The organism is Pseudomonas sp. PSPC3-2 (genome assembly GCF_049897085.1).
GTDB classification, from domain to species: domain Bacteria; phylum Pseudomonadota; class Gammaproteobacteria; order Pseudomonadales; family Pseudomonadaceae; genus Aquipseudomonas; species Aquipseudomonas paraveronii.
On record NZ_JAFCVO010000027.1, the window covers coordinates 1 to 51,779 of the forward strand.

Genomic DNA, 51,779 nt, shown 5'->3' on the forward strand with positions numbered 1-51,779 from the left:
TCACCGTTGTGCGTGAAATTCAGCGGCGCCGGCGATTCAACCCGGGGCGAATCCGCAACCGGCTCAACACCTGGTGCAGCCGGCGCAGGGATCGGTCTCAAACCCAGTGACGCGGCTTCACCGTTGTGCGTGAAATTCAGCGACGCCGGCGATTCAACCCGGGGCGAATCCGCAACCGGCTCAACACCTGGTGCAGCCGGCGCAGGGATCGGTCTCAAACCCAGTGACGCGGCTTCGCCGTTGTGCGTGAAATTTAACGGCGCTGGAGCGGCATGGGCCTGTTCTGCGGCTGGCACCGCAGTCCATTGCCGGCGCTCGATCTCTTGCACGATTGGCACAGCAAACGCTGTCGCCTCGTCCAGGGAAACGATGATTTCGGGAGAGCCCTGATGCTGGTCATAAAGATCCTCAAGGGTGCTCTTGAACCGCTCGCGGTACTCGTCGTTCTCCATGTATGCAGTAACCATCGCGACGGCCTCTTGCGTATGGTCATTGGTAGCAACCAACCACATCGCGTGATCTTCCCCGCGAAGCCCCATCATGGTGTCAGAGGAAAGCACCTCTGCCTCAGTCAGCACTACGTCCTCGCTCATCTGCATCTTTTTGCGCCAAGTCGCTTCCAGTCGTACCAGCTCGCTTGGGCTCACCGCTTCGGCGGTTGTTGGCGCTGCTGCAGTTGGTGACGCTTGTGCCGGCGCTGCTGCAGCCGGTGACGCTTGTGCCGGCGCTACTGCAGCCGGTGACGCTTGTGCCGGCGCTACTGCAGCCGGTGACGCTTGTGCCGGCGCTACTGCAGCCGGTGACGCTTGAGTCGTTGTCTCTGGATCGGCCGACCAGGCGCGGCGGAAACCCTGGATAGATTTGACGCTTCCGTCTGCTTGTTCCTTCGGAATGGTCACGGCCTCACGACCTAGGTCTTTCAGCTTGATACGGTCACCCTGGGCGAACTCGTGTTCGGCCATCGCGTCTTTAAGCGCAACACCCCAGACAGTCTTCTCCCCGGCCTCAGTGTTAAGCGTGACGTAGTAGCTTGGGCCGTTATTAGGGTCTCCTTTGTAGTCTGCGGGACCATGAGCGACCAACTCACCAGCGACGATCGAGCGATCGACCACAACAGGCACTGCTTCTTCGCCCGGGGCAATCGTTTCCTGACCTGGTGCATCTGCATCCGCGGTGCCCGGGGACTGAATCTGCTGGCCTTCCTTCTCGATATCCAGTTCTGCGCGGCGCAACGTCAGCGCTTCATTCATTTTCTTATCGGTGAAGTGGATATCCATGCCGCCTTTTGCTGCGGCTTCCACCACCAGGCGTTTGAATTCGGCAGTACCGTTGATGGTCAAGGTGCTGCCGAAGCGCTGCATTGCGAGCTGCAATGCAACACCAACTCCGGCTTCGGTGATGCCGGTCCGGCGCATAGCGATCGCGGTACCCGTATCGACAAACAGCGTTTTGTCACTGGTTTTGCTGAGGTAATGGACGTTTTGACTAAAGCGGGACTTTTTGGTGTAGATGTCCTTTGCGCTCAACTCGCGTTCGCGCTCCTTGCTAACCTGGTCATTGGTCTGGAGCGTGAGGCGGGCAATCAAGGCTTTTACTCGATCTCGCGCCGGTGCGTTAGGACCAGGCCCACTGATGGAAAACTCAGGTAAATCTTCTTGCGGCTCATCATTAACAAGTCCGCGAATTTCAGCACTGCCCATATAAGTAGCCTCTTTATGAAGATTCGGGTTTTGTATTGCCTCGCGTGCTTTCATTCGCTCAAACGTCAGAACCGAAACAAGTTGTGCTTTATCTTGTTTGGTTAAACGATCGTCTGAGAAAATTGAGCGCCGTATTTCAAAGAACTTTCTATTAACCCGCTGAACAGCCTTGCGCTGGCTTGGTAATAGTTGGTTCTGTTCTATCTGCCGATTAAAATAAGCGGCGACAGTTGAAGCGTTGCGGTTAACAGCAACTGGTTTAATAGTTGCTAACTTCATCACCAACGCTGAATCGACCGGCACATTTAAGGGCGCGAACAGACGCCGAGTACGGGCTTCGATATCAGTGATGGTTGCAACACGATGAGGATTCAGTGCGTAAGGCGGGATATTGCGTTTGTTGCCGGAAGTGCTTCTGGGCCTACGTTGCTTCCTGGGCTGGGTAAGTGCTGGTTCAACTCCAGGCGGTGGATCCCGCGATGTCCCCCCTCCAGGATCTACTGCGGCAGCCAGGCTAATGATTAGGGCCGACTCAACCGGTTGCTTCAAGGGATCGAAAAGCCGCCGGCCACGCTGCTCGATGTCAGCAATAGTCGCCATACGGCGCGGGTTGCGTGCATAGGGCGGAATGCTTTGGGCTTTGCCGGACCTGCGTTTTGATTTAGCTGGCGGCGGATCCCGCGACGTTGCGCGTCCCGGATCGATCGCTACTGCCAGGTCAATCACCAGGGGCGAGTCAACCGGTTGCTTCAATGGATCGAAAAGCCGCCGGCCACGTGCCTCAATGTCGGCAACCGTCGCTCGACGGCGGGGGTCGCGTGCATAGGGCGGGATTACGTCTCCAGTTCTACGTTCCCGAACTCGCTGTTGTCGTGCTGCTGTTCCGACAGTTTCACCACCGGCGCCCCGTTCTGCTGCTGACGCAGGAACGGTGGAATGTCGTCCGGGTCGTTCACCCGTGGTTCGTCCTTGTCCTCGTCCTCCTTCTCGTAGAGGCGATCGCAATCCAATATCTCCTCCTGTGTCTTGCTGTCCCAAGTGAACGTGTGCATCGCCGAGCAGTAATTCCGGAGTGTCAGGCTCTTGGGATTGTCCGGCTTGCCCGTCAATTGCCACATCGCTGACGGACATGTCTTGCAGGCCAGTGGCAGTTTCAGCAGTGAGCTTGGTTCCAGCTTCAACAGCACCTCGCTGACTACTATTCGGGCGCTTGGTATTTCTTGGTTCGATGTCATGAGAGTCTCCATAGTTTTCGTAAAAGGCTTGCTCACGCTGAGTTAATAGCGCGGATCTTTCGGCTGGGGATGCTTCTTTATATAGTTTCCGAAATGAAGGTGTTGCCTTACTAACGTATTTAAGCTCTTTAGCCCGTTGCGGCCATTCGGTAAGTCGCTCCTGAATTACGTATTTATCAAGAGGAGGCTTCTTCAATTCGCGCCTGACAACAAAGTCATCCTGGAAGATCGTGTCTTTAAGGTTGGTGAACTTCGCATCATCAGGCAGCTTTACAGCAACGTATTCGTTTTCTTTGCCCTGGTTGCGGACCTTAATCTCACCGTGTGTCGACACCAGGTCGTAAAAAGCCTGCCGAGTCGAAACTCCTGTTTCAATTATCTGTTTAACAAGCTCTTGCTTGAACTCACGATTTTTCCCGTAAAAGTCGTCACCTTTATATCGAGACAAAACGCTAGCGGCATCCTTCGGATCAACGCGAACATGTTCCCTTGGCGACGCAAGATTGTACTTTTGATTTATGTACTCTTGGAACGCCTCAAAGTACCGTTCGTTGGAAGAATACATACCAACAGGGTTAGCTTCATTTCCATTAAGCAAGTTCTTGCGAGGGATAATGATATGGATATGAGGCTTGCGCTCAATCATCTCCCCCGTTTTTCTATCCTTGATTTGCTTTATTTTTGGTATGTGAGCTTCCGCGTAGAAATTGAACTCGTCATCTTTATACGCATACATCAAGAATTGCTTAAACTCAGCAGTGACCGCTGTTAGTGTGTCGTGGGATACATGGTCTTCACGAAAGGCCATAGTGAAAGACAGGTAACGGTTCTGTCCTTTATCTGGAATACTTTCATAGACCATTTTCGTTAAGTCTAGATCGCCGTCCAAAATGACGCGTTCATCAAGCTCATTACGTGAAAACTCGCGCCCCTCTTTTTTTCCCTCTTCGAGATATTCCTTGGCACCAGTGTTGTACCCCTTGCACCTAATCAGCATGCTTCACCCCCGCAAGCATTAGCTCTCGTATTTGTACAAGTTCGTTGATCGCCTTAATGTATAATGTCTCAGATATAATCTCTGATTTTCGGTAAGCACTGTTAAACCGATACGCCAACTGGTTCAGGTTATTACTTGACTTATTAAACAAGAAAAGCAGCCGATCATTATCTTTCGAGATTACCGGCGCTTCAAATACTGCGTTGGAGTTAAATAATATCTCCCTTAGAAAGTCAGATTGTTTAACTCCACTATCACGGAGCTTCTCTTCATATGGCGCAATATCCTCTTCGCGCAGCCGAAAGGAGACCACGCGGGTTTTGTTTTTTGACATGGCAAACACCCCAACGGATCAACCAACGAGATAGACAACAGGCCTTGCAGGCTTCCCGCTTTGCGGGGTTTCAAAGGGGTTTCCCCTTTGGCGCGGACGATTGTTTTCAAAATGCGAAGCTATTTTGTAAACAATCGGTAACGTGCCTCTCTTTTCAAAGCCCTTGCTTTAATTGGCATAAATTTGCGCAGATTTGCATTAAGTTGCATTGGAGCCTTGAGAGGTTCCCGGATTTGCATTAATTTGCACTGAATTGCGTTACGAGGAGATTTTTCAGGATGACCGCCGCACAGCCAAAACCCAGGACCGGCAAGAGCCAGTTTTTCCCATTGATGCAGGAGATCCGGGCTCGCTTAGCTATGGGGGAAACAAACCGGCAGATTCACAACGACTTGGCCTGTAGAGAGTTGGTCAAGATTAGCTATGACCAATTTTCCCGGTACATCCGACAGCATTTGAAAGCGGACGTGATAGCCGTATCAAAAAGCCACGCACCTGGTCCTAGCCCGCAATCGCCTAGCCAATACCCTCGACTTGATGCACAAGCGCACCCTTTCAGTTTCCCTGGCGGCGAAACCGGTAACGGTGACCGTCGAAGGAATAGCGATAAGGAGTTCCACAACTCCGTACCAGACCGAAAAAAAATCTACGGCACACCTGAAAGCACGCAAGACTAACGCCGCAGCCAAGCGGGGTTAGTTTTAACTTTTGGTTAATCCGTTTTTCCTTGGCTACCAAACAGTTTTTTATAAGTCGGTGGTAACGCTCCTATAACGCGTTGTTGGTCGCTGTATTGCGAACGCCAAAACTCGGCGGAGTTTCGATTGTCAATGCCGATGCCGTACAGAACATAAGATGCCGCCGAGAACACCCCCACCAGCCCAAGTATGGCCCCCGCTAAAATAATGTTAGCGGCGAACGTTTTTTTACCCTGCGGGTTAGTGCCCATAGAGCGTAGATTAGCCTCCAGCTTCACCACGTCTCCCTGCATCCGCTGTAATGATGCTGTAACAGCACTATCGGCACTTCGTTCAACAGCGTCAGTAATGCGCCGGTGTGCCGAATCTAACTCAACCTTGGCCAGCGCAGCTAACACGGCTTTTGTTTCAATAGTCAGCAGCCCCGCGCTCTTTTCTGCTTCTTCTACAGCATCGGCGATGATGTTCAAACTGCTTTCAAGTACCTGCGGAATACTCTCGATCGCTTCAACGATCGGTGCGGAGAATGTTCTCATTGCTGCTTGATTCGCCATGACCATGGCGAAGATAGGATCTTGATTGGAAAGTTTCATTCCCAACCCGGCGAAAACGTCCATTTTGATCTGTTCAAAAAGTTCGTTGTTACTTTCCATACATTAAGCCTCCAGCTTGTAGCCAAAAACCCGGTCCAGTTCAGCGTACAACGATTCAAATACGCGATTAACTCGCGATTTGGCGATAAAGCCAAACTTGTCAGATTCTTTAAACTCACGGCACGTCAAGTGATGTTCCGTAAGCAAACGGATGTCGGTACTGTAAGCATCACTGTTGCGGTCTTCGATTTTCACAACGCCTTGGATAACATCGCTGTTGTCCTTGATCCATGGCATTTGAGACAGGGATTTCCCTTCAAACTCGGGAATACCCCAAAACTCATTCTCCCAAACAACGATCTTAGTGTTGGTTTTTGATTTCTTCACAAGGTCAATGAGTGAAAGCAAACCAGTAACGGTGTCGTCCTTCGCTTGGCCGCCGGTTACAACCGAATGGATATAAACCTGCTTTCCGTACTCTTGCATAGTCTCAAGAATTAGATTTGAACTAATAAATTTTGCAATCGGCAGGAAGGTCGACGCCCCGTTATCGACTATAGACACTTGTTTGGTGCTGAGAATCGCTTCAAACAGTGGATCAAACAATCGCTGAACTACGGTTCCACCCTCCGTGATAGGAACCAACTGAACATTCAGAGCGGCAATACGGTGGAACGTGCTGTTTACAGGGTCAGTGTCACCACAAATAGGCACCAGCCCGCGTTCAACTGCATATTGACCCAATACAGCCGAAACAAACGACTTACCAACACCACCTTTGCCCTGGAGTGTCCAGTGCGTAGTATTCAAGAGAAAGTTTAATGTAGTTACTGCGAAGTCTGGAGTGCGTACTTTACTCATATTATCAACTCACAATTAATGGAAGAATTCGCGAATATATAAATGCTCGCGTCATAACTTTAAAAATTCGGTGTGCGAACTGTTGAAACACCAAGGGCGCGGCCCTTGTCATCTCGCCAACGGCCGCGTGGACCTCAGGAGCGTGGGGGTGAAGCAACCCCACACTCCTGCGGTGAGCCTTGTTTTGTGGGTGTGCCGTCAAGTGTCCGCTTCGCCCGTGCTTCCGTTCGCCGGAACGGTAAAGCTGTTCCGGCGAGCCGGGAGCGCGGCACCTGACTGTGCGGCGGACGGCGGTGCTGCTCAGAACGGAATGTCTGGATCCAGCCCATCATTATCGTCTGGCAGGGGGGCCTGCGGGGACGACTGAGGAGCCTGCTGTGGTCGCTGCTGCGGCCGGGGGCTACCGCCGCGCTGCCCCTGCTGATCGTCATGGGGACGCCCGCCGAGCAGTTGCATGGCGCCTTGCATGTCCACGACAATCTCTGTGGTGTAGCGCTTGATCCCATCCTTTTCCCATTCCCGGGTCTGCAACTTGCCCTCGATGTAGACCTGGGCGCCTTTGCGAAGGTATTCGCCGGCGATTTCAGCGACCTTCCCGAACAGGGATACCCGGTGCCATTCGGTTTTTTCAACTTTCTGACCGGTCTGCTTGTCCGTCCACTGCTCGCTCGTCGCCAAGCTCAGGTTCGTAACTGCATTGCCGTTCGGCAGGTACCGCGTCTCAGGGTCCTGTCCACAGGTCCCAACCAGGATGACTTTGTTTACTCCGCGTGCCATAGGTGAATCCTTATAGGTGATTGCTTATTGAAGTTATCGAGCGAAAACCATCTGTACCTTGCCCTGCGCATCGAGTCGCAAAGATGCGTCGAATGCTTTGCCCGCTTGGGATTTGAAGCCTTTCAACATGGCCGTTTTGCCTTTTGTCAGCAGCGCTTCCAACTGCCCCGAAGTAAGCGTCTTGCCACTGATCTCAGGCCAAATTTTGAAGGAGCAGGCCTTGCAACCAATCACCTTTGGAGTAACTGCCAGTTCGCCCCCACACATAGGGCAATTGGCGGTGATCTGAAAGGCCGGCGCCTGGGTTTGGATCTTGATATTTCCCACATCGACGTTGCGCACTTGGTCAGCGATGAACAACTCCAGCTCGTCCAGGAACGCATCCACACTCATTTCGCCGCTCTCGATCCGCTGCTGCTGCTCATGCCACAAAGCGGTCATGTCCGGTGTAGTAGCGATAGCGGGCAGCGCGGCGACAAACTCCAGGCCCAAGGGTGTGGGGATCAGTTTTTTCTTATCGACCGTGTAGAAGTTCCGGTCCCGCAGTTTTGCCAGCATTGAACCCCGGGTTGCCGGCGTTCCAATACCGCCGTTTTCCCCGGCCGCTTTGCCTTGGTCGCGCTCCAGCAATAACTGTTTGATACGCGGATCCTGGACGTACTTGGAAACGCGCTGTAGATCCTTAAGCAACATCGCTTCGGTGTAGATCGGTAGCGGCTTGGTTTTTTCCTTAGCGATTTTCACATCCGCGCATAGCCCGGTAGCACCGGGGGTTAGGACCGAAAGCACATCAAAACGGCTTTCAACCTGGTCGCCGTCATCATCACCGCCTTCTTCCTCCTCGATGTCGGCAGAGACGAGCGATGTCCAACCGGCCACTGTGGTCTTGTTTGCTTTGGCGATGAAGGCGTTACCCGTAACGTCAAAACAGACTTCCGCCGCCAAGTAGCGTTTCTCCGGGAGAAACTGCGCCAAATAGCGTTTTACGATCGCCATGTAGACCTTTTGTTCATCGGCGGTCAGTTGCGTGATTTCGAACTTCGCTGCGGTGGGGATGATCGCTGTATGGGCCGATACCTTGGAATCATTGAAGGCACGGCTCTTGCGCTCGGAATCGACATTAGCGAAGGCACTCTTCAACTCCGGCAACGCTTGCGCCAAAGCGTCAAGGGTCTCAGGGGCTTCAGCAAACTGCTCATCAGTGAGATAGCTACAATCAGACCGGTTATAAGTGATTGCCTTGTACTTCTCACGTAGCGCCTGGGTTATCGCTAGCGTTTTTTCTGCATCAAGCCCGTGTTCCTTGCTGATGTGAACCTGCAAGTCCAGCAGTGCGAATGGAAGCGGCGCCTGAGTAGTTTTCTCTGGCACGCTCACTGAAACTACCGTTGCCGGCGACTGGCGGCACGCGCGGGCCACCTCGTTGGCATAGGCCTCGTCAACGATTCGATTTTTCTCATCGACCGGCGCTGCCGGCGGAACTACAAACCGGGCGCCGAGCGTGTTTTCACCGAATGCCAGGTTGGCACTCAAGCTGTAGAAGTAGGCCGCTGAGTGGCTTCTGTTGGCTAAATAGCGGTTCACGATCAAGCCCAGGACGACGGTTTGCACGCGCCCAACGGACAAAACAGCTTTGATCCCTTTCGCCTGAGCAGCCAATGTGTACGCCCTGGTCATGTTGAAACCGTAGAGCTGGTCCCCGATGCTCCGAGCCAGGGCTTTTTGCGACAACCCGTAAAACTCGCTGTTGTCCCTGATATTTCCCAGCGCCTTGCGTGCCGCATTGGCGTTCATATCGCTGATAAGTAGACGTTTCACAGGGCTTTTGTTGGAGAAGTACAACAACACCTCATCGACCAGCAGCTGCCCCTCGTCGTCAGGATCGCCGGCGTGGACGATTTCAGATGCCTTGCCGATCCACTCGCCTACTGTCTTGAGTTGATCTGCTGTTGCAGGGATCGGCACATACTTTTCCGGCCGGAGCTTCAATGGCAGGTCTTCGGCGTTCCACTTGGCGTAAGCCGGGTTGTGCGCATCTGGCGGGGCCAGGGCCAGCAAATGGCCGACACACCAGGTCACGATGTCTTGACCGCATTCGATGTAACCGCCTTTACTGCGAGGATTACCCAGCGCTTCGGCAATTACTTTGGCCAGGGCTGGTTTTTCAGCAATAAATACACGCATACGAAATAGCCTTCAAAAAATGAGTTAGAAATAATCAACGCGTAGCATCAACCGGATGACTTGCCGAACTTGTCATTAATCAGTTTGTTGGTCACTGGATCAGCACCTGGGCAACTGTTGGTAAAACCAAGTCGCTCTTTAGCTGTTTTATTCCAGTCGATTTTCTTTTTCTTCTTAAAGACAATGATATTGAAGTGATCCGCTATCGCATCATTGCACTCACTATCGTTAGTTCCTGTGAATAAACCGAACATGCACAGCGCGGTTTTACAGGGATCTTTTGCGAATGCTGGTCCAGTGACTAGCATTGCAATTGTCAGTACCCCAATAGTCGCGAGTTTTCGTAATTTAGAAGGCGAACCTGGTTTGGCAGGCAGGCACAACTGGGCCGCCTCCGTAATGATGCAGTTCATGACAAATACCTTTGATGTACGCGCTGTGTGGTGCGCGTGTGCGAAGTTTATGCCGGCGGGTTGTTTCGCTTTTCTTGCTCGTTGCGCAGTTGCTGATCGTGTGGGGCAGCGACGGCGACTTTGGTTTCGACAGTGCGAACAGGCACTGTTAGGCCATCAATTTTTGCGATGTCTCCCAACGGTATAGCCGGCGGCGTCATGTCGGCCCGATTGATAAACACCTCCTCCTCGTACCAGAAGATTTTGCGCGCCCGAATTTTCATTGGAGGGGTTTTCTTTGTACCCTGGATGAAAACCAACTCTTCATGGTAGGGCAGTTCGTTCACCTCTTGCGGGAGCAACAGCGGCCGGGCCACTTCGCTGTAGTTATCCGTTGAGGATCCGTTTTTCCCGTTGTTCACAGACTGGTTTTTGATGCGCGCTGTATAGGTTCCCAAAGCCTTGCTGTACTCCTCAGCGAGCTTGATATCGCCGGCGCTGTAAACGACCTCGATGTGGAAAGCCTTCATGATCCCGTTGCCAGCCTGCTCACCGTAGGTACGCTCGGCGCGCATCTGGTCTTTACCCTGGAAGATAATCAGATATCGCAAACCAGCGCCCCGCGTCAGTGCCGGTGCTGTTTCCATAATCTCCATACGGCCCATGATTGCGATTTCATCAATCAAGAAAAGTACCTGGTACTTGAGCCGCAACGAGCCGTCAGCACAGTGACCGCCCTGCTCCGGCAGTACCTTGGAGTTTTCCCGGATGGCCTGGGTGAAAAACAGGTTCATCAACGGGCCGTACTTCTTGAGTGAGCCTTCGGTCACGCAGAAGTAAACACTCATCTTTTCTTCGCGCAGCTTAGAAAAGTCGATGTCATCGCCAGACACGGCCCAGGCAACCGTTTTTTCTCCATACATCGCCAGGGTATCGCGCACGATATCGGCCGTAGTGGACCAACCGCTGCTCTTGTTCTTCGATGCCTCGTATACGCCATTCAGTTCACGCAGACATTCGACCGAAAGCCGGCTTGGACCGTCGCTCCTCGTCTCGATGATCTGTTGTGCCCATACCCCCATGGCACTGCCCAAAGCCGCGATTTCGTACACCTGGGGCAGAGTGCAAGGCATCTCTGGCGTTTCCATCAGGTACAGGATGATCGCGCCAAAGACGTTTGCTGCTTTGTTGTACCACTCTTGGTTTTTCGGGTTGTCCGACACGAACAACACGCTGGCCAGCGATCGGATCTCCCCCAACCGGTAAAGCGGATCGCGGCTAACCCGGGCTAGCGGGTTCCAGCGATGGGTTTCCATTCGCTCCGGCGAGAAGCGAAAAACCTTATGGCCCATGGCCGCCCGAAAGCCTGCGGTGGTATCCCAGTTTTCAAACTTCGGGTCGTTCACCACCACCGAGTCGGGGTAGCTCAAAAGGTTAGGAATCACGATACCCACGCCTTTACCCGTACCAGGCGGGGCCGCCAACATCAGGAACGTTTGACCATAAGAAGCAAGAAACGAATTCTTTTTCGGATGCTTGCCGAACAACAGGGGCGGGTGCCTATCGATTCGTTTCTGAGGTCGTTTAGGGCTGTACGCTATTGCTGCCATGTGCCCTCCGTTTCGCGGTGTGCGCGGTTTGTTTAGCAAGGTGGTACGCGTGAAACGCTTCCGGCGTCATGCCAAGTGCCAGGCGCTTTTGGTCCTCCTCGACCACACCGTGTTCAAACTGCTCCAGGGCTTCACCGTCGTCCTTGAACACTCGGTTAAAGTCTGCCCGTACCTGGTGCGAATTCTTCTCCCTGACAAACGCATGACCGAACTGGCGCGCCAAGTACAAATCAGCATCGCGTGATTGCTGGGCTTCTGATTTCATACTTCCGCTCCTACAGAGTTACCAAGGCGTTGAGGTTCTTTGCAACAACTCCAATCATCGCTATTGCTTCGGGCATATCAGGAACACTGACATCAGCATCACCGTAATCGTGTGGAAATCCCGCGCAGAAAGTCAGCGATAAACAGCCGGTGGCTCCGCTAAAATCAGCCGCCAAATATTCAACACGGCTATAGCGGTAAGCATAAATCGAGATGGTAATTTGCCCTGTAATTACGCGTCTGGCTTCATTTGCTATTTTGTCTGCCCATTGCTCGACTTCAGGCAAGTAGTACTGCGATGAAGGGCCCAGGTCGCATTTATCTTTTTTCACGCTGCTTTCTTTGCTCATGCCATAACCTTTATTTATTGAGCCGTTATACGACTGGGTGACTTGTCGCGCAGAAGTATAGGGGCCACCCAGCCATTAATGGCGCGGTAGCATTTGTTGGTGAGTGTGGAATTTTAAGGCGTGCTAACGCACTATTCAGCGCGAGTCGCCTACATCATTGATACTCGCCTTTGTACTCAAACAACTTCAATTCGGTGTTGTTTGCAAAACGAGCATCACCGTGTATCGATGAAACGCGTTTGAACTTCATCAATAGGGCCAACACGGTGATACCGATCGGCAGGAGGGTAATCGCCGCCGTGGCGCACCAGGCCCAAGGCAGAAACACCAGCCGGTAATCATCCAGGGTCAATTTCGAAGCATCGAGGAGCGTATGCCACGACACACCCATGTATTCCTCCTGGTTCAACACCAGGAACAGCCAGCCTCCTGCGTAAATGCCCAGGACAAAACAAAGCGCCGTCAGTACCAGAACCGCGAAAACGATCGCCAACCACCACATAAATCCTCCTAGACCGCACGGGTATTGAGCAGTTTTAGTTTCTGTTCAGGTTCGTAATGCACTTCAAGAATTTCCGTCTTCTCCATGTAAATCATTACGTCAAAAGCCGTTCTCACCAGGCGTTCGACATAGCTGTAATCAAGTCCTCTACCCACCTCGGACTGCTTCACCAGTCCGCACACACGAGCAATTCCCGAAACACAGTCATTGGCGTGGGCAGTGGTCACAGTGCCCGGTACGCCGGTGTTGAGGATTTCGATGTAATGCCAGGCTTCATCGCCCGTCAGTTCCGCCAAAAACAGGTGATCCGGCTTCATCCTCATGGTGCTGGCCACAAGCTGCTTGGGCGTGACCGTGGGGCCGTATAGCAGGTGAACGTGATTTGGATGCAGCGGAAGCAATAACTCGTTAATCGCCTCAATGGTGACCATCCGCCGGTGCCGAGGAAACTTGTCAACCAATGCTTTAGCCAGTGTCGTTTTCCCGGAGCCAGGCCCCCCGAAAATGATGATGTTCAGTTTGTGCAACACCGCCAGTTCAAAGAACTGCTCCCAGTCGCCGGCATCATGCGCGGCCTGGATTTCCAACTGCCAGTCGGCCAAAACAACGCTGGACTCCCTGATTGCCTTTGCGCGAGCAAAACGGCCACTTTTGATGTAGTCCGAAAGGGGGATCCGCTCCAGCGACGGGTTCCGTATTGAAAACGAGATAGTGCCGGTCTCGCAGGCCGGCGGGATCACCACTTGGGCACGAACCCCATCCGGGAAAGTGCTAGGAAATTTCAATGTGTGAATCGGCGTCTCCGGCGAAAGCACAACACCGTTATAAACCGCCAAGCTATTGGCAACCCGCCAGCAAAGCGCATAGTCCAACCAGGGAGCGGCCTCAAAGGCCCCGCTGGGATCGATACTTGTTGCTGGCCATATTTCACCTGGGCGGTTGATCAGCACTTCGGTTACATCCGGCCGTTTCATCCGCTCGGTAATACCGGCCTGGGCCAAAAAGTCCTGGAGGAGTGTTGAGTCCACCAGAGTATCGGCCGGCGCGATCTCGGCTGCCGGCACAACTGAAAGGCTTTGCATACGCACCCCTTAACGGTTTTCGTAAACGTTAGAAAAGTCGATGTCGCGGGCAACAATCACGGTCAGAACGGTACCTGGGAGGATGTAGCCGGTAGGTGCGATGTTGACGGTACTGTTCAGCGCCTTGTCCGCCATGCTTTCGACGTTCTGCTCACTGTTGTTCACCGTGTACCCATTCGATCCACTGCTCTGCGTTGCAGTTGTCGCGGCCTTTAATGCGTCCTGGATGAACGACAACATGATCGCGCCGCCATAACGCTCCCCGTAGTGATTGTCTATCCAGGCTTTAGTACCGCTGGCCCCCATGGGACCGGCACCCAAGCTATCCAGTCGTGCGCGCACACCCCATTGGGTTTCAAGCTCGGTCCAGCTCGTGAAAACGTTCTGCTGGCCAGCGATTAAGGCGACCTTCTGCACACCGGTTAAACGAGCGCTCGCCTCAGCGATAACCGTAGAGCCATCAGCGGAATACAGAGGCTCTGTGAGCCGGCAGTCGACTATCCCAGGCTGTTCCGTGATTACCTCCGGGTAAACCGCACAGCGCGCATACGTGCCATGGGCCAGCAAGTACTTGCCATCCGGTGCCAAAGACGCCTGCGTCGGTGCAAAGCTGACCCCGGAAAGGTCGCTCAAACTCCCACGGGAAGATGAGCCACCACCAACGCCCAGCGCCGAGGCGTCTACGGGGCCGCCTGGGAAGCCAGGAGGGCTGCCAGGGCTGCCAGGTTGCGGTGGTGTGCCTGACGCGCTTGAACCGTCCTGTCTTCCACCAACACCCATGGCATAACCTGCGGGATTGTTGATTACGGCGCCCATCACCACACCACCGCTGAGCTTGCGCTGTGCCGGCGTCTCTGGTTGTGGTTGCTGCGGGTTGCCGGTTGTCCCTTGATTAGGTTTGCTAGGATGCGTTCCCGTCTGCGGCGGTGGCGGCGAACTCTCTTTCTTCCGTCTGGCTTCCTCCTCCTCCGCCGCGTTTTTCCGGTTTGTCTCCTCAAACTCCCTGAGCTTTTCGGCGCGCCGCTCCTTCATTCCTCGGTCGTCCGGGGCCGGTGCATTGAGCGTTGCATCGGCTTTCGCTTTGCTCTCGTCTACCTGACTTGTGCCTTGGCGCATTTCACCGATCACGTAAGTCCAAATGCCAATGAAGGCAAGGATGAACAACACCAGCAGCAGCCCGATTGCCGCATAGATCTTTACGGGCTTCGGTCTGTTGCGCTTGCCACGTAAATCGAAATCGCCTCTGGCCTTCTCGGCCCGCAAGTTTTCTGAGGGTTCAACCGTGGGCCCGCTGATTACCCCGGGTTCATTGTTCTGCACGCTTCACCTCCCGAACTTCGCCCGTGGTCGTTCCGTTAAAGTTGTACGGGGTATCCAGTGCTTGAGTTGGGCGCATTTCCAAGACCAGGCTGTTCAACCGAAGTCGGAACAAATGGCTGACGCCGTGTACCACCAGGATGTCGCGAACCGGTCGAACGTTGGCCAGGGTTTCAGTCCCATCAGGTAGTACCTGATACACATTTGGGCGTGGCAGGTTTGTTGGGAAGCGGAAACACGTAAACGTCCCGTTGTCCCATGCCTCAGCAGGTGCCAACGAGCGCTCTCCGCGTTTTTGATAAGGCCCACTGCGCAACCCGCTGCATGGATCTGCAACCATATTTGCGGGCACCGGCTTAGGTTGTTCTGGATGCCTGAACCGAAGCATGTACGTCATGTCACTGAGTTTTTTGACCAGCGTTAACTCAATAATGTATGTATGTCGGTTAGTGTTAATTGTGATGTTTGTATCAGCGTCCTTCGGGTTGATTGGCTTAAACGTAATTAGATTACCTGCCTGGTTTAATCCCAACTCCCAAGCCTTAGGATCACCAGACATGATCGCGCCATCACGTCCCATCACATTTTCATTCGGCGGCAACTGTATTGAGGAAGTACGTCCTACAAAGGCCTGAACACGATAAACGTTGTCAGGGTTATAAATAGCCGTCTGGATCCGGGCATCCAGTGCGGAACGTTCGCCCATGGTTTCGGCCTGGACGTGACACACAGCCGCGCTTAGGGCCAAGCCCAAAGCTGTGGCGAGTAATCTACCCATTTTTCACCCCAACTTCCTGCACGGTGGAATAGCTTTTGACGCCAAAGCCACGAGGGTTAACCAGCTCTTGCTCGCGTTTTTTCGCCGGGTTCTTGTAGTCATAACTAATAGTCATTACCCAAGTCGCCGGTTTAATACCGGGATCAGGAACACCGTTCCGATCAACTACAGTCTTCGTTACACGGACTTGTGCAGACTTGGTGGTGTCTTCGGGGCGTTTGCGCTCAAGGGGTGTAACGCCATTGACTTCAACCCGCATCTGACGACTGTTTCCCAGCGTGTCCAAATAGCCCTTCTTGGAAAGCTGGAAGTTTTTATACTCCCCGAACGTGTCTGAATAAGACAGAGTTTCAACAATATTGTAATTCGCATCATTATCGGCGAAATTATAACTCTCGCGAAACCTAACATAGGTGCTTAACCAAAAATCATCATCACGTTGATCTTGAGTCTTTGCGTCACTCACTTGGGGCACAAGATCGCTATAGCCTGTGATGTTATCAACGCGCACCAAATACGGTATTACCGTCTTTAGTGGTGTCAATCCTAAAACCGCTCCAATTGACATAAATGCCAAAAGACCAAAAAAAGCTGAGAGCCGCTTCCACATCTTCACGCTTTTTTGAAGATCCTTAGCGATGTTAGCTTCAAACCATCGGGCGGCGTGTGCGTAGGCCTGTTCAGCCAAGCTGATTTTTCGTGCATCAGACGGATCGTTAAGCAGGCCAAGTTCAATCGCCTGCTCTTGCTCAACAATTTGATCTTTAGTTTTGCGCGATTTGCGAAACATATATTTATCTCGAAAATAAATTAATGGGGAACAAGTCTCCACACCAGCGCTCTTGGACCAGCGCGGTCATTAATATTGAGGGTGTGACGACGATCAGTTACTGCCGATAACCTGCATGTAACGCTTGGTGAAAATCTCTCTGTATCGCCGGGCCGGTTCGCCACCCGCCGGACGGTGGTAACAGCCGGCGGCCTTTACCCAATCACCTTCCTTGTCGAAGCATTTGCGCAGTTCGATAGCGGCAGTATTCAGGTTGTCGCTGGGGGAAAGTGCATCACAGGGGTGGGCGTAGTGTTGCGAACCAACCCAACCCCAATTCTGCTGCGTGAGCCCGATGTCTACACCGTACTTTCCATGCTTTTGGAGCCCTTCAAGGGCGGCGTTGCAAGCGGCCCCGCGAGTTGCGAAGTAGCGGCTTTCGCCTTTTATATTCAGTGTCCAAGGCCACGGATAGAAGCCGATTTTGATTTTGAAATTGCTTTCCACCTTCGCGATTGAATACAGAACGGCGGGAGGTACGCCATGTAAGAGCGCTGCGCGCTGATAGGCCGGAGGCGGTATCTCTGCATTCACATGAGCGCTTGCGACAATGGTGAGTAGAAACAACGTCTTCTTCATTGAATGAGTACCACCGAGCCGTTGGGGATTTGAGCAGGGAGCGTCACTCCCAGGTTCGCCATGTTCGGGGCCAGCAGAATGCCGTTCTGATTAGTCCCGACATTTATAGATTCAGTTCGACGTGCTAACTCGCCCGCGAGACCGGGCAAAGTCCCAGAGTAAAAAGAGTAACTTCTACCATTTGATACATAGTTACCCAAATTAGCTGATTTTACATACCAGCTTGGCAGCAATAACTGCGTATCCGCCACGGCCCCGGAAAAAGCAGAATTCGAACTGGCAAAATTCGCTACTGCGTTTCGATACACCAGCATATTTATAGACGTTGCGGTCACATCCGCAAATTCGGCATTACGCTCTTGGCTTTTTTGTTCGGAGTTAAACATAGAACTAATTAACAGAATAGCAACAAACAAAACCCATAATAGAGGCATGATCGCCGACCCATAAAGTTATATTTAATTTTTGCCACCGCACGTCTTATTCCAACAAACAAGGTGAGTGCAACCATTTTAGGGCTTTTTAGATAACCCCCTGCGATGCATGTACGTTAGAAACCAATACTGTAGGCCGGCTATAAACTCTATTGCAGATTCTTGTAGCGGTCGTATTTGTAATTAGCAGCAAATCCACTTCACTTTAGGCACTGCCAATAAAATATTCCTGCCCAACTGGCTCTGACCGCGTACAGGAACCAGTTTCCAGCACCGTCACGATAAATTTGACCGGACTCGTCTTGACCTACGGACGCAGCACCAGACAGAGTGCATATTGTCCAAGTTGAGTCGGCAATAGCGCATACATTTGGATTCCACCCACCGTAACCTTGGCAGGAGCCGGAGATATAGTTTTTGAATTTTGCACCGGCACTAGTCCACACACCGGATAGGCAAGAAAGTGTTAAGCCGGCAGCGTTGCGGCCGATCAGGCCGTTTGGCGTGCATGCACTGCCTTCAACGGCAATCCCATCTAACTGAAGATATTCCCCAACCTGCGTTCTCCCACTCGATGTGAGTTTTCCTGCTTGCATTTCGCCGCCGGTGTAAACGCCTTTGTCACCGTAAGAACGTATCCAAGTGGGGTCGGTCATATACCAGCCACCTTTCCACTTCTCATTGAGCAATCCGGTATCACCTGTGGTTCTAAACCAGCCCCCCGTGGTGGTTTCACCAGTGGTATTGGTAGTGCCTGCGTTAAGCGTGACCGTGTTGGTCGCCTTTACAGAGTTAAGGTCATTACCGTTCAAATTAATCGACGTATTCATCGTATTGACTTCTGGATGACCTGATACAGCGTTGCGATAGAGATAGTCGTTGGTCAGCGCTCCATCCATCAAGAACAAGGCACTCGCGGTGTGCCCCACTCCTGGGTTCATTCCGTAGTTGATTAGAGCGATCTGCCAGCCGCCACGCACCCCTTGGACAATGCCAGTATTGTCGGCCGGAATGAAGCCGCCAGTTCCGCCGAGGTTTTCAGCGATTTCACGAGTTCCGATCTCATCAATCGCTTCCCCTCCAATGGTTAGCACTATCGATTCAAGCTGGTTAGCGGCAGGACTCCGAGAAAGTACCAAATAAGACTGTCCAAACGCATTTGTGTCACTGAAACCGTTGGGCAGATATTTAGTGTTTCGCAACATCGTTGTCGTGACTTGGACAGGAACAGTAGGAGTTGCCGAAGCGACCACAACGCTGAAATTATCCTTTAGGTACTTTGCAGCTGCGTCCGCGACCGCTTGTTGTTGCTGAGCCGCAATCTGGTAATTTTGCGAATCCATTTGCCTTGCAAGCATATTGGAACCAATCGAACTCAAAATTACAAATGCGACAATGGCAAACAACATCTCAATCGAAATAAATCCGCCTTGCTTACTACGAGAGCGCGATTTCACATTAACTACCGCCATATATGTTTCTCCTCGCTTGGCTTTCCACGTCTTGGTCAACATGTTGTGTGTTGCCTGTGCGGATTTTTTCGCGAATGCCAGGACCGTCCTCCCCCGAGAACAAAAGGCTCTTGACCTTTAGCGTTGAAACGCCGTGCCCCTTTTCCAATGTCTGGAATACGACGGCCAGTAATCCCTTGGCTAGAATCTCGCGAGCGTTACTGATCTTCGATTGTGCAAGGGCTGCGATGTACTCAATTGCTTGTGAAGGTGATCCAGAGTGCGCGGTCGTGACGATGTAATGACCATTTATTGCTGCACGCACTATCAGGGCAGCGGTCTTTTCATCACGTACCTCCCCGACGAACAGCAAATCAGCACGAGTGCGCAGCGCCCTCAGAAAAGCCTCCTCGTAACCACCTGTACGCCTGGAAACCTGCATCTGAATGCAGCGTCCCTGGCCATGAGGGCCGTTAAGGTTGGTTTCTTGAGGATCCTCCATCGCGAAGGCAATGCCACCGCTGCCTTCCAGGCGTGCTATCACCAAGGACGCAGCGCTAGAGGTCTTGCCGGCCCCCATCTCACCGCAAAAAATCACTAACCCCCTCGCGGCGTCATTCAACAAGGTATGTACCAAATCATCCGGGAGGCCAAGTAAGTCAAATTGCATGATCTTGGGTTTTGCTTTTGCTATCGCAAAAACCTCTTTACCCATCGAGTCGACAATCTGTGTGACACGCAACACCACACCATCCTCGATCAGCGAGAACTCCGGGTCTTGAAAATCAGCAAAGTAAGCAGAGCATTGATTCTTCAAACGGACCAGGTCGTCTGCCCATTCGGCCGGTGCCGAGACCTTCTTGGTCTCAGCACCATCGAGCCCTTTCACATCGCTGAAGCCATCACCTAAGTAGAGGTCTACAAAATTTGCCTCAGTGATACGGCTCATGCCGGCTCCTTAGAAAACAGTCCAGGCGAGAGTGTTGTTGTTGGTGTCGGTGCAACTGGCGGAAGCAGCCGACGAACTCACCTCACCGGTGATGCTCGATCCACCATTGATCGAAGTTTGGACCTTCTGTCCACGGCTGATCTTGGTCGCCAGGGTCATGCAGGCATCACCTGGTAAACCGTTCTCAGTGACCACGAAAGTCATGCCGCCAGAAGTAACGGTGACTGTTCCGTTCCAAGCGTTGTAGAGGTTGCTCCCAGAAACGCTCATGTTTGGCAGGCCTTTGGAGATCGTGAGCTGCGTGACCAGGCTGGTACCCGAAGTCCCGTAACCGTTACTGCCTTTGAGCTTGCGGGCGTTGGCGATCAGTTGACCAATGTTCGATTGCTCGTTACCGACATCGGAGCTACCGAGCAGCGAACCGCCGTTGTAAATCGCGTAGCCAAGACCAATGGCGATACAGATCAAGACGAACAGCATGGAGATGTCGATAAAACCGCCTTGCCGGTGTGTTTTTTTGGTTTTGCGTTGCATGGGTATTACCTCTCGATGGATTAATGTTGAAGCGTGTTTGTGATGTCGCCCTGCATGCTGTATGTCCCGATCAACACCAAGATCATCAGTACGCCGATTGCCATAGATGAAAAAATCAGCAGGCTCTTGGAGTACCGCTCAACGTTCTTAAGCGAGTTAGCCAGCCAGCGATTACTGAAACGGTGAATGGCCTCTGAGAAGCCCTTACGAGTCGCGAGAACGCAGAGAAACTGCACAGCCTGTTTGTCGGGGAATTCATGGCCGGCGAGCTTCAAGGCCACACCGAAGTTTTTCCCCATCCGAACGCCGTATCGGGCAGCAATAAGTCGCTCACGCAGCCAGGGTTTGGCGTTCAGCTCCAGGGCTTCCAGGGCGTCGAGTTGATTTATGTTTGAACGCAGCATCACAGCGATGTTGAGCAGGAAGGTTGAACCGTGCAGTGCCTTGTAAATCGACCAGGGTGGTAGCGCCTCCAAACGAACCCGAAGCGGGCCACAGAAGTACGGCAAAGTCCCAATTGAAATCACAACAAACAGCACAAAGCCGATCAGCGTTACCAATCCCCAGTTGTTCACGAATGTGGCAATCGAATACAGCAGGGACGGAATACCGGTCCAACTTTCTGGATCGGAACGCCTAGCCATTGCCGGCACCATCTTGGTGGCAACGATGTGCAGCAGGTATGCCATCAAAGTCCACAACAGGGCTGGGTAGAGCGATGACGAAAGGATCAGCGATACAATTTTCTGACGTGCCTCGATCGTGCGAACACAATCGAAAAATGCCTGCTGCAAATTGCCTGATTTTTCGCCTGACGCGATGATCGCCACTTCTTGATAGGGCATCCAAGGCTGGCATGCACAACCCAACGTTTTGCCGTTACTGACCGTCGCACTCATTGCTGAGCCGGCTAGCGCGATGGGATGGAACAGTCGTTTTCCATCGTCGCTGTAGACATTGCTGACTTCCAGCAATGCTTCCTGTAGAGGAACGCCATTCTCTAGCAGCGCGGTCATACTCTCGTAAAACTGGATACGCTCCTTGCCACCAAACTGCTTGCTGTACCATCGAGTAGCCAGAGCTGCATACCATTCGATAAGCAAATCACGGATCTCATGGAACATTGATAAACGAGGCAGCCGGCGCCCTATCGGTTTTTTAATACCAAAATTTTCACTGAGTACGCGCCGGATCTTTTTCAACATGATCTTGCTCCAGAATGTAGTGATCGAAATCCAACGGGCCAACGATGGTTTCGGCCATCCGTGGATCAACGATCCCGGCTCTCACCTTCATCAGGGTGTGAGCTGTTTTGGTAATGCCACCCATGTGCTTGACCCAGTAATTGCGGGCTTCACTGGCGCTCTCTTTGAAGACCTTCATGAATCCATGAGTTGTCACCAAAACTTCAGCCACAGCCGTTCGCGTTGTAACGCCCAACATGTCGCAGCGTTCGCAGCCATCCCCCAAGAGATTCGCGTCCTCGATCTTTAGCATTGCCAAACGCTCAACCAGGTCGGCATCCAACTCGTTGAGATGATCCCTGGCTGGTTTCCGGCAATGTTCGCAAAGGACTGGCAGAAGCGACTGATTAACTATTCCGGTCAAAAGCGCCGGATCTGTGACAAGACTGATATCCATGCCCATATCTACGAGACGCTGTAACGAAGCGACCGCGTTGTTCGTGTGCAACGTTGAGAGGACCAGGTGGCCCGTGAGGCCGCCCGTGAAAGCGGCGATACAGGACTCCAGGTCTCGGACCTCGCCGTACATCAGGATGTCCGGATCCAGGCGCATTGAGACGGCGATGGCCTGTGCCCAGGTTTCGTTACTGCCTTTAGGTGACTGGTTAGCCAGCAATGGATACTCAGGCGGGTCTTCGACGGTCAGAATGTGCCGGGTGCCATTCGTATCCATGGCCACCAAATTGATAAGGATCTGCAAGGTTTTCGACTTACCGGAACCTGTCGGACCGGTAATGAAGGTCAAGCCGTAGGGCAAGCGACATAGCCGCCGAAGTTGCCCCACTTGCTCTGGCAAAAACCCCAAATTATCGGGTGTCTGCTTGGTCTTATCGTCGGATAACAACCGCAGCACCATCAAAGGCCCATCAACCAATGGGCGGGTAGCTACCCGGGCGCCGAACAAACCCAATTGATCGACATATTTCCGACTAACACGCGCGTCCTGGCTGATCTCTGGCTGGTAATGTTCTTTCGAAACGTCGCACATACTGTTGTAAAGCGACGAACACAACTCGATCCCTTTGGAACTAGGGATCTCGCCAGCCTGTTTGAGCAGCCCATGCACACGGAAAAAAATACGTGTGATGTCGTGACCAACCACGAAGTGAATGTCACTTGCACCGGCCTTGTGCGCACGCCCCATCAAAGCGATGACTTCTTTTTGCCGCAACGTGCCGGTGGTTGCGGAGGTCGGCGCATCATCGTTTCTGGACTGCTCCTGGTAGATCGCCAGAATCTCGCTCATGGACACCAGCTTGACTTCAAAGAACTCGTCAGCTCGCTCCAGGCGGTCCATAAACGCCATTACGTGCTGGTCCATCTGATGTTGTGAGGACACATAGAGATGCCCATCATCGGTGAACGCACAAAGCTGACGCAGCGCTGGGTTGGCTTCCCACTTTTCGCCGTCAACCGTTAGGACGCGTCCAACGTTTGCAACGAACTGGGGCTCTGACTCCTGGTCAGCCGCCGGCGCGATCGGCTCCAGCAGTACCAGATGTGCGGAATCGATCTTGCCTGGGTCCTCGATCGGAACGACTTGGTTTTGCGCGAGGGTGGTCATGGTGAACCCTCCTTAAGGTTGCCCTGGCGAGTAAGTAGGTGCAGACATCCCCATTGGCGCTCCAGGTAAGCCCTGGAACCCCGACACAGGCATGCGAGCCGAGACTCCAGGCGCGGTGGAAGAAAATCCCAGGGAGTAGCGCTTGCCGTTGCGACTGACAATTACGCTGTCCATGCTGATGCTCTCCAGCTTGTAGCCTCCCGGAAGTTCCGGGCCGCCAACCTGTGCGTCAATTTCAAAACCACCGCTGTAGAGCAGCGAGACACGCAAACTTCTACTGGAGCCAGAGACCAGCTTCACAACAGGCAATGGCTCCTCCGCTCCGGCCGGCTGCTGTGTAGCTTGAAAGGAATAGGGGACTGATTGGCCCGTCTGAAGGCCGGGGCCGTTAATTTCCCGCAGAGCCTTAGCCCGCTCCCCCTGGGCCTTGTACAGAACTGTTTCGCTCTGTACGGCGGAAAGCGCACCAACGGTAATACCCGGGGCACCATCCTCAGCAAGACCTACCCGGCTGATGCCGGCGAGGGCGAACAACACGGGTATGAGCAGATATTTATTTCGCATAAAGGTCTCCAGTCACTGACCAGATTAATTGGTCACTCTTCAAATCAACTTTGATTTCGCGTAGGCGAAAACCGGTGTCTGGCACGTTGCGTAGGACAATCGCCGGCGACAGCAAGCTGGTGTATGTCAAACCAAACTGCTTCCACTCAGGCAAAGGCATCGGTGGCGGCGCAGCACCACCAGGTAACGTTGCAGGGATAGGTACTGCGACGGGTATTTCGCTGAGTTGCGGTTCTAACCCTTGCCCATGTAACCAGGACGTCAGAAGCGGCAACGCTTCGTTCGCATAGAGCAGTGGTTCATCGCCGGCCAAACCCGTGCTCAGTCTGATCTTGAGTGCCGCACTGTTACCGCCATTGACGCCTTTGAAGAAAGCAGGTTCGTCTGCAAAGTGACCCCGGGTTGCTTCAATCAACCCGCTCGCTGTGCTGTTGCCTGTGCGGTTAATCGTTACGGAGACTATTTCACCGTCACATTGAGCAGATGCAAAAACCCACCCTGCAATACTCACCGGAATACGGTCGATAGCCCCGTTGCAGGCCTCAATGAAGTCCGCAACAGCGGGCTGCTTCGCCCATGGATGCCCCAGTGCCTGCATTGTTTGTTGCTCGTTGGCGCGTGCGTTCAGTGCATCCAGTTCCGCCTGGCGCTGTATTGCAGCCGCTAGTGCCTGGCGGTCCTTGTAGCCTTCCCACTGACGCCATCCGATAAACGCAACAACAACCAATAGCGCGACAACTGAGAGCCGCACCCATTCACTTTTGGACAGCCCAAATGTGAGTGGCCGTAACCGAAAATCTCGGCTTAGGTTCTGCGACTGGAGCAAGGCGGCGACATCGAGGCTTTCACCGCCGCGCCCAAATTCCTTGGGCAGATAGACGTCCTTAAAGGAAATCGAACTGCCGAGCATCTGAGCGACTTTCCGCGTGGTGTCTTCCGCGCTACCGACCTGATCGCAGCCGGGTAGGACAGCTCCCTGGTCAACCGCGACCAGGGCGTACCGGTCTTCATTTGGAGTGACCTGCCAGGCAGCAATCCATGAGTCGCCCAACTGTCCGGCCAGGGACGCAGCGAGCGAGTACATACCCTTAACTGCGCCGTCGTTGTGAGCGACGAATCCTGCCTGGATGATCGACTTCGTAGGCCGGATAGCCACGATGTCCATCTTTTGATTTCGACCGAACTGTCGTGCTTCGCGCATGTACCCCGTCAGACTGTCCAAGGGATGCCAGAGCAGCCCTGTAACGAACGAGTTGCCGTGATACGTCAGTATTTGAACCTTTGGCTGCTTTGTGGGGGGCGCGCTAATAGCCATGGCTACACGACCCGCCCGAATGTCTCATCACTCCCGACTTGGCTAAGCAAGATCGGTGTAATCAGTACAACCAACACACTGTGCGTCGAAGTCCGGACCTGAGAACCGCCGAGTCCGAAGAAGCCTGGGCTACCTACACCGCTTTTGGTGGCGTCTTCGCTCATCTCATCGAAGCCCGACAAGATCAGTGTTTGACCGCTGCGCAGCTTGACCTTTGGGCTCAAGCCTTTGGTGTCGTAGTCAGCCGTTTGCGCACTCGATCCGCCGCTGGTGAACGTAGTGAACGTAGGTTTTGAACTCATGTTGATTGAAATCATGACCAACAAATCATCGTTTTCGATGATCCGGGGTAATAGAGTCATGTTGAAACCGGAGGTGATGGTGCCAGCGTTCAACGCGGTGCTTGTGCCAACAGACGCTGTGCTGCTTGTCGAGCTGGAAGGGATATAGCCCTTCACGTTCCCGATCTGAATTGGCGCAGGTTGCAAGTTGAGAGTTGTCACCGATGGCGATCGCACGTTGGACACTCGCCCTTGCTCGGCCAGCGCTTTGATAATTGCTGATGAGCCTGCCCAGGGCGAGTTAGCTGAATCGACAATGCCAATCGAACCGGCGACCGCGTTGCTGCTGATACCTGAAACAGTGTTATTGAGCGAGAACCCCCATTTGCTCGACAAGGATTTGTAAACCGCTTGCCAGTTCAGGCCCAGCTGGTCCGTATCGGTCAATGTGACCTCAAACACCTTCACGTTGAAAAGAACCTGACGGGTGATTTCGGAGTTCGTCTTGTTTAAGTACGCCTCCACACGAGCCAACACGTCTGGCCGATCCGTAACTGTGAGCGTCCCTGTCGAAGGAGCCATGTAAAGCCGGCCTTGTGGCGACTGACTCAACATCGACTGAACGTTGTTCTGGATGTCCGTGAGGATCGAAGTGTTGAGCAACACCTTTGTGCTTTGATTGCTACCCGACTCACCGGTGGCACCCGAGGCCGAACTGGACCCACCATTGGTGCCGGATCCAGTGCCGGTGGTGGTGGTCATGCCCGACTTAACAACCGTTTCAATCTCTTGCTTGTCACCGAAGGCGTAGACGTCGAAAACCTTCGTATCAAAGTAGGTAATACGCACAGCGCGCTCTACTTGCGAGTAATGCCAAGAGAGGCCGAGCCGGGAAGTTACGAGGTCCAGCAGACCAGAAATACGCCCGTTGTACTTGAGACCGCTGACCACGCTAGGCGGTGAGTACGCCGTAGCACTTGCCCCTGGTCCCGGGCCTGGCCCTTGAACCGACCCAGGAAACAACCCAACAAGACTTTCGGGGTTCGCGGATGCCTGTTGTAGCAAGGCGGGCCCAGCTCCTGGTGCTACAGCACTTAGCCCTGGATTGACCGCTTCGGGCGAAACCAGTACCGAGATACCACACTCGTTGGTGATGAACTGCGCCACTTCGTTAATGGTGACGCCACCAGAGGGCCGGTACGCCTTTTCACAATCCAGTGCGGCTGGTAGGCCACGCTTGGCGGCGACTGGCTGCGTTGATACCCAGGGCTTATCGCTGAAAATGACCGTTGCTCTTTTTTGCTCCGACTTCTGAGCACGTGAACTTGCTGCGTACTGTGCTGCCTCGGCACCATCTTTCTCTGCCCGGGCAGCCGACTCACTTACCCGTTGAAGGGTGCAACTGGTGCAAAGCAGCAGAGCAACGGTTATGCAGCTCAACTTGAAGAACGACTTCATCATTTCTTCCTCTCAGATACATAAAGGATTCCCTGACTCGACGTGTTTCCATCCACCAAAAAGCTGCGTTTGGCGTTGTCGTAGAGCGGAAATATTTGGTCAATTGCTTCCGGGAATGTGCCCTTGAAGCTCAGAGCCGCTTCGATTGGGTAATCCAGGTCCTCGGGGTTCCAAATCAGGCGGACTCCGGCCCGCTTGCACCATTCAGCAACGGTTTGATGAAGCGTGCTGCCGACTGATGCGGTCCAGGTCGGTAACGGCGTCACGGGGCGAACTGGCGCCGGCGCAGGGCCAGGTATAGGCCGCGCAGCGGACACAGCAGCAACTGGCGGCGCCGGGGATGCCGGGAAAACTTTCGGTGGTGCCACGGTTGGGGCCTCTACCTTGCTTGGAGGCGTCACAGGGGCCGGTACCGTCGCCTTCGCTAACGCCGGCGCAGCGGCCGCGATAATTGGCTTTGGCGAGACCGTCATGGCCGCTGCGGGTGCCGGCGGCGGCAGCAACGGCGCCGGTGTGCTTGGTGCCCCCGGTTTAACCGGCGGAACACCGAACACCATGGGTGCGCGAGGCGTAGAAACCGCCACGGCCGGCGAAGGGGTCGGGTAAGGCGAGGCCGTACTTGGGCTGGCTGTACTGAAAGGTGGCAACGCGCTCGGTTGGCTAACTTCTTCCCAATCGCCGGTAGGCAAAGTTAACTTTGGTGCAGAGCTACAACCTAAAAGCAAGGCAGCACAAAGCAACTCACTCGCAAGGAGTTTGCAATTCATGACTGTTACCTTTTTTAAATGAGTTTTGAAGCGAAAGCAGTTAAAACTACTTGATTTGATTGCGTCCTTTAAAACGCCTTGCCACGAATCTTGCTGCTGCTCCGGCCATCCGGCCGGCAGTTTTCATACCAGTGGCTTTGCCCAGTAATCCGCCAGCTCCACTGACGCCACCGGAAGGTGTGCCACCCATTATAGAGGCGGCGTAGTTTGGTAGTTCTGTAGCGAGTAACGTGAAAGCACCGAATACTAAAAGAATACCGAATGCTGTAACCAGCGTAGTTTCTATTTGCCCACCCTTGATAATGTTGTTGTTTATATAATTAAGTTCTAAACCCACAACAACCGCAAACAGCACTTGTGTAAGCATAAAACCGCCTATTAACGACACCCACCCCCAAAACCATTGCCGTGTTTGATCGAAGAGAGCGAAGGCAATAAAAATAGGGCCGACAACAAGGATAATTGTTGTAGCGGCTTTAAGTGTGATCATCGTGCCAATACAGACTGAAATAAACGGTATCCCGCCCATCAGATAGAACACGACTACCAACACGGAGTAAAACATGACAGACCAGTCCTCGGTCAATCCAAATTTCATTGCAGACACTAGCGTGTCTAGCGAACTAATGTAAGTGTTAATCAGCGCATCTACTTGGTTAGTCGCAGGCCCTTCATTCCCAGCGAGAACCCCACCCATCCAATCCGGCAAGCCGGTGACAATTGGCACAACAGTAGATGTATACCAGGACACGTTAAACGCGAAATAAACAATAATCGCCATTTTCATGATGGACATAAGAACATCTTGAAAAACAGCATCCATTCCCTGGTGAATCCAATAGATGCTTTTCAACGTGAAATTTAGCATCCACATCGAACCGAAAGACGCACCCAGTCCGAGCATTACTTTGGAAGTACCACTTCCCAAGGTGCCCTTAAGGGCTGTGTCGATGGCTTGAAATAGTTCGGCGGCTATTGCGATCTGAAAATCCATCTAGCCCCCATCACGGTGATTTCACCAATTCGCGACCGTTATAAAACAGGTGGCCATTTTCCAATCTCATGGTTAAGGCCCCGCCCAATGCGCTGAGAGTCGTTGCCGAATCGGCACGACCTTCTAGCTTTCGCTCAAAGTCTTTACCCAAGACATTCTTTTTTTCATCAATATGAAAAATAGCGTCACTGTAGGAAATATCGAGAGTCATTGGCTTAGGGGTGCTGCCTGGTACTTCTACCCAATGACCAACAAAGCTATTCGGTTTTTCAGCACCACATCCTGCCAGAATGGCAAGCAGCACTGCACCGAACCCAACGTTGATAAATTTGTTCATAAAGACCTCAGCTAATCGAATGAAAAATCAGTGTAATTCATCCTATTGCAGTGCGAAACGACTTCACTGGCTGTCAAGATCCTTATCGTAGGCTTGATCCATTTCTTGCACTGAACGATATTTTCCCTTGCCGCGCATATGTTCCTGAAAGTCTTGAGCACGCTTCTTCGACTCAATTTTTTCTTTCTGTTCCGTTAAGGCGATCATATTTGCCATTCGGATTTGTTGATTCTGCTGTTCAACAAGTTCTTGCTGATAACGCAACTGCAAATCTTGTTTTTGTTGAGGTGTGTCAACCTGGTTGATTTGCTGCCTGAGCGCCTCGGCATTTTTTACCCGCTCGTTACTGGCTTCGTAGTTGGCCTCTAAGGCCCCTGTCGCCGTCAGTAACCTGTCGAACGCTTTTTGCACATACGGATCATCGGAAGTCATTCCGTAGCGCTGCCGAAGCTCAGGCAGTCGCTTAGCGTCCTTATAGATATCATCCCATTCTGCAACCGGAAGAACTTTGTTCAGCGCAGGGTTATTAAGAAAGTCACCGTAGTTAGCGTTACCAGAAATCAAGCTTGTGTAGTGGTCATACTCGGCTTTTGCTTGCTCAATTCCATCTTTTGCCTGTTTCAACGCATCGAGAGCTTGTTTGGCTTGAGCAGTTGCATTTACTACCAAAATTCCAGCAGTAGTAGTGTCAAGCGTCGGAATACCAATAGCGTTGGCGGTCTGGGTGCCAATAATCAGCGCAACCGATAACGCAGTCACAGCGAAAAAGCTTTTCATAGTCTTCACCCTTTCTTTTTCTCTAATTCTGTCAGTCGCGCCATTTCATCGAGGAAAGCGGAAACCCAAATTTTTGGGTCTTTTGTGTTCAACGACTTTCTGACCCGTTCGGCAACAGCGACGTTTTTGGTTGTTGAGGACAACAACGGCAGCCAGTACTTCAACTTGTCGTTCAAAACGAGTTTTAGTTTTACTGCCTGGTTGCCCTGGACGACTACCATTTCGCGACTCAGCGGGTGCATTTCAGCTATAGCGTCAAACACCTTGCCTTTGACGCCGAAGCGTTCGTATTTCTCGCGATCGGCTTTATCGTTAGCAAGCCAAATGGCGGTAATTACTTGCTGAACAACGGCTGGTGCGTATTTGGTATCCAAGGCGTCCTCTGGCGACTGCGTATCCATGACAAGAATCTCGCCACGAGTACGACCACTTTTAAGAATTTCCTTGATAGCTTCTGCGGTACTTTCAAACGACAGTGGTACCCAGTACTCCGCGATAAAGTTAATCAGCAAATTACCGGGCCTGGCCGCGTGCATCATTCGCTTCATGTAGAACAGCGTATTGAGCAGCACTTCCATGACGTCAGGGTGTTTTGTGGCGTACTCACGATTCAGAATCTTCGTGCAGTCAAACGCGATTCGCCAAAAATCCTGAGGATTAAACAAGTTTGTAGGCGAGTCCAATACCCATGCGTTTTGCCCCTCGTAACCACCCGCCAGACGGCACCACTTCGCGAGCCTGGTATGGAGGCAGTTACCGCCCTTGCGCGCTATGTTTTGCAGCAGCAGCGACATTCCGCGGTTGCTCACAACGCTATGCTGCATGACGGCGGAGATGGAGTCTTGAATCTCGCGCTCTTCTGCAGCGGTATTGAGCGCTTTACCACCAGCACAGGACGCTACCTGGTCAAACAGAAAATTCCGAAGTTCCGGGTTGTCGGTGAACTGAAACGGGTTGACTCCGGTGTAAGTGCCAGGGACTAGCGATACGTAGTGCGTGTCCAGCGACATCAGCAGATTTTGTAGCGAGTGGTTGTAATCGATTCCGAAAAAAGCTGGTTCGAATCGACTGGCAAACGTCAGCAAGATAGCCTCCAGCGTCGTTTTACCTACGCCGGTTTGACCAGTGACCGCGACGTGCCCAGGAAGCATCTCACCCAGGTTGTTTTGACCTAGCGGACTGTCGTGTGCGTTCAACAAGAACAACGCGTCTTTATCAGTACGCATTGGCATCAATGCCGTACCGTCCCCGATCGGGTTCCCTCGCGCTTTGCCTGTGGGCGTGGCATGGAGAGAAAACGTGCTAGCGAAGTTCTCAGTTGACTTGCTCATTGGATACAGCACTTCAGTAAACGCAGGGAACTGTGCGTACCAGGTGTTGATATTGCTCATTGTCGAGCGAACAAACGTTGCATCGCGAACCGTAAAAATTGACTCCATCTTTGCGCCATTATCAATAGCGTCGTCTGGGGAGTCACCGTAAACAATCAGCGCTGCATGGTAGCGACCAAACGCTTTATCACCTTGAGTGATCTGCTGAACTGCATCGTCCAGCTCCTCGGTCTGTTTGGAATCGCCTTCAACTGAACCAAGGTCAGATATATGCCTTTTGAAATCTTTCTTTACTTCATTACGATCTTGATAAAGGAAGGTCTGAACCAACGTGAAATCGAAATGCTGCTCGATGGCTTCGTCCCACATACCAGGTGAGGAACCAGCGGATGGATAATCGCGCAGATCGTAAGTCGTCGCGAACCGCGTGCCACCTCGGTTTGGCCGATTTTCGACAAAGTCGTATTCGCCAAAATTTGTCACGCTATCTATTACGGCCTCGCCCAGACGCGTATCGCTGCACAGAACGTCTTGTTCATGGCCGTTGAACAACTGGCTATAAAACCGTCCTATCTGCGAATAAATCGCCCCATGGGCGTTTTCTTCCATACCCATGATTGCCACATCGTACTTAGCCAACATAGTTGACGAAATAGTCAGCAGTTCCTGCATCGACTTAATACCGGCATCAAGGTCACGATATTTAAGGACAAGCGCCAAAGTGTACCCAACCTGGCGAAACGTACCGTTACGAAAGGGGGCGGTATATTCGTTTACAAAGTCTTGCAACACCGGCAAGGACAACTTGTAGCGATGATTCAGCTCCACACCACTTTTCGTGACATAGGCTTGCAGCAGCAGGTTCTTGCCTTCTTTCTTTCCCATTGCAATAAAGTATTTGTTGAGTTGGAAAAAAAGCTGTTTAAGTTCCTGATCGCTGCGTGTTTCATGAGAGATACCTTTAAGCCGAATCAGGCTAACTAGGCGATTCCCTGTAAGTGTAACCATGTTCTCATGAACGTGGTACTTCATCAGATTTGCCATCTCCTCCGGAGACATAACGTTTTTGTGCAAAGCGCTTGCCATAGTATTGACTCCACTTCGGATTGTAGGAGGTAAGCAATAAGTTCTTGCCGTGCTTTATGTTGAGTCGTAAGCGACGTAGCGCGAAACGAATTCTTCGCATGTAACGGTCATCAATCGACGTAAAAAACCGGAGAACCGGCAGCGCAAGCAAAAACGGAAACGCGAAGATCAGCCCCCATACCCAATCGAAGATCGCTGCACCGATGCCGAACCCAACAAGTGTCGCCATCACCAAGCCGAGCATGGGCATAATGGGAACGCCCCAATACATGGCGGGACGTGACATCGCGTTGTAGCTGTCAAACAACAGCGGTTTTTCATCTGACATTGCTGGCCCCCCAGTAGCTAGGATTAGGTCGGATTACCCGAACCGAAAATTTGCCAAGCACCTGCGCCCAGCGCGATGGCACCACCAACAACAATAATTACGCCTACCTGTTCCAGGTACGTCATAAAGGTGGTCGAGTGGTCGCCCTGGGTACGTGCGGCCAACCAGCGGATACCCGTATAAACGAGCGACCCCAGCGCCATCGAACCAGCGATCGCGTACAGACCAATTCGCACGTTGCGGCCTTGAGTAACCAACGTCTGCGCCCAGTCATCAGCCATCGCAACCATTGGCATCAGACAGACTAGAAACCCTACCAGACCTACTATTTTCTTGCGGTTTAACATCATGTTTCTCCTTCACATTTTACGAACAACAATTGAAATCTATTTATCTACTGGGATCTCATCAGGCCCAGTTGATTTAGGAACAGGGGTGTATCGCGGGTATTGCCGCAGTACATCCCAACTTTCGTAAATAGGTATCGGTGTCTGATTAACAACCTTCTGCGCAGGTTGTTCGTGCCCCGCTCCCCCACCTGGTCCTGGGAACAAGCCGGAATAGGATTCCTCTGGCACGGGCGTCGATTGCTTGGTTGGTTCAACAGCCGCACCTGGTCGGCCGGTAGGCTCTTCTGATGCTACTGCTTTAACAGTTACAAGCAGAAATATAAGAACAGTAAGCGACGTTTTTAAGTCCATGACCTACCCCTGTGTGGTTTCAAGTTCCTTCGCGTATTGCTTCAACAACAACTCTTTCGCTTGGTCGGAGAAGTTATCAATGATGAACTTCAAGAACGCCGACCCGGTGATTTGGCGCCGAGACTGCCCACTCAAATCAATTGCAATTTGCGTCAATGTATCGAAGCGCTCGTGCCCGATATGGGCCACGGCAGACTTCTTTTTTCCAATATGGGTTTGGACCATATTCAGTCTCCTCGGATGCACAAAGACACCGCCCGGTATTAACCGGGCAGTGATATAGGTTTTTTTGAACTGCTGTCGTGCGATCAGCAGGCGTTACTGGTTGCCGAGCTAATCCGTGAGTAAGGAAGGCTCGCCATATTGAGAAGGCCAGACTCTTTCTGAAGCAAAGCAAAGAAAGCCGTTTGCCGCTCCAACTGGTCTTTCATTCGGGTAATCGAACGCAGCGCGTCTGCCACATCAGGTGTAACGTTTCTGCATTCGATATTACTTAGCGCCTTATCAGCCTTAAGCAGTAGCGATTGTTTTAACGCCTCAATCAGAGTGTCCGGGGCAGTGCATATCGTTGGTCCAAAGCGGACAAAACCCTTCACACCAGGAACATCGGAGATGGTCGTGGTGTGAATGTCTTCTGGATCGAAGCGGAGGAAAAGGTAACCGGGAAACAGTTGCTTCTGCTTGACGCGAACGGCCTTGCAGTCCTGACGCTTTGAAATCTCAGTCATGGTAGGCGAGTAGATTTCCACGCCGAGAGCTTCAAGCCTCGTCGTAACTATCTGAAAACCATGGAGATTATGAGTTATTAAATACCAGCTTTGCATCCCTAAAACTCTCCCTTTTGGGTGCAACCCGCCACAAACGCGCCGTGAGCGAGCCTGAGCTATCGAAGCATTTTCCTGTGCCTTGCTGTACATAAATACAGTACTGGTCAAATGTACAGTACTTTTCGTTACGAGAACATCTTTAGCAGTTGAAATATTATGGTCTTTTTGCGCCGAAAACAACGATTTATGTAAATTTTGCATTTTTAGCCTTTTTTTTCCCGGTAAACGCCTGAAACTAGAGAATTTTCAGGCGCCGCAAATGACCTCGCCCACAAGGAAATTCATCGGAGGCCGGATACGCGCACTCCGGAAAGAAAAAGGGATTACACAGGCGGTTTTAGCGGAAGCCTTGGAATGTGAAATTGCGACGATCAGTCGCTATGAACGCGGCCAGCACTCACCAGATGGCGAGCAACTCATTAAACTAGCCGGGCTCTTTGACGTGTCTCCTATGGACATACTCCCCTCAGAGCAGGACCTGTCGAGGGCGCAGATAATAGCGCTTAGGACTAAGCTCTTAGAGCTGGTCTACAAGATCGATAACCCCCTTCTTTTGGAAAAGCTGATCAAGACAATCCAATTGCTCGAGAAAAACTAATCACTGTTCCTCTATCACTTTTGGCACCTTTTCCGAAAAACGTGGTCGAGGTAACTCACTGTGCATGACGCAAAAGCCACCAAGCCGTCAGCAGCTTGGGGTAATAAACGAAATAGAAGAAGCGAGGTGGTAGCGATGGACTCCGGAACCTTAGAAAGCTGGATCAAGAACCTGGGAGGTTCACATGATCATCTGGTCGCCCAGGGAATCATTTCAAACCAGCCCCTGTACGACCTTTACGGAGGGGGGGAATCATTGGAAATTGAGCCTGTGCCTGGCGTAGAGCTGAGTTTTTGGGCTGCTACAAAACGCTTTGAGGCGATTCAAATCACTTTGAGAGATGGGGTTTTGAGCGGGGGTATGCCCATTTACACCGGCGGGTTACCAGTGCCCTATGACATTGCAAAGACCCAATACCAGGTCAGAGCAATTTTCGGTGAACCGCTGAGAACTCAAGGCGCGGTAGAAATACCAGATTCCATAGAGACTATGGGCGGTTGGGATAGCTACCAGGTACCACCCACCCTACACAACGCGGCTTTCATCGACTTTCAGTATGCAGAGGATCTGCACGTCGACCGTGTTGTCTTCTCCCTAATGGATAGGAACTGACTCACGACGGTGATGCTGTGAAAATCACATTGGAACTGACGCAACACGAGCTGGAGACGCTTCAACACTTCCGCCAGATGCATGCCGTGTACCAGCGCACCACCTCCAGCACGCCCGAACTGGAGCTGGCCCGCCGCTACAGCGCACTCAGTACCTCGGCACAGATCCTGGCCGAGGCCCTGGACAAAGCCGCCCGCGCCCAGGGCGTGTAATCATAGCTCCACGGTGAAGCCGCGCAGCCCTACTGCGTCAGCAAAGCGGCCTACGGCTTCAGCTCTCAAGCGCTGCCACTGTTCATCACTTAGCAAGCTATGTTGATACAGTGCGGACAGGTAGCCCAGCACATACTCTTCGGCCATCGGGACGATCACCGTGCCGGAGTGCGTGCGTATGCGCACGGCCATATGCTCAATCTCGCGATTCACCTGCGCTATCAGCTCGGGGCTGTCTTGTTCGATCTGGATCAGGGGCATCGATTGGGTTCCTTTCTGTTCGTTATTCGTAACGCGGCGAAACCAGCTCGCCGGGCTCCCACTGGACGGGCTGGCCGTCCAGCCCTTCGCATTCATCAACCGGACCGCCCAGCGTGTAATCGGCCCCCGGGTGGTCATCCACCTGAAACGGCGGGCACGCCCAGTTCGCCGCCTCCAGGCGCTGCCTCGCCTGCTTCCAGGTTTCGCCCGGGCGCGCTCCGGCTTGCACCTGGGCATCAGTCAGCGGGGGCAACTTGCCGGGTTCCAGCGTCGACATGGCGGGGGTTCCTTCTGTTCGTTATGGGTAACGCAGCGCCCTACCCTTGCCTCGGTCGGAACGCCAGGACGTTACCCGGGGCGCCCAGCTCGCCCGACTCCAAATCGGCAGCACTCGGCACACGCTTAAGTAAACCGCGCAGTCGGAGCTGGGCCAGTCCGTTCTTGATTCGCGCCGGGGAGACTCCCGCCTCGTGCGCCCATTTGTCCACGTTGATGCAGGTGCGCAGCGTCTCCGGCCGGTCAATGTCAATGTTCAGTTTGACTGGGTTGATGTCCGGCGGCTTAGTGATCGACATAGATCGGGTTCCTTTCTATTCAGTTCGTTAGGGGTAACACGGTTGCGGCGCTGATCGATGCTCACTCGGGGTCAAACCCCTTGTACCGGCGATACCAGCCCCACCAGTGGAGCAACTGCGCCAGGGCATCAGCTTTGGGCGGACTCACCATAGGCATGCAGTCCAGCTCGGTAAAATCCTGATCGTCCTCATCGGCCAGTCGCCAATGGGTCACACCACTGATACCCACCTGCATACCCTCATGCCACCAGCGCGTCGGGCTGAACAGATCGAAGCGGCACACCAGCAGCGTTCCCATGTAAGACGGGCTGTAAACCACGTAGCGCAACGCTGAACCGCAATCTTGCCACGGCTGCACCTGGGCGCAGTCTTTCCAGCCCGGGCCGAGGTCGGCCACCAGCGGCGCGACCTGTTCCGCCGTCACTGGCCCACGCGGTGGCACTCGGTACGGTTGGCCGGCCGGTGGCCTTGGTTTATCGCTCATGCTCGATCCCTGATCAATTCGTTACGGTCACACACGGCTATTCTCCCGGCTGCTTTCGGTAGTCAGTCGGCAGGCCTGCGCGCCGTAAACGCTCGGTCAACGTCTGGTTGGCCGCAAACGCTTTGTTACGCTCCGACTCCAGCAACGTCTGCTCATTTTCAAGCGCGCCGACCTTGGCCGTGGCCTTATTCAGCTCGCGCACCACCCAATCAACCTCACGATTCTGGCGCTCCAAATCCGTCGGTTTGCCGTCAAGCGTGCGCGCAACCGGCGCTGCAGCTGGTGCCCCCACCTCGGCGGCAATCTCATTCAGCGCGGTTTTCAGTCGCTCGATTTCCGCGCGATCAGCAGCCCGCTCCTTGAATAGCTGAATGTTTTGCTTGCGTTCATCCTCGTAGCTTTTCCAGCCGCGCTTGGCCTCTTTGTCCCGGCGCTTGTTACCGTTGATTATTCCCTGATCCTGATCTAGCTGGGCCTTAAAATCCTCGGTCCAGGCGGGGCAACCCTGGAATATCTTCTCCAGATTTTCCACCACATACGGCGACTTTAGATTATCCAGATCAGCGCGCGCCGTGAAATACACGCTGAAAGCCCACAGCATCAATGAATCTTCATCCCGGGTTAGTTGAACGGTGCGGGTCCAGTTGTGCGGGTCATCAGCGGACACAATGACTTCACCCGCGACGGGCTCGCCGGCACGCAGCGCGCGGTTTTCATCCTGCAGGCGCTGAATGATCGTCTTTTGCCGCTCCAGCTCGTCACGCAGGAACGCCGCCGGCCGGCGGGTGCTGCGTTCTGGCTCAGCCAGGTAGCGGCCGTTATCGCCTTCGGGCCACAGCTTGGTCAACAGCGCATCAAATCCAGGCTTTTTGGTGGTTTCCCAGTGGTCCTTTGGCCGGTGAAACAGATCCTCGTGGGCCAGCACGCCCAGGCTAAACACCATGCGCTCTTCTTGGGTCAGTGGAATAACCTTAAGCCCTTCGGTGTCGGCCAGCTGTTTTAACCGCTGACGGTGCCGGCGCTGCCGCTCGGCGTTGGTCATTGGCACCTTCTCGACGGGCTCCGACAACATCGCTTCGCCAGACAGCGGCATGTTCATTTGACCGTTACGCGTAACGCCTTGCAGTGCCGGCGCAAGCCAGGCCGGCACGGTGATTTTGCTGCGCTCTTCCTCGCGGATCGCCCTGGGCTTACGCTCTCCTTGCAGCAGCGCCTCAACTTCGACGCGCACGGCGTGACCCAATTCCTGGCCTACATGCTGATCAGGGTGCAGAAAGTGACTCATATAGCCCGTTTCACTGATGAACTTGGATGAAGCATCCACGGCATGAAAGCTCAGGCTGTACACGCCATTAATGCCCCAGGGATCTACAGCTACCCGCATGCGCATGCCGCCAACCTCAAGCAGGTATTCCCCGGCCCGCCCCCAGCCTGGCACTACCCCAGCCGGCGCGGCCAAATGCTTGCGCAACTTCCCCCCTGGGCCATCTTTGGTACCGCTGCCCATGAACGTATCGCCGTTCAGCCGGTAGACCACTGCGCTATACCGGAGCGCTGACGTTTCGATGTCACGCGCACTGCCGGCGATCATGGCGTCATTGAATAGCTGCAGCATGTCGCCGGCCAGCTGCTCCAGCTCGGCGCGCTCCGCAGGCAGAAACTCAAGGGTCTTGAGGAACAGCGGCTGATGTTCCAGCGGCAGTTCCTGGGCGGGCGCTTTCTTCTTGGCCATCTTTGCGGCTCCTACCTTAGATACGGGCATCGAGGCCGGTAAGGCGAGAGAAGGCGCGTTGCAGGTCCTCGGCATAAATCATGCTTTCGCGTGCTTTCTCTTTGAAGTCCAGCCGCGCCCAGCGGCCTGCGATCACTTCGTAAGTATTAAGAGCGTTCAGCTCGACGCGAATCATATTTACGCCGTCTTTTGCGAAATTGGCCGGAAGCTTAAATTGCAGCCCCTGTGGTGTGGCTACCAAATCGCGAGCCCCAGTAATCACCAGAAATTTGCGAGCCGCGAGCTGTTCAAAAATGGCGCCGGCGACTTTTTGTGCTTCGGTCAGGCAACTCATGATGCCGACTCCTGGGTACCGCGTACTTCCGATGGATCGAGCACTACCTTCAGAGCTTCTGCGACACATTGAACTGCCACTTCCCCAGCAAACTCAAGCAATGAACTGCGATGAATTTCCTTAGTTAGATCTACCAAGCGAAGCTCCATAACCCACAGCGAGGACCAAGGAGCGCTGTGATTCGTGGTATATTCAGTCCCGAGCATAATTATCACCTAACCGGTTTATTGTGTTCCCGCTGGGGATGGTTGCAGCCATGCCCCGGCATTCTTTACCCCATGAAAGCTAGTACGGGTATCACATCCTGTGGAACCCTACCGGTCAGCACCAGAAAACGGCGCCAAATCCCATAAGGAACCGGTGTCCCCCCATCTTTGAAACTTCTAATACGGCGATCAGTTGACGCCCCTCGCAACCCTAGTAGCGCAGCGAGTTTTTTATCCGTGTTGAACTCAACAAAATTCAACTGAAAATGCCGGAAGTACGCCCCAACTATGTCCGGGTGTGGAGCCTCCCAGCCTTCGGATTCGCGCAGCAGGTGTTTACGCGAATACTTTCCCTCGTCGATCTCACGCTGTGGCGGCAATCTCGGCGCCTGTATATTGGCGTTCAGTTGATCAATCGCTGCCTTCGTACCTGACTGAAAAACCATTTCCAGTTGTGCTGCTATATCCGGTAATTCGATACGCATGCTGCAGCTCCTTGTAATGGAAAGAACCAGGGGCTTTCGCCCCCTGCCCTACCGTGGTGACAGCTCGATACGTCGAACGTCTGAAACACGGATGTTGACCAAACTAAGAGTTCCCGTGACTACCGCCTTCCAGTATCCGGCCTGATGAAAGTGAACCAGGACGTAGAAAAGGTAGTCCGGCAACAGAAGGTCAAATCGGTCGATCCGTATGCCTATATGTTCAGGGTTGAACTCCCGAACTGGCGCACCACATCGATCCTCTGACCCTCTCCGAACTAACCAAAAATGTGCCTCTGGGTAATTCGTCCGGATAGTCGCTACATCTGAAAGTCTCATCTCGTTCTCCGTCAGCGGCATGACTAGCCCCCTCAAGAGTCGAGTGGCTCTCTGCATGCCACCAACAGGATCTATTGTAGGCGAAATTCGCCTACACTGACAAGATATATTTAGGCTAAATTCGCCTATTTTAGATATTAAAAGGATATTTCAGGAATATACCTATGACACCCAAAGAATACCCAAAGGATATCCATTCATAAAATGGCTGCATAGGCGCATAAGAGGCATGAACGCGAGATTTGATGGGGAGATGGAGGGGGATGTAGGGGGGATTGCGACGGGAGGGAATGGTGATTACTTGTCCAGCCAAAAGACACCAAAAGACACCTTAAATAATATCTATAGGATATCCATTGGATACCCTATAGATATTTAAAGGCATCAAATTTTTGAGTCGAGTAGGCGCCTTAGCGCAATTTTCAATAATGCCGGCCGGGATATTCCCCCAAGACGCTCTCGCTCTGCGTCCAGCTCAGCAAGCAACTCAGGCTCAAAACCAACCTGGAACATTTCACGCTTGCCGCGCAGCTTCTTTATCCTGGGCACCGCGTCAGGTGCGGTAGCTGCTGCCTTTGATGCTGCAATGGTCGCCTCGGGGTTGGCGCTGGCAGTTCTTTTTGCTCGTTCAATGATAGCCATAGGATATTACCTAAATACTCAATAGATACTCTTTGGATATCCTAATGATACCCATAAACACGCACGTTAACCAAACAACGCTTTTAGCAGCGCGTTGATTTCGCTTACAGCTTTAGGGTCACGGGGCTTCATTTCCGCGACCGCCATACCAAGCGTGGATGCTGTAGCGATGGACTTTCGCTTCGTGACATTCAGGTCGAGGAGCTTGAATTGGGGGAAGTTCGCGATGGACCTGCGTGTGGCGAGGTTATCACTCGAGAATTTCTTGGGCTCTGCCATATTCAAATAGGCGTAGACAGGCAGCGGGTTATCCGCGCGCACAGCTTGAATCTCATCAATTAGAGGAACCAGCTCGTCCTCCAGCGCATCAAGTTCGAAATTTCCTGGGGCAATAGGGACAATCATTACGTCCGCGATCATCATTGCGTGCCTCAAGGCGGAACTGTCGCGCCCCCCTACGTCGATAATGATTTCGTCGTATTTATCAACCTGACGCAACACCTGGGTCCGAAGCTGCTCACCATCTGGATACGCTACCAGGGTCACGCTAGGGGTTAGGCCAGCAAGATCCCGGCGATTTATCGCGTTTGACGAGGATGACTGTCGGTCAGCGTTCACCAACAGCACATCTTTACCTTGCTTAGCCCCTCCTACTGACAGCTGCACGGCGGTTGTCGATTTGCCAACGCCACCTTTGGTATTCGCAACAACAGTAATTGACATACAGAGCATCCTTGAAACGTCGTTTAGGTATGAAAAGGATATCTTATTAATATCCTATGTCAATCACAGTGAATGCTTAATCATACCCCCCTCTAGAGCGTTCCATTTTTTGTGAGTGCTGCGTCTCTAAAGCCGGATAGGGGAGGGCGCTTCTCCGTGGAGGTGAAGACCGCAGGCCCGCTAAATGCTACGAGGTGCGGCAGGTCATAAACATCATATAAATACCTTTTAAATATCTAAAGGATATCCATAAGGTATCTTTAGAGATTCCTTATGATGGACTAATAAATCCTGACCACGCGATCTCCCCCCTTGGCGCTTTAGGCTGGGTGTGGACGGTAACCCCACGCTGGAAACCCTACTGGCTTTTACGCGCGCCTTCGGCATCGACATGACAGCACTTCCTCTAGCGGCGACCGCATGACCGTCGCGGCACCTCGATCCCTCCAACTCCCGATAATTGCCTCGGTCACTCCGGCCGAGATCACCCCTCGCAAAAAGCCTTCACCTGGTAGACCCGCCCTGATCGATCTGGCTGACACCGGCCTCAAAAACGACTCCAATACTGATTAACCCGCCTTTGCTCTTATCGCGAACAAAGTGCGCTTACTGGTCACTTACCGACAAATCCCACCGTTCCGCTCGCGATCCTCTAAAGTGGTGATAAAATACGTTATCACCACTTATTAGACGGGTAGGGCGCATGGCACTTTTTGCCTCGATTCGACGCACTTTCCATAGACGGGAGGCAAAAACCATGATTGAAGGTGCAGCACGCGTTCACCTGGTGAATCGCCGGCAAGAATCGCCCCGGGGCAATTTTGTGTTTCCCGGGATCGATTACCTGGACGAAATCGAGGTCGATGGCCATCGAGTCGGCCATGTCGATTACGGCCTCAATCCGCTGCTCGATCGCGTGTACATCAACATGCTCGACATTGATCCGGCGCATCAGCGCCAAGGCGTCGGCCTCGGCGTGCTGTGGCATCTGTGGCGCACGCACCAGGTGCCGATCGTGCCGCTGTCCCAGTACACCTCATCCGATGGGTTCTGGGACCGTGCGCGCCGCCGCTTTGCAGCGGCCGGCGCTGTGATCGAGGACGAACTGCGCGGCGACGAGCAAATGGGACTGGAACAGCAACGCTGGCAGCACCTGGTGCCTGAACCCGATCACCAGCGGCAGATTCGCGAACTGAAAGCATCACCGGAATGGCCCGCCATCAAAGCCCGAATGGAAGCGGAGTACGGCATATGTCCAAAGGATTGATCCGCATCGAGGACGGCGAACGCCGCTTGAGTGCCATTGAGTTCCAGCAGCTCGCCAGCGTGCCGGCAGCGGTCGAATGGTTCGCCAATATCGATAACCCGCGCACCCGACGCGCCTACCAAAACGACCTGGAGGACTTCTGCGGCTTTGTCGGGATCATCGGCGCCGATGAATTCCGCGCGGTCACCCGCGCACACGTGTTGGCCTGGCGCGCCCAGCTCGAGACACGAGGCCTGGCCGGGGCCACCATCCGGCGCAAACTGGCGGCGCTGGCCAGCCTGTTTGATCACCTCCTGGAGAACAATGCTGTGGCAGGCGGTAATCCCGTGCATGGCGTCAAACGGCCCCGGGTTGAAACCAATGAAGGCAAGACACCGGCCCTCGGCGACGACCAGGCTAAATTATTGCTGACAGCGCCGGATGGCTGGACGTTGAAAGGTGTGCGCGATCGCGCCATTTTGGCCGTGCTGCTGTACCACGGCCTACGCCGCGAAGAAGCCGCCAAGTTGATGACCGGCGACCTGCAGGAGCGCCGAGGGATAAAACACCTGCAGGTGAAAGGGAAGGGCGGCAAGACGCGCTATTTGCCGCTGCACCCGGTCGCGGCTGAACGCATCCATGCGTACCTGGAACGGGACAATAAACGCGAGCCAGGCAACGGCCCGCTGTTTCGCTCGATTCGCGGTCGCACCACCGGCGGCGCCGTTACGGGTAACGGGATCTACACCGTAGTCGCGCAATGGGCGCATGCAGTGGGCATCGATGTCGACGGGCTAGGCGTGCATGGATTGCGCGCTACGGCCGCGACCAATGCCCTGGAGCATGATGCCGATATCGCCAAGGTGCAGGAGTGGTTGGGCCACGCCAATATCAGCACCACCCGCCTGTACGATCGGCGCGGGCAGCGGCCGGAGGATTCACCGACTTACAAAGTGAAATACTGAATAGCGTTGGGTGTGGAGCTGGTATTTAAGTGTCCATCCCTGGCTCGTCAGGCTCATGACCTGGCTCAGGTTGGATAACCCGGGGACTATCGCCTTCCCGAGACGGCTCATTGCGGGGTGATTCAGGGTTTGCTTGTGCCAATGGCGAGGCACTTTCCTGCCCCTTGAGCGTTTTTTCTCGGGCAGGCTCTTGGGTCAAGTTCCCAGGCTTTTCTACACGCAGCTGTAAAGCGGCTGACTCAAGGGCGGTACGAGTATCCGAAACCAAATTACTGAAACGCTCACGCACCGATGAGGTTTTAGGCGCATTCCCGGCCTTGACCTGGACAGCCTTTCCATCCGCGCCGTATTGGTAGGAAATTGCAACCCGGTCACCTTCTTTGAAAGGCTGAGTCGCGATCAACGCACGGTCATGAATGGTCAGCGTTCTGTCGTCATGACGGAGCCAAACGAAATTGGTAGAACTCAGTTCGACGGTGCCTGCGTATGACTGAAAATTGCCAATGCCAGGCAGCAGAACGCCCTCAATCAGCGATCTTTCCATGAGGCGATCATTACAAACAGGGAGAACCTTTTCATCGAACCAGCTAACGCCATCCAGCGGTACACGCTCGATCACTCCGTTCTTTTTAAACCCAAGTTGAACGGGCGGTACCGGTGTTGCGCCGCTGTTGTGGTCGCTGTTGTCGAATATGTAGGCGTAGTCACTCAAGTCCATAGCTGACGGCAGCAGGGCAAGGGTCCGATGGTACCGCTCGATGATTTTCTGAGGATCTACGTTGTGGCCGTTTTGCGCGACTCGCGCAGCCACCCGGGCGATGTTGATATGAGGGTCCCGAGTGGCCACAAACGCCAGCTCAACCTGATATCCGCGTGCCCGGGCTTCATCAAGCAAGGCGACACGTCCTGGTGTGGACATGACTGTCTCAAAGGCAAAGGATGCACCACTGGCAAGAGCATCCCTGCGCCGAGTTTCAGCGGTTTGCGCGGCAAAGAGGTTTCTTTGCCTCGGGTCGGAAATGTTGCCGAACTCCGTCCGGGCAATATCGTCAGCGTTGATATAGACATCGGGAAGGCTTTGAGCAGCCTGAAAACCGCCAATTAAAGTGCTCTTCCCTGAGCCGTTCGGGCCTGCGAAGACGATAGCGCGAGGTCCGATCAAGGTATTTTCCTGAGTCATACGTGTCGTTTGACTACCTTGTCTTTTGAGGCCGGTACAGCTTTAGGAATCACGATCTGCGCCTCAGCTTCCCGGACGTCGTTCTTTGTGATGAAGGGTTTCGAAGACCCATCAGGAAAACGGAACCCCCATTTCCCATTGATTTCTTCGGCATGGGGCAAGCCGAGCTGATCAGCCTTCTTCGCAGCTTTCGCAGTGGCAGCAGCCATGATCTCAGAAACCCTATCGAGACCAATTTCTTCAAATAGCGATTGAGCCATGACAACCCCCTGTATCGAATCGGAGCTATTGGTACTTCTTGCCTCCAGTATATCAGATTTAGCGGTGTGCCAAGGCGGGTCGGATCAACGTCGACGGCCTCGGCGCGCACGGGCTCAGGGCTACGGCCGCGATTCCGTTGTTCGTAGAGCTGGTGATGGACATGGTGCCTCGTAGCCCAGGCTGACGGCAGCAACCAAGCCCATGGGCGCGGTAGCCGATTTATCTCTACTTCGCAGGCTCGACCGAAACGACCTCAATGAACCTGTATTTCTTCCGTGCCATCTTCGTTGCGTCCAGTTCAGCCTGAAGCGTACTTAACGTGTCGGCCTCGTAGGTGAACAACTCGCTTTTCCCTTCGAATTCGTGACCGACACGCAACGTGACCTGCAGCTTTGGTGCAAACGGTTTGGCCCCCTTCCGCTTGCAGGCTACTGTCGAATGCGCGACGACGATGGCATGCGGCTGGATCTGTGGAACCGTTGACTTCTCAGTAGGCCCAACCGATCCAAACAAAGCCTGGCGCATATCTTCTTCAGTCATCATGATTTTCCTATCCATTCGTATCTGTTTGGCAACTCAAGCATCGGCTTTGATACGCAGCAACACCCGCTGAAATGCCATGTCCCGCACTTCATGCAGAACGCTGGCTTTATCAAAATCGACAACCTTTGCTTGCCTCAATGCTTCAATCCAACCAAGAGCAACATTCACGCTTGAGGCCAAAGATTCGGACGTATCAGCACTATCAATACGATGCAGCATGTCCCGCCAAGCGTTTTGCAGCACACGGCTTGGAAGGGTAAATTCGTCGGCTTTGACATCCTTAGTTTTGAAGGCTCTAAGAGCGCTGATCACTGCGCGTAAATTCATATCTAAATCCTTCGCTTTGTGGACGCCAAAACCTCGTCCTGGTACTGCCAAAGCCCGCACGGCGGCGGGCTTGGTGGTACAGCAACTTTTCCGTGGATTCAGTTGTTTGTGCTTGGGGTGATTAATTTCACGCCCGGTGCATGGTTTGACGTACTGCCGGTATTGAAGTCTTCCATCCACTTTTCTTGCTCAGCAGCGGTTCTTGCTCCGCAAACTGATCCATAAACCGACCAACCGTACTCGTTCTGCGAAATTGGAGCGCGAACCATATTGAGTGTGCATTCCTGTCCCATGAACAGCGCCTTCACCGTGGCTTCGTCGCCTTTAACTTCTGCTGGGGCTACCGCGATGAACCGATTGGTCAGATACGGAAGGGCCATCGCTTGGGCTGCATCTGGTGTGCCTGGCTTTATCTCTGCCTGAACCCCAACAGCGACAGTGAAAAGTAAAAACAAAAATTTGGACTTCATGTGTTTTCCTGCTCGATCCTGAGGGCTGAAAGTGCCCTGTTAAACGTTACCGGCTTCTGTATTTTGATAACCGGGTGATCTGTCGTGTACGTCCGGTGTTCCAGGTACATAGGAAAGCCAACCACGAACGCAGCGACGAACAACGCAGAGCCGGCGAGGGTGGTGTACAACATTTTTTTGGGTGTCATGCCCGTTTTCCTATGACCGCAGGCGGATACAGCTTGCGATAGCCTCGGTGCCGTCAACTGTTGCTTGGGTGTAACCATTGAGCCATGTGCTGTAGAGGACAAGGCCCGCGAAGATGACGAAAACCACCGCCGCGCAGATTGCCTGCTTCTTTGTGAACTCGATTTCGATGTAATCAGAACCTGCCATTACCGCGTTCTCCTGCTCGATCCTGTAGGCCAAAGCGGCGTTTTCCTACCGTTCCGACCTATTTAGTAAAAGTCTAAGCCACCAGCACAATGCAACAGGACCAAGCCACACCGCCAAACCGACGATGAGGGGGCTTTCAGGGCGCTCGCCGGGCCCATAGACGTAGCCTGCGTAGACCAACACGGTCCAGAGGATAAACACCCAAATCCAGATAGCTTTCGACTGCACTTTTGCCATGCTCACTTTTCTCCAAATGCGGACGCTATAACCGCGCCTCTCCTACGGACTTAGCCCGCACGGCGGCGGGCTTGTTGGTACAGCGAATTTCCTTCAACTTACCGACTGTTGGCCAGGGTCAGCTCGACGCGCTGTGAAGATGATGGCGAAGTTCAGTTTTCTCTTAAGCGGACGCGTAAATCGGCGTCCTTCATTTGCTGCAGAAAGAGTCGCCGCCTGGTGACGAATCCCATGCACCAAATCCCAAAGGCAAGAGCGGCGCCGGCCAATCCTGCGTACTGCCATGTAAGCCACGGCCATTGCAAGTCGGCAACGAAATAACGCAGGGCAAACACAGCTAAAGCACATATTGCTGCAAGGCCTAGAACAATTTTGATAAGGACCCAAAAAGTGCCCAGCCAGAATGCACGCTCACGCAAGAAAACAATGCGTTTCAGGTCCTGGTTGGTTACACGGCCCTGATATCTGTTTTCGAGTAACTCAGCTAGTTCATTCATATCATTCATGGATAATTCCGTATCTGTAAATGTTGGTTACCGCGTCGATAACAAGCTGCTCCGGTTTATCTTGCAGGACGCGCAAGCTGCCACACCCGCCGCATTTCCCTATTTAGAAGGCCATGGCGTTGGCTTTGTGTAACCGCGCTTTGCTGGTGTCTTGGCGAGCATCTGCATCCGGCGAGAGCCCGCATCTGGTTCTTGAACACTCAGGTACGATCCGCAGTGACCTACGGTCAGGGATTCCATGAACGCTGCCTGTGTGCTTTCCTGGGAGGCGTCAACAACGAGTTTTTGAGCAATCTGATTCGTCATTTTGACTTTCCGTTACAGGCCAGCAGCATTTAGCAAGGGATTGGTGTTTTGAGTATTGGCTGCGGTTTTATAATGTTTGGATAGTACGCCTCGTTTGTCGAACTCAAATACAGTGGTTTCGCTGACGTTTTTTTTGCTGGTGAACGGGACTCCAGGGATAAAGGTATACCCGTAGCTCCAGATTTCAGTGCCAGCCACCTCAGACTTGTTACCCGGCTGCCCAAGAACGCCAATAACATCGTTTTTCGTGGTTTTTTTATCAGTGAATGTCGCCATTTGAGCAGCACTGACGTTCACACCAGTTGTGTAATCGAGTGGCGCGCTTACTTTCGCAATTTGCGCACAACCAGATACAGCAACAAACAAAGCAGCAATAACGAAAACTTTCTTGAACATTGGTAAATTCCCTTTAAACACGGACGCCAGAACAGCATCCTTCTACGTCCTCGGCCCCGGTTTCTTAGGCCAGGGCTTCGGGTGTTGCTGAGCATTGCTACTAGCGATTTCCCATATAAGTGATTATAAGGGTATATTAGGTGCGTTTAACGCACCTGTCAAAACCAATTTTGCACCTGATCGCTTAATTATTGGCCCCCAGTTTTCTAGGGAATATACGGGCCCCGATTTGATGATTTTGACCCCGGCCTGTTCGCCTGCTTGGGTTATCAGGTTGGTGACTGTCTTCTTGTCGAGCCCGGTTTTGGCCACCACTTTTACCAGCGTGGCGTCGGGAATTGAGTCGATTGCAGCAAGCACAGAGAGCATGCGCCGCAGATCGCCCTTGGGATAACTCACAACATCAGTCATTCGGCTGCTCATGGGTGCTATTAACGCACCAATTCTAGACGTGGCCATGTGCCGTGTCACGCTCCAAGCGCAATCTCAAATGCATGCCGGATAACAACCTGGTCAACGCTCAAGTACGGCTATGGTCAAGGCACGCATGCTCGTCGTTGTCTGCACCGTTTCAACGTCGCCGGTTGCAGCCAGCACCTTCGCCGCCAGTGACCGCCTACCGCTATGGGACGAACCCTGCTTGATACCGGCTTGCCGGTACAATCTGGTGACGTGTCGCCACAGATATAGCTCCTCGCCGAGATCTCAAAATGCATGCCTTCATTGAAGGCACATGACGTCCTTTACGGTTCGCATATTTTGAATCTGCCTGTGCGCACACGCACCCGGTATCGGCGCAGGGCGGCTTGCCGTCCTGGGGCGATTAATCCGGGTCTTAGCGCCCGCAGGGTGGCCGTAGGCCAGGGCAGGGCAGCTTTACCGCCCTGGGCCGCTTTAGACAGGCTGTAACGCGATAGTAGGGTTTGTTTTATTTGCTGCGGGTGCAGGGGCCGCAGGCCTCTGCCGGGGTTTGGGGCTTGGCCCCATGTTGTGTACCGTGCCGTGCCGTAGGCACGACTTTGCACGGGCACTATCAAAGAGGTGTTTGCACCTCGAAAGTCACTGTTTTTCCCGTAGGGGGGATACTGAGTGGGGTATAAAATTCCATTTATTCCTAAACCACAGGCGCCGCCCGGAGCAATCAGTGGAATACCGCCTGCCCGCTCGGGGAAATCTCGCTTTGGGAGTCGTGCTGGACATGGCCAGCGCTCGCGACAGCAAGCCGCACAAATCGCAGGCGCGACAAAGCCTCCGCGTGAGCGGATACGGGAACTGAGAAATAGAGGGGATTAGGGCGGTTATTTCGACGCCTTGGCAACGTTGGCCAGCAGTCGACTCAATGAGTCTGATACCGCGTCCACCTTCACCGCTCGCGGCCTTGAAGGCCCGCCATTCGGCTGCTGCGGTGCCTGCGTCTTGTCAGGGACGCTATCACCACGCTCACGCTCTTCCTTGGCCACCCAACGGGCACGCGAAATCTCGCGCCGTAATGCGTCCTTAGAGAAAGTCTCCATGTCAGAAAGCCGGCGCTGACCGATAACGTTCAACTGAACCTGACGGCGTTTTCGAGCGGAGTTCTGCACTCGCTCAAACACATGCAACAGTCCAAGGTCTTTCCAGAACAGTTTCGTGAAGCGGATCAGTACACGGGTACGCACCAGGTGGAGGCCATGCTCATCCTTTTCATCGAGACGCACGCGCTCGATGCGGCGGTACACATATCCGGCCGCATCGAGCGTCTGGAACAGGCGGCACAATACTGGCGCAGAAATTGGCGAGTCTTCAGCAATACGGCGCTGCGTATTGAGGACAAAACGACCTTTGTCCTCATCGAGGAACCCCAAAACGCCGGTGGCCAAATCAAGGCGTACCAGCATCTGCTCAGCGGCCTTCTCGATCGCAACGAACTTCTCGATACGGGTGCGGCGATCGCCATTCACACGATCCAATCGACGCAGATAACGGCCGCGGTTTTGAACCATATTGCTCAGGCGCTCGTAAGCGGAGCGAATCAGGGGGTTTTTCAGCTGTTGCTCGGTCAAATGCCGGGCCGCAGCGTAGGACGGCGGCATAGGCCGCGCAGGACGCCGTAGGGCGGAGTGAGGATTAGAGGGGTCTAGTCGAACAACTTTTAGCTTGGCCATTACATCTCCCCCCAACGGTAGCAATTACCGCTCAAGGGGAAGGCTGTGGCTGCTGGGATTGCCAGGCTGTTGCAATTTTGAAGTTGCACAACCGCTGCGAATACGAATTCCATTTTTATACGCCATTCGGCGGCAAGCTAATTCGGTTGACATTTTGCGGGTTGCAAGAACCCGCAGTGCCAGCCATAATCAGCTCACCAATTGATGTGTTGAGCAGGTTTTCACCGTCGAAAGAGAAAGACCTGTTCTAGATTTTCCAAAAAGCCCGGTTACCAGCCGGGCTTTTTGGTTTCTGCGATTCCGTTAAGCCACTTGCATTGTCTCCACCTGAATTATCACCTGCGTGAATCCAACCCGTGCTGCGTCCGCATGCACTGACTTAAGACTCTTGTAGACCTTACGCCGATCCGAACGGGCAATTGTCATGTGTTCCTTCGATCCATCTTTACAGACGGCAATCAGCTCCCACGCATTTAGCTGCATAGGAACAGGAACTACCATGGCGGACCTAAGGCCCCCTTCCTGGAACAATTTGCGCATTGCTGAGAGATCCACGGCCATCACGCCCCTCGAATCGTTGTGGTAATAACGAGACAAGCCTAAGCGGCGCTGCATGAAAAAGCAAATTCATGCAACTCGCTTCCAATGAAGCGCCGTGTTTACGGGGATTTAGTTTCAGGATTTACAGGTTTTATGCAGATGGTTCCTACAGCGGAAATTGCTCGCGGGGAACGCCTGGTGGGAACCAATCGTCAGCATCCCAACGCTCCAGTGCCGCCAGCAGCGAGATGCCACCCTGTGTAACGGCGCCGTCCGAGTGGTTCATGCAGACCACCAGGACGACGCCATTCTCGGTGCTATAACCAGGTCCAACATCTGGCTTGTGTCCGCACTCTGGACACGCGTTTACAAAAGGGTGCTGAGCCCTGAGTAACTCAAGTTCAGCGACATTTTCCAGATGCATAACCTCGTCCAGAATATGGCGCTGTTGATCAATAAAATCCCCGTTGGCCTCTGGATCTTCCTTGCGGATCTGCGCCAATGTATCCAGTAGTTCCCCTCGACTACCCGCTGGCCATACTTTGTAACCGGCCTCGGCCAGCGCTTTACGCACCTGCTGGTCTTCTTTTTTCACGCTCGATGCTCCTTCACATAATCGGAAACCTCCCCCCAAGGGGGGAGGCACGGCCGTGCTTAAACCATCTCGGGGCCGAAATCTTCTTCAAGCTCCGTTACGGTGTGGATCTCAACCGCAGGCGCTACTGCTTCACGCTCTACTTTTGCCTTCAACCCAAGAAGGCCTTTCTCTGGTTCTTGTGCCGGCACAGTCGGAGCAACAGGGTTCAGACCGAGGGATACTGCTTCGCCGTTGTGCGTGAAATTCAGCGGCGCCGGTGATTCAACCCGGAGCGAATCCGCAACCGGCTCAACACCTGGTGCAGCCGGCGCAGGGATCGAACTCAAACCCAGTGACGCGGCTTCACCGTTGTGCGTGAAATTCAGCGGCGCCGGCGATTCAACCCGGGGCGAATCCGCAACCGGCTCAACACCTGGTGCAGCCGGCGCAGGGATCGGTCTCAAACCCAGTGACGCGGCTTC

Annotated in this window: 60 protein-coding genes and 1 pseudogene; 6 read left to right on the forward strand and 55 right to left on the reverse strand. The window is 53.3% G+C overall.

The features are described from left to right. The 26 genes from ACP7CJ_RS27340 to ACP7CJ_RS27465 form a co-directional block, all read right to left on the reverse strand. Nucleotides 1-3,932, reverse strand: a 3,932-nt coding sequence (locus ACP7CJ_RS27340) for an LPD7 domain-containing protein (protein ID WP_426102934.1), incomplete at its 3' end; no start/stop codon positions are given. Continuing rightward, nucleotides 3,922-4,266, reverse strand: coding sequence for a plasmid mobilization protein (locus ACP7CJ_RS27345; RefSeq protein WP_426102936.1), 345 nt, complete (start codon nt 4,264-4,266; stop codon nt 3,922-3,924). The genes ACP7CJ_RS27345 and ACP7CJ_RS27340, both read right to left, overlap by 11 nt. A gap of 712 nt (nt 4,267-4,978) precedes the next feature. Further along, nucleotides 4,979-5,617, reverse strand: a complete 639-nt coding sequence (locus ACP7CJ_RS27350) for a hypothetical protein (RefSeq protein ID WP_426102938.1) — start codon at nt 5,615-5,617, stop codon at nt 4,979-4,981. A gap of 3 nt (nt 5,618-5,620) precedes the next feature. Continuing rightward, nucleotides 5,621-6,418, reverse strand: coding sequence for a conjugal transfer protein, TraL family (locus ACP7CJ_RS27355; protein ID WP_426102940.1), 798 nt, complete (start codon nt 6,416-6,418; stop codon nt 5,621-5,623). A gap of 300 nt (nt 6,419-6,718) precedes the next feature. Next, nucleotides 6,719-7,195: a single-stranded DNA-binding protein gene (locus ACP7CJ_RS27360; protein WP_426102941.1), complete on the reverse strand. Its 477-nt coding sequence runs from the start codon at nt 7,193-7,195 to the stop codon at nt 6,719-6,721. Between the two features lie 33 nt (nt 7,196-7,228). Beyond that, nucleotides 7,229-9,379 (reverse strand): DNA topoisomerase 3, encoded by a 2,151-nt coding sequence (locus ACP7CJ_RS27365; protein WP_426102943.1) that lies wholly within the window; start codon nt 9,377-9,379, stop codon nt 7,229-7,231. A 47-nt stretch (nt 9,380-9,426) separates the two neighbouring features. Continuing rightward, entirely contained in the window at nt 9,427-9,792 is a 366-nt protein-coding gene (locus ACP7CJ_RS27370; RefSeq protein ID WP_426102945.1) for a TrbM/KikA/MpfK family conjugal transfer protein, read from the reverse strand. 47 nt (nt 9,793-9,839) lie between these two features. Next, nucleotides 9,840-11,381: a type IV secretory system conjugative DNA transfer family protein gene (locus ACP7CJ_RS27375; protein WP_426102947.1), complete on the reverse strand. Its 1,542-nt coding sequence runs from the start codon at nt 11,379-11,381 to the stop codon at nt 9,840-9,842. Continuing rightward, nucleotides 11,356-11,646: a hypothetical protein gene (locus ACP7CJ_RS27380; RefSeq protein WP_426102949.1), complete on the reverse strand. Its 291-nt coding sequence runs from the start codon at nt 11,644-11,646 to the stop codon at nt 11,356-11,358. The genes ACP7CJ_RS27375 and ACP7CJ_RS27380 overlap by 26 nt, the downstream gene beginning before the upstream one ends. 10 nt (nt 11,647-11,656) lie before the next feature. Then, the gene (locus ACP7CJ_RS27385; protein ID WP_426102951.1) at nt 11,657-11,995 is read right to left on the reverse strand and encodes a hypothetical protein; all 339 of its coding nucleotides are present in this window, start codon (nt 11,993-11,995) and stop codon (nt 11,657-11,659) included. Between the two features lie 154 nt (nt 11,996-12,149). Further along, a complete protein-coding gene (locus ACP7CJ_RS27390) occupies nt 12,150-12,497 on the reverse strand; it encodes a hypothetical protein (RefSeq protein WP_426102953.1) in 348 nt (115 codons plus the stop codon). Between the two features lie 8 nt (nt 12,498-12,505). Continuing rightward, complete coding sequence (gene virB11 / locus ACP7CJ_RS27395; protein ID WP_426102955.1) at nt 12,506-13,579, reverse strand: P-type DNA transfer ATPase VirB11; 1,074 nt, start codon at nt 13,577-13,579, stop codon at nt 12,506-12,508. Nucleotides 13,580-13,588: 9 nt separating this feature from the next. Then, on the reverse strand, nt 13,589-14,899 hold the full coding sequence (locus ACP7CJ_RS27400; protein ID WP_426102957.1) for a TrbI/VirB10 family protein: 1,311 nt from the start codon (nt 14,897-14,899) through the stop codon (nt 13,589-13,591). Next, on the reverse strand, nt 14,886-15,674 hold the full coding sequence (locus ACP7CJ_RS27405) for a TrbG/VirB9 family P-type conjugative transfer protein (RefSeq protein WP_426102959.1): 789 nt from the start codon (nt 15,672-15,674) through the stop codon (nt 14,886-14,888). The genes ACP7CJ_RS27400 and ACP7CJ_RS27405 overlap by 14 nt, the downstream gene beginning before the upstream one ends. Further along, nucleotides 15,667-16,464 carry a virB8 family protein gene (locus tag ACP7CJ_RS27410; RefSeq protein ID WP_426102961.1) on the reverse strand — a complete coding sequence of 266 codons (798 nt, stop codon included), beginning with the start codon at nt 16,462-16,464 and terminating at the stop codon, nt 15,667-15,669. The genes ACP7CJ_RS27405 and ACP7CJ_RS27410 overlap by 8 nt, the downstream gene beginning before the upstream one ends. Before the next feature lie 93 nt (nt 16,465-16,557). Next, the gene (locus tag ACP7CJ_RS27415) at nt 16,558-17,082 is read right to left on the reverse strand and encodes a Soluble lytic murein transglycosylase (RefSeq protein ID WP_426102963.1); all 525 of its coding nucleotides are present in this window, start codon (nt 17,080-17,082) and stop codon (nt 16,558-16,560) included. Next, nucleotides 17,079-17,516, reverse strand: a complete 438-nt coding sequence (gene pilM, locus ACP7CJ_RS27420) for a type IV pilus biogenesis protein PilM (RefSeq protein WP_426102965.1) — start codon at nt 17,514-17,516, stop codon at nt 17,079-17,081. Before pilM ends, ACP7CJ_RS27415 begins: the two co-directional genes overlap by 4 nt. Before the next feature lie 200 nt (nt 17,517-17,716). Continuing rightward, nucleotides 17,717-18,988: a shufflon system plasmid conjugative transfer pilus tip adhesin PilV gene (gene pilV, locus ACP7CJ_RS27425; RefSeq protein ID WP_426102967.1), complete on the reverse strand. Its 1,272-nt coding sequence runs from the start codon at nt 18,986-18,988 to the stop codon at nt 17,717-17,719. After that, the gene (locus ACP7CJ_RS27430; RefSeq protein ID WP_426102969.1) at nt 18,975-19,916 is read right to left on the reverse strand and encodes an ATPase, T2SS/T4P/T4SS family; all 942 of its coding nucleotides are present in this window, start codon (nt 19,914-19,916) and stop codon (nt 18,975-18,977) included. The genes pilV and ACP7CJ_RS27430 overlap by 14 nt, the downstream gene beginning before the upstream one ends. Nucleotides 19,917-19,925: 9 nt before the next feature. Continuing rightward, on the reverse strand, nt 19,926-20,450 hold the full coding sequence (locus ACP7CJ_RS27435) for a type 4 pilus major pilin (protein ID WP_426102971.1): 525 nt from the start codon (nt 20,448-20,450) through the stop codon (nt 19,926-19,928). A gap of 20 nt (nt 20,451-20,470) precedes the next feature. Then, a complete protein-coding gene (locus ACP7CJ_RS27440; protein WP_426103050.1) occupies nt 20,471-21,574 on the reverse strand; it encodes a type II secretion system F family protein in 1,104 nt (367 codons plus the stop codon). A 49-nt stretch (nt 21,575-21,623) separates the two neighbouring features. Next, entirely contained in the window at nt 21,624-23,258 is a 1,635-nt protein-coding gene (locus tag ACP7CJ_RS27445; RefSeq protein WP_426102973.1) for a GspE/PulE family protein, read from the reverse strand. Nucleotides 23,259-23,270: 12 nt separating this feature from the next. Then, complete coding sequence (gene pilP / locus ACP7CJ_RS27450) at nt 23,271-23,822, reverse strand: type IV pilus biogenesis protein PilP (RefSeq protein WP_426102975.1); 552 nt, start codon at nt 23,820-23,822, stop codon at nt 23,271-23,273. Further along, entirely contained in the window at nt 23,812-25,137 is a 1,326-nt protein-coding gene (pilO2, locus tag ACP7CJ_RS27455; RefSeq protein ID WP_426102977.1) for a type 4b pilus protein PilO2, read from the reverse strand. The genes pilP and pilO2 overlap by 11 nt, the downstream gene beginning before the upstream one ends. Nucleotides 25,138-25,139: 2 nt before the next feature. After that, on the reverse strand, nt 25,140-26,879 hold the full coding sequence (locus ACP7CJ_RS27460) for a PilN family type IVB pilus formation outer membrane protein (protein WP_426102979.1): 1,740 nt from the start codon (nt 26,877-26,879) through the stop codon (nt 25,140-25,142). Next, nucleotides 26,876-27,142: a TcpQ domain-containing protein gene (locus ACP7CJ_RS27465; protein ID WP_426102981.1), complete on the reverse strand. Its 267-nt coding sequence runs from the start codon at nt 27,140-27,142 to the stop codon at nt 26,876-26,878. The genes ACP7CJ_RS27460 and ACP7CJ_RS27465 overlap by 4 nt, the downstream gene beginning before the upstream one ends. Before the next feature lie 118 nt (nt 27,143-27,260). Here ACP7CJ_RS27465 and ACP7CJ_RS27470 point away from each other — a divergent pair, with 118 nt between their 5' ends. Then, the gene (locus tag ACP7CJ_RS27470; RefSeq protein WP_426102983.1) at nt 27,261-27,482 is read left to right on the forward strand and encodes a hypothetical protein; all 222 of its coding nucleotides are present in this window, start codon (nt 27,261-27,263) and stop codon (nt 27,480-27,482) included. A gap of 207 nt (nt 27,483-27,689) precedes the next feature. Here ACP7CJ_RS27470 and ACP7CJ_RS27475 read toward each other — a convergent pair whose 3' ends face one another. The 8 genes from ACP7CJ_RS27475 to ACP7CJ_RS27510 form a co-directional block, all read right to left on the reverse strand. Next, nucleotides 27,690-28,637, reverse strand: a complete 948-nt coding sequence (locus ACP7CJ_RS27475) for a type IV secretion system protein (RefSeq protein WP_426102985.1) — start codon at nt 28,635-28,637, stop codon at nt 27,690-27,692. A 10-nt stretch (nt 28,638-28,647) separates the two neighbouring features. Next, nucleotides 28,648-28,974 carry a hypothetical protein gene (locus ACP7CJ_RS27480; protein ID WP_426102987.1) on the reverse strand — a complete coding sequence of 109 codons (327 nt, stop codon included), beginning with the start codon at nt 28,972-28,974 and terminating at the stop codon, nt 28,648-28,650. Between the two features lie 63 nt (nt 28,975-29,037). Beyond that, nucleotides 29,038-29,751 carry a P-type DNA transfer protein VirB5 gene (virB5, locus tag ACP7CJ_RS27485; RefSeq protein ID WP_426102989.1) on the reverse strand — a complete coding sequence of 238 codons (714 nt, stop codon included), beginning with the start codon at nt 29,749-29,751 and terminating at the stop codon, nt 29,038-29,040. A gap of 5 nt (nt 29,752-29,756) precedes the next feature. Further along, the gene (locus ACP7CJ_RS27490) at nt 29,757-32,168 is read right to left on the reverse strand and encodes a VirB4 family type IV secretion system protein (protein ID WP_426102991.1); all 2,412 of its coding nucleotides are present in this window, start codon (nt 32,166-32,168) and stop codon (nt 29,757-29,759) included. Next, nucleotides 32,095-32,496, reverse strand: a complete 402-nt coding sequence (locus ACP7CJ_RS27495; protein ID WP_426102993.1) for a VirB3 family type IV secretion system protein — start codon at nt 32,494-32,496, stop codon at nt 32,095-32,097. The genes ACP7CJ_RS27490 and ACP7CJ_RS27495 overlap by 74 nt, the downstream gene beginning before the upstream one ends. A gap of 23 nt (nt 32,497-32,519) precedes the next feature. Next, entirely contained in the window at nt 32,520-32,843 is a 324-nt protein-coding gene (locus tag ACP7CJ_RS27500) for a type IV secretion system protein VirB2 (RefSeq protein ID WP_426102995.1), read from the reverse strand. 357 nt (nt 32,844-33,200) lie between these two features. Next, the gene (locus tag ACP7CJ_RS27505; protein WP_426102997.1) at nt 33,201-33,422 is read right to left on the reverse strand and encodes a hypothetical protein; all 222 of its coding nucleotides are present in this window, start codon (nt 33,420-33,422) and stop codon (nt 33,201-33,203) included. 83 nt (nt 33,423-33,505) lie between these two features. After that, entirely contained in the window at nt 33,506-34,225 is a 720-nt protein-coding gene (locus ACP7CJ_RS27510; protein ID WP_426102999.1) for a transcription termination/antitermination NusG family protein, read from the reverse strand. Nucleotides 34,226-34,283: 58 nt separating this feature from the next. Between ACP7CJ_RS27510 and ACP7CJ_RS27515 the strand changes: the two genes are divergently transcribed. The 3 genes from ACP7CJ_RS27515 to ACP7CJ_RS27525 all read left to right on the forward strand — a co-directional run bounded on the left by ACP7CJ_RS27515 (nt 34,284) and on the right by ACP7CJ_RS27525 (nt 35,446). Then, entirely contained in the window at nt 34,284-34,622 is a 339-nt protein-coding gene (locus ACP7CJ_RS27515) for a helix-turn-helix domain-containing protein (RefSeq protein ID WP_426103001.1), read from the forward strand. Nucleotides 34,623-34,757: 135 nt separating this feature from the next. After that, nucleotides 34,758-35,234: a DUF6392 family protein gene (locus tag ACP7CJ_RS27520; protein ID WP_426103003.1), complete on the forward strand. Its 477-nt coding sequence runs from the start codon at nt 34,758-34,760 to the stop codon at nt 35,232-35,234. Between the two features lie 17 nt (nt 35,235-35,251). Further along, nucleotides 35,252-35,446 carry a hypothetical protein gene (locus ACP7CJ_RS27525; protein ID WP_426103005.1) on the forward strand — a complete coding sequence of 65 codons (195 nt, stop codon included), beginning with the start codon at nt 35,252-35,254 and terminating at the stop codon, nt 35,444-35,446. Here ACP7CJ_RS27525 and ACP7CJ_RS27530 read toward each other — a convergent pair whose 3' ends face one another. From ACP7CJ_RS27530 to ACP7CJ_RS27570, 9 genes are all read right to left on the reverse strand, one after another. Beyond that, a complete protein-coding gene (locus tag ACP7CJ_RS27530; protein WP_426103007.1) occupies nt 35,447-35,707 on the reverse strand; it encodes a hypothetical protein in 261 nt (86 codons plus the stop codon). A gap of 22 nt (nt 35,708-35,729) precedes the next feature. Next, nucleotides 35,730-35,984 carry a hypothetical protein gene (locus ACP7CJ_RS27535; RefSeq protein ID WP_426103009.1) on the reverse strand — a complete coding sequence of 85 codons (255 nt, stop codon included), beginning with the start codon at nt 35,982-35,984 and terminating at the stop codon, nt 35,730-35,732. Nucleotides 35,985-36,024: 40 nt separating this feature from the next. Next, nucleotides 36,025-36,282 carry a hypothetical protein gene (locus ACP7CJ_RS27540; protein WP_426103011.1) on the reverse strand — a complete coding sequence of 86 codons (258 nt, stop codon included), beginning with the start codon at nt 36,280-36,282 and terminating at the stop codon, nt 36,025-36,027. Between the two features lie 61 nt (nt 36,283-36,343). After that, nucleotides 36,344-36,766: a hypothetical protein gene (locus ACP7CJ_RS27545; RefSeq protein WP_426103012.1), complete on the reverse strand. Its 423-nt coding sequence runs from the start codon at nt 36,764-36,766 to the stop codon at nt 36,344-36,346. Nucleotides 36,767-36,803: 37 nt separating this feature from the next. Beyond that, complete coding sequence (locus ACP7CJ_RS27550) at nt 36,804-38,573, reverse strand: KlcB family protein (RefSeq protein WP_426103014.1); 1,770 nt, start codon at nt 38,571-38,573, stop codon at nt 36,804-36,806. Then, the gene (locus ACP7CJ_RS27555; RefSeq protein WP_426103016.1) at nt 38,515-38,832 is read right to left on the reverse strand and encodes a hypothetical protein; all 318 of its coding nucleotides are present in this window, start codon (nt 38,830-38,832) and stop codon (nt 38,515-38,517) included. Before ACP7CJ_RS27555 ends, ACP7CJ_RS27550 begins: the two co-directional genes overlap by 59 nt. Before the next feature lie 271 nt (nt 38,833-39,103). Beyond that, nucleotides 39,104-39,523, reverse strand: coding sequence for a hypothetical protein (locus ACP7CJ_RS27560; RefSeq protein WP_426103018.1), 420 nt, complete (start codon nt 39,521-39,523; stop codon nt 39,104-39,106). A gap of 720 nt (nt 39,524-40,243) precedes the next feature. Beyond that, nucleotides 40,244-40,501: a ribbon-helix-helix protein, CopG family gene (locus tag ACP7CJ_RS27565; protein WP_426103020.1), complete on the reverse strand. Its 258-nt coding sequence runs from the start codon at nt 40,499-40,501 to the stop codon at nt 40,244-40,246. A 66-nt stretch (nt 40,502-40,567) separates the two neighbouring features. Beyond that, nucleotides 40,568-41,224, reverse strand: a complete 657-nt coding sequence (locus ACP7CJ_RS27570) for an AAA family ATPase (protein WP_426103022.1) — start codon at nt 41,222-41,224, stop codon at nt 40,568-40,570. Between the two features lie 757 nt (nt 41,225-41,981). On the opposite strand from ACP7CJ_RS27570, the gene ACP7CJ_RS27575 reads away from it, so the two are divergent. After that, nucleotides 41,982-42,491: a GNAT family N-acetyltransferase gene (locus tag ACP7CJ_RS27575; protein ID WP_426103024.1), complete on the forward strand. Its 510-nt coding sequence runs from the start codon at nt 41,982-41,984 to the stop codon at nt 42,489-42,491. Beyond that, on the forward strand, nt 42,476-43,435 hold the full coding sequence (locus ACP7CJ_RS27580; RefSeq protein WP_426103026.1) for a tyrosine-type recombinase/integrase: 960 nt from the start codon (nt 42,476-42,478) through the stop codon (nt 43,433-43,435). Before ACP7CJ_RS27575 ends, ACP7CJ_RS27580 begins: the two co-directional genes overlap by 16 nt. 25 nt (nt 43,436-43,460) lie before the next feature. On the opposite strand, the gene ACP7CJ_RS27585 is transcribed toward ACP7CJ_RS27580, so the two are convergent. The 12 genes and pseudogenes from ACP7CJ_RS27585 to ACP7CJ_RS27640 all read right to left on the reverse strand — a co-directional run. Further along, on the reverse strand, nt 43,461-44,615 hold the full coding sequence (locus ACP7CJ_RS27585) for a zeta toxin family protein (RefSeq protein ID WP_426103028.1): 1,155 nt from the start codon (nt 44,613-44,615) through the stop codon (nt 43,461-43,463). Further along, complete coding sequence (locus ACP7CJ_RS27590) at nt 44,612-44,875, reverse strand: hypothetical protein (RefSeq protein WP_426103030.1); 264 nt, start codon at nt 44,873-44,875, stop codon at nt 44,612-44,614. Before ACP7CJ_RS27590 ends, ACP7CJ_RS27585 begins: the two co-directional genes overlap by 4 nt. 226 nt (nt 44,876-45,101) lie before the next feature. Continuing rightward, nucleotides 45,102-45,416 (reverse strand): hypothetical protein, encoded by a 315-nt coding sequence (locus tag ACP7CJ_RS27595; RefSeq protein ID WP_426103032.1) that lies wholly within the window; start codon nt 45,414-45,416, stop codon nt 45,102-45,104. 36 nt (nt 45,417-45,452) lie between these two features. Next, nucleotides 45,453-45,746, reverse strand: coding sequence for a hypothetical protein (locus ACP7CJ_RS27600; protein ID WP_426103034.1), 294 nt, complete (start codon nt 45,744-45,746; stop codon nt 45,453-45,455). A gap of 98 nt (nt 45,747-45,844) precedes the next feature. Then, the gene (locus tag ACP7CJ_RS27605; protein WP_426103036.1) at nt 45,845-46,216 is read right to left on the reverse strand and encodes a hypothetical protein; all 372 of its coding nucleotides are present in this window, start codon (nt 46,214-46,216) and stop codon (nt 45,845-45,847) included. Between the two features lie 198 nt (nt 46,217-46,414). Then, nucleotides 46,415-46,591 (reverse strand): hypothetical protein, encoded by a 177-nt coding sequence (locus ACP7CJ_RS27610; RefSeq protein ID WP_426103038.1) that lies wholly within the window; start codon nt 46,589-46,591, stop codon nt 46,415-46,417. A 389-nt stretch (nt 46,592-46,980) separates the two neighbouring features. Next, nucleotides 46,981-47,334: a hypothetical protein gene (locus tag ACP7CJ_RS27615; protein ID WP_426103040.1), complete on the reverse strand. Its 354-nt coding sequence runs from the start codon at nt 47,332-47,334 to the stop codon at nt 46,981-46,983. Nucleotides 47,335-47,652: 318 nt separating this feature from the next. After that, nucleotides 47,653-48,036, reverse strand: a complete 384-nt coding sequence (locus ACP7CJ_RS27620; RefSeq protein WP_426103042.1) for a hypothetical protein — start codon at nt 48,034-48,036, stop codon at nt 47,653-47,655. A gap of 123 nt (nt 48,037-48,159) precedes the next feature. Next, a complete protein-coding gene (locus ACP7CJ_RS27625; RefSeq protein WP_426103044.1) occupies nt 48,160-48,447 on the reverse strand; it encodes a hypothetical protein in 288 nt (95 codons plus the stop codon). A gap of 887 nt (nt 48,448-49,334) precedes the next feature. Next, nucleotides 49,335-50,108: a hypothetical protein gene (locus tag ACP7CJ_RS27630; RefSeq protein ID WP_426103046.1), complete on the reverse strand. Its 774-nt coding sequence runs from the start codon at nt 50,106-50,108 to the stop codon at nt 49,335-49,337. Between the two features lie 778 nt (nt 50,109-50,886). After that, nucleotides 50,887-51,315 carry a hypothetical protein gene (locus ACP7CJ_RS27635; protein ID WP_426103048.1) on the reverse strand — a complete coding sequence of 143 codons (429 nt, stop codon included), beginning with the start codon at nt 51,313-51,315 and terminating at the stop codon, nt 50,887-50,889. A 59-nt stretch (nt 51,316-51,374) separates the two neighbouring features. After that, nucleotides 51,375-51,779: pseudogene (locus ACP7CJ_RS27640) on the reverse strand (hypothetical protein); the annotation flags it as partial.

Coding starts and splice junctions, on each gene's coding strand:
- ACP7CJ_RS27630 (WP_426103046.1), bottom strand. CDS start 50,108: ATGCCGCCGTCCTACGCTGCGGCCCGGCATTTGACCGAGCAACAGCTG.
- ACP7CJ_RS27415 (WP_426102963.1), bottom strand. CDS start 17,082: ATGAAGAAGACGTTGTTTCTACTCACCATTGTCGCAAGCGCTCATGTG.
- ACP7CJ_RS27535 (WP_426103009.1), bottom strand. CDS start 35,984: ATGTCGACGCTGGAACCCGGCAAGTTGCCCCCGCTGACTGATGCCCAG.
- ACP7CJ_RS27555 (WP_426103016.1), bottom strand. CDS start 38,832: ATGAGTTGCCTGACCGAAGCACAAAAAGTCGCCGGCGCCATTTTTGAA.
- ACP7CJ_RS27480 (WP_426102987.1), bottom strand. CDS start 28,974: ATGAACAAATTTATCAACGTTGGGTTCGGTGCAGTGCTGCTTGCCATT.
- ACP7CJ_RS27580 (WP_426103026.1), top strand. CDS start 42,476: ATGTCCAAAGGATTGATCCGCATCGAGGACGGCGAACGCCGCTTGAGT.
- ACP7CJ_RS27495 (WP_426102993.1), bottom strand. CDS start 32,496: ATGTCAGATGAAAAACCGCTGTTGTTTGACAGCTACAACGCGATGTCA.
- ACP7CJ_RS27575 (WP_426103024.1), top strand. CDS start 41,982: ATGATTGAAGGTGCAGCACGCGTTCACCTGGTGAATCGCCGGCAAGAA.
- ACP7CJ_RS27355 (WP_426102940.1), bottom strand. CDS start 6,418: ATGAGTAAAGTACGCACTCCAGACTTCGCAGTAACTACATTAAACTTT.
- virB5 (WP_426102989.1), bottom strand. CDS start 29,751: ATGAAAAGCTTTTTCGCTGTGACTGCGTTATCGGTTGCGCTGATTATT.
- ACP7CJ_RS27410 (WP_426102961.1), bottom strand. CDS start 16,464: ATGTTTCGCAAATCGCGCAAAACTAAAGATCAAATTGTTGAGCAAGAG.
- ACP7CJ_RS27585 (WP_426103028.1), bottom strand. CDS start 44,615: ATGACTCAGGAAAATACCTTGATCGGACCTCGCGCTATCGTCTTCGCA.
- pilV (WP_426102967.1), bottom strand. CDS start 18,988: ATGGCGGTAGTTAATGTGAAATCGCGCTCTCGTAGTAAGCAAGGCGGA.
- ACP7CJ_RS27390 (WP_426102953.1), bottom strand. CDS start 12,497: ATGTGGTGGTTGGCGATCGTTTTCGCGGTTCTGGTACTGACGGCGCTT.
- ACP7CJ_RS27445 (WP_426102973.1), bottom strand. CDS start 23,258: ATGACCACCCTCGCGCAAAACCAAGTCGTTCCGATCGAGGACCCAGGC.
- ACP7CJ_RS27595 (WP_426103032.1), bottom strand. CDS start 45,416: ATGACTGAAGAAGATATGCGCCAGGCTTTGTTTGGATCGGTTGGGCCT.
- ACP7CJ_RS27375 (WP_426102947.1), bottom strand. CDS start 11,381: ATGGCAGCAATAGCGTACAGCCCTAAACGACCTCAGAAACGAATCGAT.
- ACP7CJ_RS27490 (WP_426102991.1), bottom strand. CDS start 32,168: ATGGCAAGCGCTTTGCACAAAAACGTTATGTCTCCGGAGGAGATGGCA.
- ACP7CJ_RS27545 (WP_426103012.1), bottom strand. CDS start 36,766: ATGAGCGATAAACCAAGGCCACCGGCCGGCCAACCGTACCGAGTGCCA.
- ACP7CJ_RS27625 (WP_426103044.1), bottom strand. CDS start 48,447: ATGACTGATGTTGTGAGTTATCCCAAGGGCGATCTGCGGCGCATGCTC.
- ACP7CJ_RS27600 (WP_426103034.1), bottom strand. CDS start 45,746: ATGAATTTACGCGCAGTGATCAGCGCTCTTAGAGCCTTCAAAACTAAG.
- ACP7CJ_RS27380 (WP_426102949.1), bottom strand. CDS start 11,646: ATGAAATCAGAAGCCCAGCAATCACGCGATGCTGATTTGTACTTGGCG.
- ACP7CJ_RS27435 (WP_426102971.1), bottom strand. CDS start 20,450: ATGCAACGCAAAACCAAAAAAACACACCGGCAAGGCGGTTTTATCGAC.
- pilP (WP_426102975.1), bottom strand. CDS start 23,822: ATGCGAAATAAATATCTGCTCATACCCGTGTTGTTCGCCCTCGCCGGC.
- ACP7CJ_RS27605 (WP_426103036.1), bottom strand. CDS start 46,216: ATGAAGTCCAAATTTTTGTTTTTACTTTTCACTGTCGCTGTTGGGGTT.
- ACP7CJ_RS27540 (WP_426103011.1), bottom strand. CDS start 36,282: ATGTCGATCACTAAGCCGCCGGACATCAACCCAGTCAAACTGAACATT.
- ACP7CJ_RS27530 (WP_426103007.1), bottom strand. CDS start 35,707: ATGCCCCTGATCCAGATCGAACAAGACAGCCCCGAGCTGATAGCGCAG.
- ACP7CJ_RS27460 (WP_426102979.1), bottom strand. CDS start 26,879: ATGATGAAGTCGTTCTTCAAGTTGAGCTGCATAACCGTTGCTCTGCTG.
- ACP7CJ_RS27500 (WP_426102995.1), bottom strand. CDS start 32,843: ATGTTAAACCGCAAGAAAATAGTAGGTCTGGTAGGGTTTCTAGTCTGT.
- ACP7CJ_RS27405 (WP_426102959.1), bottom strand. CDS start 15,674: ATGGGTAGATTACTCGCCACAGCTTTGGGCTTGGCCCTAAGCGCGGCT.
- ACP7CJ_RS27345 (WP_426102936.1), bottom strand. CDS start 4,266: ATGTCAAAAAACAAAACCCGCGTGGTCTCCTTTCGGCTGCGCGAAGAG.
- ACP7CJ_RS27515 (WP_426103001.1), top strand. CDS start 34,284: ATGACCTCGCCCACAAGGAAATTCATCGGAGGCCGGATACGCGCACTC.
- ACP7CJ_RS27590 (WP_426103030.1), bottom strand. CDS start 44,875: ATGGCTCAATCGCTATTTGAAGAAATTGGTCTCGATAGGGTTTCTGAG.
- pilM (WP_426102965.1), bottom strand. CDS start 17,516: ATGCCTCTATTATGGGTTTTGTTTGTTGCTATTCTGTTAATTAGTTCT.
- ACP7CJ_RS27370 (WP_426102945.1), bottom strand. CDS start 9,792: ATGAACTGCATCATTACGGAGGCGGCCCAGTTGTGCCTGCCTGCCAAA.
- ACP7CJ_RS27570 (WP_426103022.1), bottom strand. CDS start 41,224: ATGTCAATTACTGTTGTTGCGAATACCAAAGGTGGCGTTGGCAAATCG.
- ACP7CJ_RS27385 (WP_426102951.1), bottom strand. CDS start 11,995: ATGAGCAAAGAAAGCAGCGTGAAAAAAGATAAATGCGACCTGGGCCCT.
- ACP7CJ_RS27550 (WP_426103014.1), bottom strand. CDS start 38,573: ATGCCGAGGACCTGCAACGCGCCTTCTCTCGCCTTACCGGCCTCGATG.
- ACP7CJ_RS27620 (WP_426103042.1), bottom strand. CDS start 48,036: ATGTTCAAGAAAGTTTTCGTTATTGCTGCTTTGTTTGTTGCTGTATCT.
- ACP7CJ_RS27610 (WP_426103038.1), bottom strand. CDS start 46,591: ATGGCAGGTTCTGATTACATCGAAATCGAGTTCACAAAGAAGCAGGCA.
- ACP7CJ_RS27615 (WP_426103040.1), bottom strand. CDS start 47,334: ATGAATGATATGAATGAACTAGCTGAGTTACTCGAAAACAGATATCAG.
- ACP7CJ_RS27440 (WP_426103050.1), bottom strand. CDS start 21,574: ATGTTCCATGAGATCCGTGATTTGCTTATCGAATGGTATGCAGCTCTG.
- ACP7CJ_RS27565 (WP_426103020.1), bottom strand. CDS start 40,501: ATGGCTATCATTGAACGAGCAAAAAGAACTGCCAGCGCCAACCCCGAG.
- ACP7CJ_RS27430 (WP_426102969.1), bottom strand. CDS start 19,916: ATGAGCCGTATCACTGAGGCAAATTTTGTAGACCTCTACTTAGGTGAT.
- pilO2 (WP_426102977.1), bottom strand. CDS start 25,137: ATGGCTATTAGCGCGCCCCCCACAAAGCAGCCAAAGGTTCAAATACTG.
- ACP7CJ_RS27560 (WP_426103018.1), bottom strand. CDS start 39,523: ATGCGTATCGAATTACCGGATATAGCAGCACAACTGGAAATGGTTTTT.
- ACP7CJ_RS27505 (WP_426102997.1), bottom strand. CDS start 33,422: ATGGTCCAAACCCATATTGGAAAAAAGAAGTCTGCCGTGGCCCATATC.
- virB11 (WP_426102955.1), bottom strand. CDS start 13,579: ATGCAAAGCCTTTCAGTTGTGCCGGCAGCCGAGATCGCGCCGGCCGAT.
- ACP7CJ_RS27520 (WP_426103003.1), top strand. CDS start 34,758: ATGGACTCCGGAACCTTAGAAAGCTGGATCAAGAACCTGGGAGGTTCA.
- ACP7CJ_RS27360 (WP_426102941.1), bottom strand. CDS start 7,195: ATGGCACGCGGAGTAAACAAAGTCATCCTGGTTGGGACCTGTGGACAG.
- ACP7CJ_RS27510 (WP_426102999.1), bottom strand. CDS start 34,225: ATGCAAAATTTACATAAATCGTTGTTTTCGGCGCAAAAAGACCATAAT.
- ACP7CJ_RS27350 (WP_426102938.1), bottom strand. CDS start 5,617: ATGGAAAGTAACAACGAACTTTTTGAACAGATCAAAATGGACGTTTTC.
- ACP7CJ_RS27365 (WP_426102943.1), bottom strand. CDS start 9,379: ATGCGTGTATTTATTGCTGAAAAACCAGCCCTGGCCAAAGTAATTGCC.
- ACP7CJ_RS27475 (WP_426102985.1), bottom strand. CDS start 28,637: ATGGATTTTCAGATCGCAATAGCCGCCGAACTATTTCAAGCCATCGAC.